Here is a 57,671-nt window from a genome sequence, read left to right as displayed (position 1 = left end):
CCACGCGCGCCGCGCAGAAGGTGGGGGTGAACATCTCGCGCGGCAGTCCGCACAGCTCCATGACCACGCCGGCGTAGAACTCGACGTTGGTGTGCAGCGCGCGACCCGGCTTGAGCTCGGCGAGGATCGCCTCGACGCGGGCCTCGACCTCGACGGCGAAGTCCACCAGGGGGCCGCCGAACTGCTGGGCGATCTCCCGCAGCATCCGCGACCGGGGGTCCTCGGTGCGGTAGACGGGGTGCCCGAAGCCCATGATCCGGTCCCCTGCCAGCACCCGCTCGCGGATCCACGGGTCGATCCGGTCGACGGTCCCGATGGCGTCGAGGGTGTCCAGGGCCCGGCTGGGCGCCCCGCCGTGCAGCGGCCCGGAGAGCGCGCCGATGGCGCCGGTCAGGCAGGCCGCGACGTCGGCGCCGGTGGAGGCGATGACGCGGGCGGTGAAGGTGGAGGCGTTGAAGCCGTGGTCGATCGTCGAGATCAGGTAGCGCTCGACGGCCCGGGCCCGGACCGGGTCGGGCTCCTCGCCGGTGAGCATGTACAGGTAGTTGGCGGCGTACGGGAGGTCGTCGCGCGGCTCCACGGGCGTGAGCTCCTGGCCGAGCCGGTGCAGGGCGGTGAGCAGGGTCGGTACGGCGGCACAGGCGGCCAGCGCGTCGGCGGCCCGGCGCGCGGGGTCGAGGTCGTAGACGGGCCGGAAGCCGGCGCAGGCGCCCAGCAGCGAGAGCCCGGTGCGCAGCCCCGCGAGGGGGCCGGAGAGCGCGGTGGCCCGCGCGAGCCCGGGGAGCGCGTCGCGGACCTCGGCGGGCAGCCGGCGCAGGGGGGCCAGTTCGGCGGTGAAAGCGGCGCGCTCGGCGGGGCCGGGCAGCGTGCCGCGGAACATCAGGTGCCAGACGTCCTCGAAGGAGCGGCTGCCGGCGAGCTCGACGGCCGAGTACTGGCGGTAGTGGTAGAAGCCCTCGCGGCCTCGGACGTCACCGAGCTCGGTGTCGGTGACCACGACACCCGCGAGGCCGCGCGGTACGTCGACGGGGGTGGCGGGGGTGGTGACGGTGGCTGCGTTCATATGTCGACCATCCATGCTTGACTCGATCGTTGTCAATATTGATCCAATCAACATGTACGGATGTCTGTATAGGGTGGCTCCATGGACAACCGGCTCACGACCCGCGAGGCGGCCGAACTCCTCGGCGTCAAGCCCGCGACGGTCTACGCGTACGTCAGCCGCGGCCAGCTCAGCAGCCGCCGCGATCCGGTGGGCCGGGGCAGCACCTTCGACGCCGCCGAGGTGGAGGCGCTGGCCCGGCGCAACCGCCGGGAGGCGGCGGCCCCGGCCGCCGGGGAGCTCTCCGTACGCACCGGGCTCACGCTGATCGAGCCGGACCGCTACTGGTTCCGGGGCGTGGACGCCGTCGCGCTGGCGCAGCGGTACGCCTACGAGGAGGTCGCCGAGTGGCTCTGGACCGGACGGCTGCCGCACGGGGCGCGGCTGACGGCCCCGCCGCACCTGCTGGCGGCGGCCCGCCGCGCGGTGGCCGCGCTGCCGGAGCACAGCGGTCCGATCGACCGGCTGCGCGTGGCCACGGCGGCGGCGGCCGCGGCCGACCCGCTCCGGTTCGACCTGGCGCCGGAGGCGGTGCTGGGCACGGCCCGGTGTCTGATCCCGACGCTGGTCGGAGCCCTGCCGCCGCCGGGAGCACCGGACGGCGGCGCGGGAGGGCCTGGGGACGGGGCCGGTGTGCCGGACGGCGGCGCGGGGGCGCCGGGAGACGGGGCCGGTGTGCCGGACCGGCTGGCCCGGCAGTTGTGGGCGCGGCTGACCGCGCGGCCCGCCGAGCCCGCCGCGGTGGAGATCCTCGATCTCGCGCTGGCCCTGCTGGCCGACCACGACCTGGCCGCCTCCACCCTGGCGGTGCGCGTCGCGGCCTCGGCCCACGCCCATCCGTACGCCTGCGTCTCGGCGGGTCTCGGCGTGCTGGAGGGGCCGCTGCACGGCGCGGCCGGGGCGCTGGCCCACCGGATGCTCGCCGAGGTGCTGGAGCGGGGCGGGGCCGCGCCCGTGGTGGCGGACCTGCTGCGCGCGGGGCGCCGGGTACCGGGGCTCGGACACCGGCTCTACGAGGGCGAGGACCCGCGCGCCGCGGCCCTGTTCGCCCGGCTGGCGCAGCTGCCGCAGGCCGCGGCGGCGCTGGCGGCCGCCCGGGACGTGGTCGCGGTCACCGCCCGGCACGACGGCCGGCTGCACGCGAACGTGGACCTGGCGATGGCCGTGCTGACAGTGTCCTGCGGGATGGCCGCCGAGGCCGGCGAGACCGTGTTCGCGGTGTCCCGGACGGCCGGCTGGATCGCCCACGCCCTGGAGGAGTACGGCGAGCGCCCGCTGCGCATGCGCCCGAGCGGCCAGTACACCGGCCCCCGGCCGCCGCAGCCGATGCCGTGAGCGACGGCCGCCGCCGCGCCCTGGGCCACCGCAGCCGCGCCGTGGGCCACCGCCGCCCCGGCCGGAGCCGGGCGCGCCGGCCGTAGCCGGTGGCTTTCGCGCGGGCGGAGGTTCCGCAAAGGCGGAGGGCCACCGTACGGTTTCAGGTCATGAGCACCGCACCGGACGGGGGACGACGGCCGGGTCCCGGGAGGACCCGGCGGTTCGGGCTGCCCCGGCGGGCCGTCTCGCAGATCCTGCTGACGCAGCTGGCGATCGCCACCGGGGTCACGGCCCTGGCCACGGGGCTCTTCCTCGCCCCGCTGAGCGCGCAGCTCGACGACCAGGCCATGCGGCGGGCGCTGGCCATCGCGCAGAGCACCGCCGCCGACCCCGCGGTCGCGGGCGGTGTGCTGGCCTCCGGCCCCACGCAGGACAGCCCGGTCCAGGCCGCCGCCGAACGCGTCCGCCGGGCCACCGGCGCCGAGTACGTCGTGGTCCTCGACCTGGAGGGCATCCGCCGCTCCCACCCCAGTCCCGAGCGGATCGGCGGGCACGTCTCCACCGACCCGGCCGACGTGCTGGCGGGCCGCGAGGTGATGGAGATCGACGAGGGCACCCTGGGCCGCTCGGCCCGGGGCAAGGTGCCGCTGATCGCCGCCGACGGCGAGCTCATCGGCGCGGTCTCGGTCGGCATCGCGTACGACAGCGTCCGCGACCGGCTGCTCGGGGCCATCCCCGGCCTGCTCGCCTACGCCGGCGGCGCGCTGGCCGCCGGTGCGCTCGCCGCCTGGCTGATCTCCCGCCGGATCCACCGGCAGACCCGTGACCTGGCCTTCTCCGATATCGCGGGGCTGCTCGCCGAACGCGAGGCGATGCTGCACTCCATCCACGAGGGCGTGGTCGCCCTCGACCGGCACGGCCGCATCCGGCTGGTCAACGACGAGGCCGCGCGGCTGCTGGGCCTGGGCCCGGACGCGGCCGGGCGCGCGCTGGACGACGTACTCGGCCCCGGCCGCACCACCGACGTCCTCGCGGGCCGGGTCACCGGCCGCGACCTGCTGACCGTGCGCGGGCCCCGGGTGCTGGTGGCCAACCGGATGCCGACCGAGGACGGCGGTGCCGTCGCCACCCTGCGCGACCGCACGGAGCTGGAGCACCTCGGCCGGGAACTGGACTCCACCAAGGGGCTGATCGACGCCCTGCGCGCCCAGGACCACGAGCACGCCAACCGGCTGCACACCCTGATGGGCCTGCTGGAGCTGGGGCTGCACCAGGAGGCCGTGGACTTCGTGACCGAGGTCGTCGGCGTGCACCGGACCACCGCCGAGCAGGTCACCGAGAAGGTCCAGGACCCGCTGCTGGCCGCCCTGCTGGTGGGCAAGGCCACGGTGGCCGCCGAGCGCGGCGTCCCGCTCCGGCTGGCCGGGGCCACGTACCTGCCCGACCGTCTGGTGGATCCCGGCGGCCTGGTCACGATCGTCGGCAACCTCGTGGACAACGCGCTGGACGCCTCCTGCGGTTCGCCGGCGCCGCTGGTGGAGGTCGAACTGCGCGCCACCGGACACGCCGTCGAGCTGCGGGTGCGCGACAGCGGTCCGGGCGTGCCCGCCGCCCGCCGTGAGGAGATCTTCACGGAGGGCTGGTCCACCAAACAGCCCGCGGCCCACCGCGAGCGCGGGCTGGGGCTCGCGCTCGTGCGCCGGCTCGCCGAACGCCAGGGCGGCAGCGCCCGGGTGGGCGAGGGGGCGGACGGAGGGGCGGAGTTCTCCGTCGTACTCCCGGAGGCGCTGCGATGAGCGAGCCGCTCGCCGTCCTGGTGGTGGACGACGACGTACGTGTCGCCCGGATCAACGCGGCGTACGTGGCGAAGGTTCCCGGCTTCCGGGTGGCGGCCGAGGCCCACTCGGCCGCGCGGGCGCTGGACGTCATCGCCTCCCGCCCGGTCGACCTGATCCTCCTGGACCAGCACCTCCCCGACGGCAGCGGCCTGGACCTGGTACGCCGCCTGCGCGAGAGCGGCCACCACACCGACGTGATCATGGTCACGGCCGCCCGGGACCTCGCCACCGTGCAGGCCGCCATGCGGCTGGGCGCCCTGCAGTACCTGGTGAAGCCGTTCACCTTCGCGGGCCTGCGCTCCAAGCTGGAGGCGTACGCGTCCCTGCGCCGGACCCTGGCGGGCGGCGGCGAGGCCGAACAGGCCGAGGTGGACCGGATCTTCGGCGCCCTGGCCTCGGCCGCCACCCCCAACGAGCTGCCCAAGGGGCACTCCCCGACCACGGCGGAGCTGGTGCGCCAGGTGCTCCTGGCCGCCGCTGGTCCGCTGTCCGCCCAGGAGATCGCCGACCGCGCCGGCATCAGCCGCCAGACCGCCCAGCGCTACCTCAAGCTGCTGGACCGGACCGGCCGGGTCCGCCTGACCCTGCGCTACGGCGAGACCGGCCGGCCGGAGCACCGCTACGCCTGGGTCCCGGCCGGTCCGGGCACCGCGGTGTGACCCGCGGGCCCCGCCCGCCTCAGACCGCGCCGGCGCCCGTCAGCGAGCGGACCTCGGTCTCGGCGTGCCGGGCCGCGTCCGGGACCTCGCCGGAGAGGACCGTGCCGAGCCAGCCGGCCAGGAAACCGAGCGGGACCGAGACCAGTCCGGGGTTCTGGAGCGGGAAGAGCTGGAAGTCCACGCCCGGGAACAGGGAGTCGGGGCTTCCGGAGACCACCGGCGAGAGCAGCACCAGCAGCACGGACGGGATCAGGCCACCGTAGACGGCCCAGACGGCTCCGCGGGTGGTGAATCCGCGCCAGAACAGCGAGTACATCAGCACGGGCAGATTGGCGGAGGCGGCGACCGCGAAGGCCAGGCCCACGAGGAAGGCCACGTTGAGGTCCTGGGCGAGGAGCCCGAGTCCGATCGCCACCGTCCCGATGCCCACCGCGGCGGACCGGGCGACCGTGACCTCGCTGCGCTGCCTGGCCCGGGGGCGCTTCAGCGAGGCGTACAGATCGTGCGCGACGGAGGCGGAGGAGGCCAGCGTGATGCCGGCGACCACGGCGAGGATCGTTGCGAACGCGATGGCGGCGACGAGCGCGAAGAGCACCGCGCCGCCGGTGGAACCGGCGCCGCCGCCGAGCAGGGCGGCGAGCAGCGGTACGGCCGTGTTGCCGGAGGCGTGGGAGGCGCGGACCGCGTCCGGGCCGACCAGCGCGGCCGCCCCGAAGCCCAGCACGATGGTCATCAGGTAGAAGCCGCCGATCAGCGCGATCGCCCAGACCACCGACCGGCGCGCGGCCCGCGCCGTCGGCACGGTGTAGAAGCGGGAGAGGATGTGGGGCAGTCCGGCCGTGCCGAGGACGAGTGCGAGGCCGAGGCTGAGGAAGTCCAGCCGCGCGGTCCAGTCCCCGCCGTAGCGCAGCCCCGGGCTGAGGAACCGGCTGCCGTGCCCGCTGCGGTCCGCGGCGCTGGTCAGCAGCTGGTTGAAGTCCCCGTGGAAGCGCAGCAGGACCAGCACGGTGAGCGCGATGGCGCCGCCCATGAGCAGGACGGCCTTCACGATCTGGATCCAGGTGGTGGCGCGCATGCCGCCGAAGGAGACGTAGATGACCATCAGCGCACCCACGCCGACCACGGTCCAGGTGCGCGCGGCGGCGCCGGACGAACCGAGCAGCAGCCCGACCAGGCTGCCCGCGCCGACCATCTGGGCGACCAGGTAGAGCACCGAGACGGTCACCGAGGCGGTGCCCGCCGCGATCCGTACGGGCCGTTCGCTCATCCGGGCCGCGACCACGTCGGCGAGGGTGAAACGGCCGCAGTTGCGGACCAGTTCGGCCACCAGGAACAGCACGACCAGCCAGGCGACGAGGAAGCCGACGGAGTACAGCATGCCGTCGTAGCCGAAGAGGGCGATCAGGCCGGAGATGCCGAGGAAGGAGGCTGCGGACATGTAGTCGCCCGCGATGGCGAAACCGTTCTCCAGGGGAGAGAAGAGCCGGCCCCCGGCGTAGAACTCCTCGGGCGAGCCGCGCCGGTTGCGGCTCACCCAGGTGGTGATGCCCAGCGTGACCGCGATGAAGACGCTGCACAGGATCAGCGCGAGGGTCTGGTGCTCGGTGGTCACCGGCCGGCCCCCCGGGTGTGCTCGTCGCGGCGCCCGAGGTCCCGGGCCTGCTCGAAGACGGTCCAGCGCAGGTCGAGTGCCGCCCGGTCCCGGCGCAACCGGGCGTGGCGGGCGTAGGCCCAGGTCAGCAGGAAGGTACTGACGAACTGTCCGAGGCCTGCGAGCAGCGCCACGTTGACCGCGCCCACGACCGGGCGGGCCATCAGGCCGGGCGCGGCGACGGCGGCGACGACGTACGCGACGTACCAGAGGAAGAAGCCGATGACCGCCGGGACGACGAAACGGCGGTAGCGACTGCGAACCTCCTGGAAGGCGGGGCTGCGCTGGACCTCGAGGTAGATGTCGGATGCCGACGGGCGGTGCGGCGCGTCCTCGGAAGGGGGTGCCGCGGCCGGTCCCCCGCCCTCGCCCTCGCCCCAGCCGGCGGCCAGCGCGTCGTACCAGGGGTCGTCCAGCCGGATCGTTCCGGCATCACGACCATCGTGCTTGTCCACCGAACTCTCCTTGTCCGCGGCCGCAGTGGCCGCGTGTGCACAAGGATGTGCGGAGGGACGGTTTCGAGACTGATGTCCGGGTGCTCTTCACCCCATCAGGTGATGGCGTGAAGAGCACCCCGGCGCGTACGCGGCGCGCGTACGGCGCGTGCCCGGCGCGCGCGGCCCGCTCCGCCGTCGACGCGCGGGCGCGGGCGGTCGGCGGCCTGCGGGCGGCGGTGCGGATCAGGCGTCGATGCGCGAGCGGTCCAGGGTCGCGGCCGAGCTCGTGATGAACTCCTTGCGCGGGGCCACCTCGTTGCCCATGAGCAGGTCGAACACCTGCTCCGCCGACTCCAGGTCGCCGATGTTGATCCGGCGCAGGGTGCGGTGGCGCGGGTCCATGGTGGTCTCCGCCAGCTGGTCGGCGTCCATCTCGCCCAGACCCTTGTAGCGCTGGATGGAGTCCTTGTAGCGGATCCCCTTGCGCTGGTACTCCAGCAGCGTCTGGCGCAGCTCGCTGTCCGAGTACGTGTAGACGTACTTGTCCTGGCCCTTCTTGGGCTGGACCAGCTCGATGCGGTGCAGCGGCGGCACGGCGGCGAAGACCCGGCCGGCCTCGACCATCGGCCGCATGTAGCGCTGGAACAGGGTGAGCAGCAGGCAGCGGATGTGCGCGCCGTCGACATCGGCGTCGACGAGCAGGACGATCTTCCCGTAGCGGGCGGTGTCGATGTCGAAGGTCCGGCCCGAGCCGGCTCCTATGACCTGGATGATCGCGCCGCACTCGGCGTTCTTGAGCATGTCCGAGACCGACGACTTCTGGACATTGAGGATCTTGCCGCGGATCGGGAGGAGCGCCTGGAACTCCGAGTTCCGCGCGAGCTTGGCGGTGCCGAGCGCGGAGTCGCCCTCGACGATGAAGAGCTCGCTGCGGTCCACGTCGTCGCTGCGGCAGTCGGCCAGCTTGGCGGGCAGCGAGGAGGTCTCCAGCGCGGTCTTGCGGCGCTGCGCCTCCTTGTGCTGGCGGGCCGCGATGCGGGTCCGGGCAGCCGCGACGATCTTCTCCATGACCGCGCGGGCCTGCTGCTTGTCGTCGCGCTTGGTGGAGGTCAGGAAGGCCTTGAGCTCCTTGGCCACCACGTTGGCCACGATCCGGTTGGCCGCCGAGGTGCCGAGCACCTCCTTGGTCTGGCCCTCGAACTGCGGCTCGGCCAGCCGGACGGTGACGACCGCCGTCATGCCCTCCATCGCGTCGTCCTTGACGACGTCGTCCTCGGCCACGCGCAGCAGCTTGGCGGAGCGGAGCACCTCGTTCACGGTCTTGGTGACCGAGCGCTCGAATCCGGACACGTGGGTGCCGCCCTTGGGGGTGGCGATGATGTTCACGAAGGACTTCAGCGTGGTGTCGTACCCGGTGCCCCAGCGCAGGGCGATGTCCACGCCGAGCTCACGGGTGACCTCGGTGGGGGTCATGTGCCCGCGCTCGTCGAGGACCGGGACGGTCTCCTTGAAGGTGCCCTGGCCGGTCAGGCGCAGCACGTCGCAGGCGGCCTTGTCCTGGGCGAGGTACTCGCAGAACTCGCTGATGCCACCGTCGAAGCGGAAGACCTCCTCGGTCTTGCCGGCCCCGTCGATGGCGCGCTCGTCGCGGACCACGAGGGTCAGGCCGGGCACCAGGAAGGCGGTCTGGCGCGCGCGCTGGTAGAGGGTCTCCAGGGAGAGCCGGGCGTCCTTGAGGAAGATCTGGCGGTCGGCCCAGTAGCGCACGCGCGTGCCGGTGCGGCCCTTGGGGACCCGCTTGCCCTTGTGGAGGCCGTTGGCGGGGTCGAAGGGGCTGTCGGGGCCCTGCTCGGTGAAGATGCCGGGGACGCCGCGGCGGAAGCTGATGGCGTGGGTGGCGCTGTTGCGGTCCACCTCGACGTCCAGCCGGGCGGACAGCGCGTTCACCACGGAGGCGCCGACGCCGTGCAGACCGCCGGAGGCGGCGTACGAACCGCCGCCGAACTTGCCGCCGGCGTGCAGCTTGGTCATGACGACCTCGACGCCGGACAGGCCGGTCTTCGGCTCGACGTCGACCGGGATGCCCCGGCCGTTGTCCTTGACCTCCACCGAGCCGTCCTCGTGGAGGACGACCTCGATGTGGTCGCAGTAGCCGCCCAGGGCCTCGTCGACGGAGTTGTCGATGATCTCCCAGAGGCAGTGCATGAGGCCACGGCTGTCCGTGGACCCGATGTACATTCCGGGGCGCTTGCGGACGGCCTCAAGACCTTCGAGGACGAGCAGGTGCCGCGCGGTGTAGTTGGAGCCGTCCCGGTCTGCTCCGGTCAGCAGCGCGCTGGAAGGCACGGACGTGTCGGCGGTCACGCAGTTCGCTCCTCGCTGAATTTCTTTTCTGGCCCGGTCGGGCTCAGGGGTGGCTCGGTTGCCGTCCAGAGGGTACCGAGGCCAGGTAGAGCCGATGCAACGCCACCCTCGTGCGTTCTTCAGCCTAGTACAGAACCGCACGTGCGTTCGATCGCCCGAAGGGGTGAAGCAAACATCACGTTCCCTTCCGCGCATGAACCATTTAGGGTTCGGGCACGTCCTCATGCACAACCGGCACCCACGCCGGGGAGGACATGACCGATGCGACAACGAGCAGCACCGACAAACAACGCGAAACCGTAAAGCAACGCAATACGGCTCCTTCGCCGCCAACCGGCAGCAGCCGGCCAGCTTCGGAAGGAAGTTTCGAGGAAAAGCCGCGAGCGGGAACGTTTTCGGCCTGGTTGGATGTTGACCCTGGTACGACAGCTCGTCGAGCTAGAGAAGAGGCGACGTGACTACTGTTCTGACCCCCGCGACCCCGCTGACGGCCGCTGACCGATGCGACCGTTGCGGCGCCCAGGCATATCTGCGCGTCGTCCTGATGAGCGGCGGTGAACTGCTCTTCTGCGCCCACCACGGGCGCAAGTTCGAGCCGGAACTCAAGAAGATCGCCGCGGAAATACAGGATGAGACTGAGCGGCTCACGACCGCTCCGGCCAGCGCCGACACCGAGGAACGCTGACACCTCGCATCCCGACGAGCCAGGACCGGCCAGGCCGGTCGACGGGCGGCCCCTGTGACCCAGGGCGCCGCCCGTCCTCGTTCCCGGTTCCCGGCCTTTGCGTGCGCTCAGCCGCGGCGTACGACCGGCTCGCGCGCGAAGTCCGCCAGCGGTGCGATCCGCGTGTAGACGCCCGGACTGTCCGCGCGCCCGCAGCCGCGCCCCCACGACACGAGCCCGATGAGGTGGCCCCCGGCCACCAGCGGGCCCCCGCTGTCGCCCTGACAGGCGTCCCTGCCCCCCTCAGGGTCCCCCGCGCACACCATCGAGTCCGCCCGGTACTGCCCGTCGGCGTCCCCCGGGTACGACCGCCCGCACTCCTCGTCGGAGAGCACGGTCACCGGAGCGGCATTGAGCCCGTACGCATAGTCACCGAATCCACTCGTATCGCCCCAGCCGTATACGGTCGCTTCCGTACCGGCCCCGTACGCCGGGTGCTCCGCCTCGGCCAGCGGCAGGACGTGTGCCGCCGGGACGGATTCGGCCAGTTCCAGTACGGCCAGGTCCCCGGCGTTGGTGACGGCGTCGTACGCCGGATTCACCCGGGCCGCCCGGACGGCGATCTCGCGGCCTTCGGACGACTGCAACTCGGTCCGTCCGGTGATCACCCGGAAGTCCCGCAGGGACTCGACGGTGCCCCCCAGGACTGCGCGGCTCAGGCAGTGCGCCGCGGTGAGCACCCTCGTCGGGGCGACGATCACACCTCCGCAGAACTGCCCCGCCCGCGTACCCCCGAACCGGTGACGGCTGGAGAGCGCCACCACCCACGGACTGTCGGTCACCTTCACGGGTTTGCCGCCGATCACCACGCCGTCGGCGACAGCCCGTGGCGCCTGGGCCAAAGGTGCCACGGCCGCTCCCGCCACCAGGGTCAGCGCGCCCGCAAGGACACGGGAAAAGGGACGACGCATAGGGCCTCCTGACTCTGTGTGTGCATGACTCCACCCAGAGTGGGACGCCCGGTGGCCGTGCGCACCCGCGCGCGGCCCGCGCCGGCTCCTAGTCGAGGTAGTCGCGCAGGACCTGCGAGCGGGAGGGGTGCCGGAGCTTGGACATGGTCTTGGACTCGATCTGACGGATGCGCTCACGCGTGACGCCGTAGACCTTGCCGATCTCGTCCAGCGTCTTCGGCTGGCCGTCCGTGAGCCCGAACCGCATGGAGACCACGCCGGCCTCGCGCTCGCTGAGCGTGTCGAGCACCGAGTGCAGCTGCTCCTGCAGGAGCGTGAAGCTCACGGCGTCCGCCGGGACGACGGCCTCGGAGTCCTCGATGAGGTCACCGAACTCGCTGTCGCCGTCCTCGCCGAGCGGGGTGTGCAGGGAGATCGGCTCGCGCCCGTACTTCTGGACCTCGATGACCTTCTCGGGGGTCATGTCGAGTTCCTTGGCCAGCTCCTCCGGGGTGGGCTCGCGGCCCAGGTCCTGGAGCATCTGGCGCTGCACGCGGGCCAGCTTGTTGATCACCTCGACCATGTGCACCGGGATGCGGATGGTGCGCGCCTGGTCCGCCATCGCGCGGGTGATCGCCTGGCGGATCCACCAGGTGGCGTACGTGGAGAACTTGTAGCCCTTGGTGTAGTCGAACTTCTCGACCGCGCGGATCAGGCCCAGGTTGCCCTCCTGGATCAGGTCCAGGAAGAGCATGCCGCGGCCGGTGTAGCGCTTGGCGAGGGAGACCACGAGGCGGAGGTTGGCCTCCAGCAGGTGGTTCTTGGCGCGGCGGCCGTCCTCGGCGATGATCTCCAGCTCGCGCTTGAGCTTGGGGGCCAGCTTGTCGGAGTTGGCCAGCTTGTCCTCGGCGAACAGGCCCGCCTCGATGCGCTTGGCGAGCTCGACCTCCTGCTCGGCGTTGAGGAGGGGCACCTTGCCGATCTGCTTGAGGTAGTCCTTGACCGGGTCGGCGGTGGCGCCGGCGACCGCGACCTGCTGCGCCGGGGCGTCGTCCTCGTCGTCGTCGGAGAGCACGAAGCCCTTGGTCTCGCCGCTCTCCTCCTCGTCCTCGGCCTTGACGGCACCGGGGCCCTCTTCGAGCGGCTCTTCCTCGGAGGCCTCGTCGACGTCCTTCTTGGCGGCCGTCTTCTTCGCCGCCGTCTTCTTCGCGGCGGTCTTCTTGGCGGGGGCGGCCTTCTTGGCGGCCGTCTTCTTCGCCGCCGCCTTCTTGGCGGGGGCGGTCTCGGTTCCGGTCTCGTCCGCGAGCGCGTCGGTGGTGTCCGGCTCCACGGGCCCGGCCGCCGGGGCCGCGGCGGCGACGGTCTTGGCGGCCGTCGTCCTCGCCGCTGCCTTCCTGGCGACGGGCTCGGTGGCCGTCCGCTTGGCGGGGGTCTTCGCTGCGACGCTCTTGCGGGGGCGCTTGGGCGACTCCGCGGCACTGACCATCAGCGTCACACCCTCTTCCTCGAGGATCTGGTTGAGGCTGCGCAGAACATTCTTCCACTGGGTTGGCGGAATCTGGTCAGCCTCGAAGGCCCGACGCACGTCATCGCCGGCGATCTGCCCCTCGGCCTTGCCCCGCTCGATGAGCGCCATCACAGACTCGGACTCGGCGATCTCCGGCGGGAGCGTACGGGATGTGCTGGCCGACACGAACAACCTCTCGGAACGATGGGAACGGCTTCCGACCCCGGCCTGGTGCTGGACCGGAGCCGACGACCACCGACCTGGGGATGGTCCGGCGGCGCGGGCAGGGGCCGGGGAGCTGTACAGCACCCCCAAGGGCTGCTGTCTTCCCTCCGTCGGCCATCACCTCTTAAGTCATCGCGTGACCTCGCAGAGTGTTACGCGCAATATTCGTGGCCCGAGTCACATCCCCGAGTCACATCGTGTCCGCACATGGATGTCGCCGGGCCCCCACCGGGCCCGGCGACCGCTCGCTCCGTCCCCGCGCCCCCGCCCGCCGGGCGCCCTCAGTGCTCGCGCGGGGCCGGAACCACGCGCTCGACCTCGGGGTGGACCGTCAGGAGCTGGCGCATCGCGTTCTCGGCGCCGACCGCGTCCCCGGTGGCCAGGGCCTCGACGATGCGCGCATGGTGCGCGACGGAGGTCTCGCTGGGCCGGTCGCAGGACGTGACCGGGCTGCCGGAGACCTGGAGCGCGGAGGACACGATGCCGGAGAGGTGCTCCAGCATGCGGTTTCCGGCGACCTGGATGAGCAGGGCGTGGAACTCGTTGTCGGCGCGCGCGAAGGTGATCGCGTCCCCCTGGGCGAGGGCGTGGCCCATGATCTCGACCATGTCGGCGAGGCGCTGCTGGACGTCCTGGCGGCCGTGGCCGGCGGCGAGGCGGGCGGCGAGCGGCTCGATCGTCCAGCGGAGCTCGTTGAGCTCGCGGCGCTGGTCCTCGCGCTGGGGGCCGAAGGCGCGCCACTCGATGATGTCCGGGTCGAGCAGGTTCCAGTCGCTGACGGGCCGCACCCGGGTGCCGACGTTGGGGCGGGCGCTGACGAGGCCCTTGGCCTCCAGGACCCGCAGCGATTCGCGGACGACCGTGCGGGAGACCTCGAACCGCTGGCCGATCTCCTCGGGGACCAGCGGGCGGTCCGCGCCGAGGTCGCCGGAGACGATCATCTGACCGAGCTGCTGGACGAGTTGGCCGTGCAGGCCCCGGCCGCGGCTGCCCGCCGCGCGACGGCCCACCCGGCTCAACTCGACGTCGGCGCCGTCCCAGTGGGGCGCTCCGACGCGGTCGGTGCCGGAGGCCTCCGCGTAGGGGTAGCGATCGAGTTCGCCCGGGCCGGCGAGGCCGGTGTCGGCGTGGCGGGCGGCGGTCATCATGGTGTGCGCAAGGGTACTCACGAATCCTTTGTCGGCCGTGCTTCAGCGACCCTTGAGGTCTTTGGTGAAAAGCACACGAAAGGGTGATCGGTGCCACCTGCGCAATTGACGACTTATCGTAAAGAACCGGGCCTTTTGCGGGGAGTTGTGATCCTGTTCGAGTGTTCCGGGCGTCTTCGGTCGCCTTGGACCCGCCTTCGGTCCCGAAGTGATCAGAGGCGGACTCGGCCGCGCAGGCCGGTGAACCCATAGGCGCACAACAGGACCATCAACGAGAGCACCAGAGCGGTCCCGACGGGCTGGGCCATCACCCGCAGCACCCCCTGGACCAGCCGGTCCGCCTCCGGCGGCCACTGCGCCCAGGTCAGCCCGCGCAGCCGGGCCGCCATCCCCGAAGCCGGGTACGCGGAGGGGCCGTCGAGAGCCTTGCGCACCAGCGGCACCACGAGCAGCGGCACCGCGAACACGGCGGCCAGGCCGGCGGTAGCGGACCGGAACACCCCGGAGGCGAGTACGCCCGCCCAGGCGCAGCCGATGAGGAGCCCGGCCCAACTCACCGCCGGGGCGAGCCACTCGGCCGGGACCCGCAGCGGGCCGCGGTCGAACACGAGCCCCAGCGCGACCGCGTCGGCGGTGACGGCGAGGGCGCCGAGGAGCAGGGAGAGGGCGCCGCAGACGCCGAGCTTGGCGGCCAGCAGCCCCAGCCGCCGGGGGACGGTGCCGCGGTCGGCCGCGAGGGCGGGGTAGCGGTACTCCTCACCGAAGGCCAGGGCGCCGAGCAGGCCGGCGCCGATGGCGGCGGGCGGCAGCGGGAACAGCTGCGGCCAGGCGGCGAGCAGCCGGTTCTGCGAGGTCTGCCCGGCCCGGGCCAGGATCAGCGCGGTGACCATGGACACGGCGACCACGGTGGCCGCGGTCAGCACCGGGGTGGCGGTGCCGAAGACCCGCCGCAGTTCGTAGCGCAGCGGCCGCAGCGGCCCGCCCATCCTGCGCACGGCCGAGACGGGCGGCTCGGCGGTGCGCACCGCCCGGGCGCGCTCGCCGCGGCCGTCACCCGGCTCGGTCCTGGCCGGCGGGACCGGCGCGCCGGTGTCCCCGGTCTCGTCGGCGAGCTGGTGGACCAGCACCCCGTGCCGGAACGCCGCCTCACCGACCTCCGCACAGCTGCTGCCGTACACCGACAGCCGGCTGCCGCTCTCCTCGACGATCTCCACCGCCCGCCGTCCGGCGCGCGCCTCGCGGCCCAGTACGTCGGCCAGCCGGGCCGCGTGCGGGGTGCGCACCGCGACCCGCGGCCGCAGCCGGGTCCGCGCGAACGCGCTCACGTCCTGGTCGGCGACGAGCCGGCCCGCGTCGATGCTGACGACCCGGTCGGCGCTGCGGGCGGCCTCCTTGGGGTCGTCGGTGGTGAACAACACCGCCCCGCCCAGGGCCGCATGACCGCGCAACAGCCCGAACAGCCAGTTCCGCTCCCGGGGCGAGAGCCCGGCGGCGGGCTCGTCCAGCAGCAGGGTGCACGGGTCGGCGAGCAGCGCCGCCGCGAGCCCGACCCTGCGGTCCATGCCGAGCGAGAGCGAACCGAGCCGCTGGTCGCGCAGGCCCGCGATGCCCACCACGTCGAGCATGGCGTCGGCCCGTGAGGCCGGCACACCGGCGGCGGCGCACAGCATCCGCAACTGGCCGCGGACCGTCCGAGCGGGGTGCCCGGGGACGTCCCCGAGCAGGACGCCCACCTCACGGCCGGGATGCGGGATCCGGTGCAGGGGGCGGCCGCGGAAGTAGGTGACGCCGCGCCCCGGTTGGAGTTCGAGCATCAGCCGCAGAGCGGTGGTCTTGCCCGCACCGGCTTCGCCGAGCAGAGCGGTGACACTCCCGGGGTGGACCTCGAAGGTGAGGTCGTCCACGGCGGGCGGGAGGTCTCGGCGGGGCGCACTGGTGAGTCCGATGGCTTGGAGCATCGCTTCTCCCGCGGGGGGTGAGACCGCTCTGCGGCAGTGTGAGTACCCCACACAAGATAACGCGATATGTCCGATTTTCGATGCAAGCGCCCCGGTCGAATGTCGGGTCGTCAGACTTCCGGACGCAGCATCGGCGGATTGAGCAGGGTCGCCCCGCCGGCCCGGAAGAGCTGGGCGGGCCGTCCGCCCTGACGGGTCGTCGTGCCCCCGGCCGGCACCAGGAACCCGGGGGTCCCGGTGACCTTGCGGTGGAAGTTGCGCGGGTCGAGGGCCACGCCCCACACCGCCTCGTACACCCGGCGCAGCTCACCGACGGTGAACTCCGGCGGGCAGAAGGCCGTGGCCAGCGAGGAGTACTCGATCTTCGAACGGGCCCGCTCGACACCGTCGGCGAGGATCCGCGCGTGGTCGAAGGCGAGCCCCGAGGGGGCCTCGCCACCGCCGGCGAGGAGCTCGTCCACGGGGGCCCAGCGCGCGCTGTTGGCATCTCCACCGGCCCGGGGCGCCGGCAGGTCAGGCGCCAGGACCAGATGCGCCACGCTGACCACCCGCATCCGCGGGTCGCGCTTGGGGTCCCCGTAGGTGGCGAGCTGCTCCAGGTGCGCGCCGTTGCCCGCGCCGGGCTCACCGGCGTCGTGGGCGCACAGCCCGGTCTCCTCGGAGAGCTCGCGGGCCGCGGCGGCCGCCAGGTCCTCGTCACCGCGGACGAAACCGCCGGGCAGCGCCCACCGTCCCTGGAACGGTGACTCACCCCGCCGGACCACCAGCGCGCAGAGCGCGTGGCGCCGCACGGTGAGCACGACCAGGTCGACGGTGACAGCGAAGGGCGGATAGGCCGACGGGTCGTAGGGCGACATGCGGCGATCATAGTCGTCTGCCTGACGATAAACAGTCCTTTGGCCATCCCGGACCACCGAATGCGGAACGCGAGCGGGCTCCACGGGGACCGGCCACGCCCCCTGCGCCCGACTGGGCCGGGAAGTGACCCGCTACCCACCCAGTTGCAAGGCATCGGCCGCCTCCTCCACCATCCCGAGGCCGAGCCGGCTGACCCGGACGGTGAAGGGCTCGCCCGCGACCCGCAGGTCCGACAGACGCACCGCTCCGAGTGGGGCCCCGGCCAGCGGGGACAGCGCGACGGTGCCCGCCGGGACGTCGGGGCGGATCCCGGCCAACGCGGTCAGCGCGTGGATCCCGGCGGCCGCCGCCACCGCGGCCGGGCGGCAGGCGGCCGGATGCGGAAGCGGAGCGCTGCCCGCGGTGCGCTGCTCGGCGGCGTACATCTCCGGCAGCCGGTGGCCGAAGCACTCGGCCGCGTCCAGCAGCCCCCGCAGCAGGCCCCCGGCCTCCTTCTCGAAGCCCGCGGCGGCCAGCCCGCCCACCGCGACGGCGCTCTCGTACGGCCGCACCGCGCCCGAGCGGTGGCCGAACGGATTGTGGCCCGGCTCCCGCGCGGCCATGCTGCGCAGCCCCCATCCGCAGTCCATGGCCGGGGCGCCCAGCAGCCGGGCCAGCTGTTCGGTACGGACCTTGTCGAGCAGCCCGGGGGCGACCCGGCCGCCGCCCAGCAGTCCGGTGTCCAGCAGGTGCGCCGCGGCTCCGGTCAGCCGGGGCAGCGGCCGCCCGTCGGGGTGCAGGGCGGCTGCGGGCCGCCCGCCGTCCGGTCCGTCGACCCAGAAGGCCTCGTGGAACCGCGCGCGCAGCGCGTCCGCCCACTGCCGCCACTCCTCGGCGCCGGGCCGCCCGCACGCGGCGAGCAGGTCGGCGCCGAGCAGCGCGGCCCGGTGGGCATGGGCCTGGGTCTCGCAGCGCCGCGGCCCCGGATCGGGGTCGGCCAGGAGCCCGTCCTCCCCGAGCCCGCGCCGGAGCCAGTCCAGGCAGCGCTCGGCGGCCGGCAGCAGCCGCGCCACCTCGTCCTCGGGCAGCCCCCACAGCCGGGCCTCGGCGAGCACGACGGGGAAGGCGAGGGTGGCCTCCGTCCCCGTGCACCCGGGCGGCAGGTGCGGCCCCGCGCTGCGCAGTGGCCCGGGGATCTTGCCGGCGTCCTGCCCGGTCCCCTTGCCCGCGCCCTGGCCGGTGTCCTTGCCGCCGGGCTCGAGCTGGCTGCGGGCGAGGACCCGGAGGGTGGCTGCTGCGAGCCCCGTGCCGAGCGGCAGTGCCATCCTGGCGGCCCAGAGGGACTCGGCCGGGGCCAGACCACACCGCCATGGCACTCCGGCCGCCACGAAGGCGTCAGCGGGCTCCTCGGGGTCTCTCAGCAGCAGCGCCCGCAGGTCGGCGAGGCTGGTGCGGAACCAGGCCTCCACCCTCGGGTCGTCGCCCTCGGCGCGCGCCCGGGCCAGCGGACTGGCCACCTGCCCTGCCGGTGCCCGCGCGCTGCGGTCCTGGGTGGTGCGCAGCTCGATGGTGCGGGACTCGCCCGGCGCCAGTTCCAGCTGCCACCGCAGCAGCCCGGCGGAGGCGAGGGCGTCGTCGGGCGGCGGTTCGGCGGTGGTGACCGCCTGGGCTTCGGGGGTGCTCCAGCGCAGCCCCGAGGTGTGCACGCCGGCGGGCAGCTCGGGCCCGGCCCGGCCGGCCGCGACGGCGGCCAGCTCGGCCAGATCGGTGCCCAGCGAGATCTCCACGGGCAGCCGCACCGGGCGGGCGGCGTAGCTGCGCAGGGTGATCCGCTCCGTGCCGTCGGCGTGCCGCACCCGCTCCACGCCGATGTCGGGGTCGGGACCGGCCTCCGCCCCGGTCCGGACCGTCGCGGTGAAGGAGGCCCGGTCGGCGCCGAGACTGCGGCCCTGCACGGCGACCGGGTCGTGCCCGGCGACCCGGAGCAGGCAGCGGGAGAGCAGCCGGCGGCCGGAGCGGTAGATGCCGTCCAGTCCACGCCCGGTCAGTTGTCCGTGTTCCGGCGAGATCACCAGGCTGGGCGCGGCGACACAGAGCACGGCCCCGTGCACGGGCGGCAGGTCGGGCCGGCGGGCGGGCGGGGCCGCGGGCGGCCGGGCCGGGTGCGCTCCGGGGGGATGGTCGTGGGGGCGAGCGGGGGAATCGAGGTGGGCCATGCGTCGCCTTGTCTGCGCTCCGGTGTGTTTCGCTGGGCGGCACGGGCGGGCCACTACCACCCCACAGCGCAACGCGGCCGCCCCCGCCCGGGTCACGCCCCGCACACCCCTGCGCAGCGAGGTCCACCACCGCTCGGCCCCGTTCACTGCCCGCTCCCGGTCGTCCTGCGCGTACCGCGGCGGGCGGTGCGGGTGGCCCGCCCGGGCGGGCGTCCGGCCACGGGGCGGTTGCGGGACGGTTCGCGTCGGCGGCGTTCCTCCCGCAGACAGTGGCGCAGCCCCTCGGGGTCCATGCCCTCGTTGCAGGCGTGGTGGAGCAGCTGGGCGAAGCGGTAGTCGGCGTCGGCCCGCAGGGCCAGCGCCAGCGCGATGCGTGCGGTCGGCTCGTCACCGGTCGACCAGCAGACCCAGCCGGCCAGGGTGAGGGGGGCGGCCGCGTGCTCGGCGTACGCCCCGACGCAGCGCCGGGCCAGTGCCCGCCACAGCCGCAGGGCCGGGGCCGCCTCCTCGTCCTCCATCCACTCGGCGGCGATGTCGCGCACCTCGCGGTCCTGGAGCCCGAGGATCAGCGTGGCGGCCTCGTCGTGGCATAGCAGTGCGTCGTCCCGGTCGTCGGCACAGGGCCCGCCCTCCGGGGGCGGGGCGAGGGTGAGGCGCTCCATCAGGCTGCGGGCCAGGGTGAGGGTCTCGGCCCCCACCTCCTCCTTGGTCGCACCGCCCAGGATCCTCGGCACGAGGGCGACGGCGGCCCGGTCCAGGGCCCGCTCCTGCTCCTCGGCGGCGGGCCCGCGCAGGGGCAGCAGGCGGCTCTCGATGTCCTTGAGCGAGCCGCGGACCTGGAGTCCGGCGAAGGCGGCGGCCGCCGCCATCACCGAGGTGCCGGGCAGGGCCAGCGCGTTGCCCTCGGCCGGGCAGCAGCGCGGGTCGGGGCAGCAGTAGCTCCAGTACCGGCCGGCGGAGATGCACAGTGCCTCCAGCACCGGCACGTCGAGGGCCCCGCAGGCGAGCCGGAGGCGCTGGGCGAGCGGCCGCAGCCTGGTCATCACCCGCTGGCCGGTCTCGCCGTCGCGCGGATCCTGGCACAGGAAGACGACGATCCCGTCGGGCTTGCTCGCGCGCCGCTCGCTGCCGCGGATCAGGCACTCCGCCGCCTGCTGGGCGGTGTCCTCCCACTCCGTGGGAGATGCCGGAATGCCCACGCGCAGCCGGCCGCCGAAGCGGCCGCCCTCGCCGTGCACGGCGACCATCACGAGGGAGTCGGTGGGGTGGAAGCCGACCATGTAGGGCAATGCGTCGGCCAGCTCCGCGGGGCCGCGCAGGGTGATCTGCGGGTCGGTGGACGGTCCGGACGGGTCGCGTGGTTCGAGTTGCTTCGTCATGGCTCGACGGTCCCGCGCATGATCCGATCCGAAAACCCCTGTGGATAACTTCTCTTCACCCTTCAACATCCACATCCTCCGAGACGCCGTTGGCGCGATGTCCGACGCATCGGGTTGCATGGGGGCATGAACGCAGACCTGAGGTCCTCGGCCGATTCCGTGCTCGCCCGTCTCGTGGGAGACCCGACGGGCGCCGCGCGGCTGCGCGAGGACCAGTGGCGGGCGATCGAGGCCCTCGTCGCCCACAAGCGGCGCGCCCTGGTGGTGCAGCGGACGGGCTGGGGCAAGTCCGCGGTGTACTTCGTGGCGACGTCGCTGCTGCGTGCGGCCGGTGCCGGGCCCACCGTGATCGTCTCCCCGCTGCTCGCGCTGATGCGCAATCAGGTCGAGGCCGCGGCCCGGGCCGGCATCCACGCCCGGACCATCAACTCCGCCAATCCGGAGGAGTGGGAGGGCATCCAGGCCGAGGTCGCGCAGGGCGCGGTCGATGTCCTGCTGGTGAGTCCGGAGCGGTTGAACAACCCGGAGTTCCGGGACCAGGTGCTGCCCAAGCTCGCCGCGGCGACCGGCCTGCTGGTGGTCGACGAGGCGCACTGCATCTCCGACTGGGGCCACGACTTCCGCCCCGACTACCGCCGGCTGCGCACGATGCTGGCCGATCTGCCGCCGGGCGTCCCGGTGCTGGCCACGACCGCGACGGCGAACGCCCGCGTGACCGCGGACGTCGCAGAGCAGTTGGGCACGGGCGCGGGCACGGACGCGCTGGTGCTGCGCGGCCCGCTGGACCGGGAGAGCCTGAGCCTCGCGGTGCTGACGCTGCCCGACGCGGCGCACCGGCTGGCGTGGCTGGCCGACCACCTGGGCGAGCTGCCGGGCTCCGGGATCATCTACACCCTGACGGTGGCGGCGGCCGAGGAGGTCACCGCGTACCTGCGCCACCGGGGGCACACGGTCGCCTCGTACACGGGCAGGACGGAGAACGCCGACCGCCAGCAGGCCGAGGAGGACCTGCAGGCCAACCGGGTCAAGGCGCTGGTCGCGACCTCGGCGCTGGGCATGGGCTTCGACAAGCCCGACCTGGGCTTCGTGGTGCACCTGGGCTCGCCGTCCTCGCCGATCGCCTACTACCAGCAGGTGGGCCGCGCCGGCCGCGGAGTGGAGCACGCGGAGGTGCTGCTGTTGCCCGGCCGGGAGGACGAGGCGATCTGGCAGTACTTCGCCTCGGTCGCCTTCCCGCCGGAGGAGCAGGTACGGCGCACCCTCGACGTGCTGGCGCAGGCCGGCCGGCCCCTGTCGCTGCCGGCGCTGGAGCCGCTGGTCGACCTGCGGCGCACCCGGCTCGAGACGATGCTGAAGGTCCTCGACGTCGACGGCGCGGTGCACCGGGTGAAGGGGGGCTGGACCGCGACGGGCGAGCCGTGGGTGTACGACACCGAGCGGTACGCGTGGGTGGCCCGGCAGCGGGCCGCCGAGCAGCAGGCGATGCGCGACTACGCGGCGGCCACGAGCTGCCGGATGGAGTTCCTGCGCCGCCAGCTGGACGACGAGGAGGCCGCCCCGTGCGGCCGCTGCGACAACTGCGCGGGGGCCCGGTTCACGGCCGACGTCTCCCCCGCGGCGCTGGACACGGCTCGCGGGGAGCTGGGCCGGCCGGGCGTGGAGCTGGAGCCGCGCAAGATGTGGCCGACGGGTCTGGCGGCCGTCGGGGTCGACCTCAAGGGCCGGATCCCGGCCGGGGAGCAGGCCGCGACGGGCCGGGCGCTGGGGCGCCTCTCCGACATCGGCTGGGGCAACCGGCTGCGTCCGATGCTCGCACCGCAGGCTCCGGATCAGCCGATTCCGGACGACGTCGCGCAGGCGGTGGTCGCGGTGCTCGCCGACTGGGCGCGCGGCCCGGGCGGCTGGGCCTCCGGCGCACCGGACGCGCCGGCCCGGCCGGTGGGCGTGGTGGCGCTGCCCTCGCGCAGCCGGCCTCAGCTGGTCGGTTCCCTGGCCGCCCGGATCTCGGCGGTCGGGCGGATTCCGCTGCTCGGCACGCTGGCGTACACCGAGCAGATGCCGGAGTTCGGGCTCTCCTCGTCCAACAGCGCGCAGCGGGTGCGCGGGCTCCACCAGTCCTTGACCGTTCCCCCGGAGCTGGCCGCCACGCTGGCGGAAGCAGCGGGTCCGGTGCTCCTCGTCGACGACCGCGCGGAGACCGGCTGGACTCTGGCCGTCGCCGCCCGGCTACTCCGGCTGGCGGGCACTCAGGAAGTGTTCCCGCTGGTCCTGGCCGTTCAGCCGTAACGGGAGGCGTCATGGTGAACGCTCCGGGGCAAGGATATGAACGGCAAACCAACCAATTCCGGTCGGCGGCGTCAATTGCTCGTTGCCGCACACTCACGGGCCACGCGAGAATCGGAGGGCTCCCGCACGGCTCGTCGGCACCCATAGGGCCGCGCTGCGGCGCGCCCACACCCCAGCCGTGCCCGTCCGCGGGCGTGTACCCGAAGGGAGGACCGTGACCTTCGGATTCGCCCCGCCCGCGGCCTCGTCACCGCAGGCGGCCACCGACGGCGTCAGGCGGCACGGCAGGCTGCTGGAGCCGGCCGAGTGGACTGCCGCCGGAATCCCGCTGTTGCGCAATCCGCGCGAGCTGGTCGGCGGACTGCACTCGCGGCACGCTCCGGTGCTCTCGACGGCTGTGATCGCCGTCCTCGACCCCGAGGAACGGCTGGTGGCGAGCGCCTCGTTCGTGCAGCGGTCGGCCTCGGCGGACGGCTGGGAGTACCGCAACGCGCTGCTCGCGCGGCTGCGCCGGGTGATCCCGCACGACCTGCGAAGGCGTGCTCCGGTCAGGACGGCCGTACTGCTCTACTGCCGCGAGGGCGACGAGCGGTGGACCGAGGAGGACGGGGCCTGGATGTGGGGGCTGCGCGACGCCTGCACGCTGCACGGGCTGCGCTGCGGCGCGTACATCACCCTGACGCGCGAGGGCTGGCAGGTGCTCGGTGAAGGCCGGGGCGGCCGTCGGCCCAGCTCCGACTCACGGCCGGTCCGGCTGGGCGACGCCACGCCGGAGCACGTTCCCCTGACGCTGCGTACGGGCGGTGGCTCGGCCGAGGCACTGCGCCGTACCGCCGCGCGCTGAGCGCGGCACCACCACGCGCCGTACCGCCACGCACTGGTCGCCGTAGCGCTGCACGCCGTACTGCCACCCGCTGAGCGCCGGAGCACCGCGCGCCGTACTGCCACTTGCTGCGCGCCGTACCGACGGTCCCGCGGAGCGACGGCGGACGACAGGGGGCTACAGCGGGGCCGGCTCGTGGCCTGCCCCGCCCCTCGCCCTCGGCCGGGTACGGGGCGTCAGACGCCCGCCCCCAGCACGGAGTTGATCTGCTGCGGGTCGCCGCACACGATCAGCAGCGCACCGGCGCGCTCGAGCGCGACCGGCAGGGCACCGGCCGTCGCGTCCGCCGATCCGCCGTTGACCGCGAAGACCACGACCGCACGGCCCCCGGCACGCTGCACCTGCGCGGCATCGGCGTAGAAGACGTCGTCCCCGGCATCGTGCTGGGCCCAGTAGGCGGCCTCGCCGAAGGACAGCTCGTGCGCGGCCCACGGGTGCGGGTCGCCGGTGGTCAGCACCAGGATGTCGCCGGGCGCGCGCCCGGTGTCGAGCAGCAGGTCGACGGCCTCTTCGGCCGCGTCCAGCGCGCCCTCGGCGGAGGCCGGGATGAGCTGGATCTGCGGCACCGCGGCGGAGACCGACGGTGCGGTGGGGGTGGCGGAGGTTCCGTGGCCGGCCGGACCGCGCTGCGCGGGCGGAGCGGGACGGGGACCGGGGCGTCCGGGCCGGGGTACGGCTGCGGGACGCGGACCAGGTACGGGACGGGGGGTCTGCGTGCGGCCTGCGGCCGGCGTGACGCGGGGACCCTGGGCACTCTCGTGAATCTGAGGCTCCTCGGGGGTGAGAGGCATGTGTTGATGTCTATCAAACACCGGTACGAAACGTACCGGTGGGTGGCACGTGGGTGCGATCAGAAATCGAAGCCGAGTTGGCCTCCGATTTCCAGCTCCAGCGCTTCCTCGCTGCGGCGGACCTTCTTCAGGTGCCGCCACTGGGGCAGCGTGTCGAGGTAGGCCCACGACAGCCGGTGGTACGGGGTGGGCCCGAGCGCCTCAAGTGCCGCCCGGTGCACGGGCGATGGGTAGCCGGCGTTGGCGGCGAAGCCGAAGTCGCCGATTCCGCCGCCCCCTTCACCCAGCTCGGCCATCATCCGGTCGCGCCGGACCTTGGCGATCACCGAGGCCGCCGCGACGGCGACGCAGGAGCGGTCGCCCTTGATGACGGTACGGACCCGCCAGGGCGGGCCGAGATAGTCGTGCTTGCCGTCGAGGATCACCGCGTCGGGCCGCACCGGCAGGGCCTCCAGGGCCCGTACCGCCGCGAGCCGCAGGGCGGCCGTCATCCCGAGCTCGTCGATCTCCTCCGGGGAGGCGTGCCCGAGGGCGTGCGCCGTGACCCAGTCCTCCAGCACGGCCGCGAGCTCGTCGCGCCGCTTGGGGGTCAGGAGCTTGGAGTCGGTGAGCCCTTCGGGCGGCCGGCGCAGGCCGGTGATCGCCGCGCAGACGGTGACGGGACCGGCCCATGCCCCTCGTCCGACTTCGTCGACCCCGGCGATGACCTTGGCGCCGGTGGTAGCGCGGAGGGAGCGTTCGACGGTGTGGGTGGGTGCTTCGTACGGCATGGCGCCAGCAAGGGTACGCCGCCCGGAGCCCCCTGCGACACCCCGGGCCGGGCGTGGCTCACACCCTGAGAAGCGGCACGAGCACCTGATCGATCATTTCCGTGATGTCAGAGTCCTCCCATTCGCTCCCGCACACCTTCGAGCGGTACATCATCATTGCCGGAATCACGTCGGCGATGTACTCGCCCGTGGCGTCGGGCCGGACGTCCCCTCGCTCGATTCCTCGCTGGACAAGGTCTCCGACCAGCCCCGCCGACGGATCGATGACCACGGACCGGATGATCTCGCGGAAGGCCTGCGCGCTACCGCTGTCGCATTCGTGAAGGACCGAGCGCAGCGCCTGCCCGGAGCGCGAGTGCATCGAGTCACGCATCCGGCGGCACAGCAGGATCAGGTCCTCCCGGACGGACCCCTGGTCCGGAATGTCCCCCAGCGACGGCAGGCCGGCCCGCAGCACCGCGGCGACAAGGTCGGTCTTGGAGGGCCAGCGCCGGTAGACGGCCGCCTTGCCGGTACGGGCCTGCGCCGCGACACCCTCCATCGTGAGCCCGTTCCAGCCGACCGTACTGAGCTGCTCCAGCGCGGCATCGAGGATCGCCCGCACGAGCTCGGCCCCGCGCCGCCGCCCCGCGGCCCCCGCCGGAACCTCCGGCCAGCGCGCACCCATCATCTCCGGCACCTCCGCCCCGGCCCGTACGCCCGTCGCACATGTTTTCAGCCGTAGTGAACGCTTGCGTTCACTAGTCGGCACCTCCTACCGTGGTGCCTCAGTGAACGATCGCGTTCACTATTTCACTTTGGGGGGATCCTCAGTGACAAGCTCTCAACTGGCCGCGCCCCGAATACCGGGCAAGGCCCGCCGTGCGGGGCGCCCTGGAGTGGCGCTCGCCGTCATCGCCGCGTGCCAGCTCATGGTCGTCCTCGACGCGACCATCGTGAACATCGCCCTGCCGCACATCCAGACCGCCCTCTCCTTCTCCACCACCGACCTCTCCTGGGTGCTCAGCGCCTACACCCTCGCCTTCGGAGGCCTGCTCCTCCTGGGCGGCCGGGCCGGTGACATCCTGGGTCGGCGCCGGGTCTTCATGGCCGGAATCCTGCTGTTCACCGCCGCTTCCCTGCTCGGCGGCTTCGCCCAGGAGCCCTGGCAGTTGCTCGCCGCCCGCGCGCTGCAAGGGGTCGGCGGCGCGATCGCGTCACCCACCTCACTGGCGCTGATCACCACCACGTTCGCCGAAGGCCCGGAACGCAACCGGGCCTTCGGCGTCTTCGCCGCCGTCTCGGCGGGCGGCGGCGCGATCGGCCTGCTCGCCGGCGGCATGCTGACCGAGTGGCTCGACTGGCGCTGGGTCCTGTTCGTCAACGTCCCGATCGGCGTACTGATCGCCGTCCTCGCCCCGCTCTACATCAACGAGTCCGAGCGTCACCCCGGCCGCTTCGACGTCGCGGGCGCGCTCACCTCCACCGGCGGCATGGCCTCGCTCGTCTACGGGTTCATCCGCGCCTCGGAGGAGGGCTGGCGGGACCCGCTCACCATCGGGTCGTTCGCCGCCGCCGTCGTCCTGCTCGCGCTCTTCGCGCTCATCGAGTCCCGGGCCCGCGAACCGATCACCCCGCTGCGGATGTTCGCCGACCGCAATCGCGCCGGAACCTACCTGATCATGCTCAGCCTCGCCGCCGCGATGTTCGGCATGTTCTTCTTCATCGTCCAGTTCGTGCAGAACGTACTGGGCTTCTCCCCCATCCAGTCCGGCTTCGCCTTCCTCCCGGTGACCGTCGCGATCGTCACGGCCGCCGGCCTGTCCCAGCGCTTCCTGCCACGCCTGGGCCCCAAGCCGTTCATGGTCACCGGGTCGGCGATCACCGGCACCGGGCTGGCCTGGCTGGCCTTCATCGACACCGACAGCTCCTACGTCACCGGCGTGCTCGGCCCGATGCTGCTGTTCGGCTTCGGCATGGGCCTGAACTTCGTCACGCTCACCCTCACCGCCGTCTCCGGCGTGGCGCCGCACGAGGCGGGCGCGGCGTCGGGGCTGCTCAACGCCAGCCAGCAGGTGGGCGGCTCGCTCGGACTGTCCATCCTGGTCACCGTCTTCGGCACGGCGGCCCGCGAGGAGGGTGCCCGGCAGACCGCGGACTTCATGCGACAGGCCGACGAGGCCCAGAAGGCGGCGTTCCTGCAGACCAAGCAGCTGCCGGACCCATGGGGCGACGCCGTGCTCACCCACGGCATCTCCACCTCGTTCTTCGCGGCCGTCGCCATGGCCGCGCTCGCCCTGCTCACCGCGCTGCTGGTCATCCGGGTACGCAAGAGCGACCTGGAGGCCCTGAGCGGTTCCGCCGCGGGGGCGGGACCGGCGGCCTGAAGGCCGCGCACGAGCACCACGTACGGACGCCGGACGCGGGCCCGGACGCGGGGGACGATCCCGCGCCCGGGCCCGCCGTACGGGACCTGCGCCCGCCGTACGGACCCGCGCCTGCCGTGCAGGGCCCGCGCCCGCGTACGGAGCCGTGCGCGCGTCGTCAGTACTCGACGCGGCTGCCGAACGCACCGAGCTTCGAGCAGACCTCGTACGAGGCCGTCACCGGACGGTCCTTCAGGAGCCACTTGGCCCGCTGCTCGCCCAGGCTGGCCGCGTACCAGGGCGTGCGGCCACGCTCCGCGAGCCTGTCGTTGATCCCGCGCAGCGCGCACGAGCGCTGCGGTTCGGGGAGCCGGTCCAACGCGGGCACGGCGTCCGCCGAGAGCGACTGGAAGTAGGCCAGGTCGATCGTGCCGTCCCGTTCGAAACGGGCCACGTTCCGTTCCGCGACCATGCCGTCCGGCGACAGCAGCCCGAAGGCCAGGACGGCCGCCCCCGCGCTCGCCACGAACGCGCGCGGCAGCCAGCGCGCGCCGAACACTCCTGCCGCCATGATCAGTACGATGACCAGCCCGAGCCACAGCTCCATGGCCGCCACCGAGACGCGCAACCGCGTCAGCCCGTACGCGTCGACGTAGAAATCCATACGGCGCAGCGCGGACGCCACCACGACCAGGGTGAGCAGGCACAGGCTGCCCAGCACGCCGCGCACCAGGCGCCGGTCGGCGGGGCCCGAACGCGGGGCCCAGCGCAGGGCGAGCGCGATCACCGCGAGGGTGAGCAGGGTGGCCCACAGCAGCTGCCAGAAACCCTGGCGGGCGTACGCGGCGTAGCTCAGCCCGGTGCGGTCCAGGACCTCGGAGTAGCCGCCGAACAGCACCGTCAGCTGAACGGCGTTGAAGCCGGCGAAGAGCAGGCTGAGCAGGACCAGCGGCAGCGCCCACTCGACGCGCGAGCGCGGCTTCCCGGGGGCCACCTTGATCCGGTCCCAGCGCAGCGGTGCCGCGGCCGCGCGGGCGGCGGCGAGTGCGGCGAGCAGGCCGACCATGAAGAGCAGGAAGCGGAACGGGCCGTCGGCGACCGAGACCTCGGGGATCAGCCCGCCGAGCAGGTCGGCGAAGGCGGCGTCGGCGGAGGCGAACAGGGCGCCGAACAGGACGAGCAGGACGACCGCCACGCCCGCCGCCTTGACCAGTGGCCACCAGCGCTCGCGGCTGCCGCCGCTGCGTGCCATCAGCCCGGTCCACGCCCAGGCGACGCCGGTCGGCGCGGCGTCGAAGAAGCCGAGGGGGCTGAGCAGGACGCCGGGCCAGGTACGGCTGCCGTAGAGGGCCAGCGCGCCGAGCCCGACGGCCGCGAGCAGCGCGAGGGTGGCGGGCCACGCGGAGTCGCGCAGCGCGGGCACGGCCAGCAGGGCGAGGCAGCCCAGCGCCCAGAACAGGGTCCAGGGGCGGGCGGTACGGCCGGCTGCGCGGGCGGCGACGTACGCCGCGACGACCGCCGGTACGACGGCGATCAGCAGACCGGGGCCGAGCCCGTCACCGAGCAGCAGCGCCGCCGCGAGGCCGCTGAGCAGGACGGCGACCAGTGTCGCGGTACGGACCGGAGCCGGGTCGGCGGGCCGGATCACCTCCGCCCAGCCGGGCGCCTTCGGCGGGCGCGCTCCGTACGGCACCTGCGGACGCCCGCCGGGCCACGCGCCGGCACCGGAGCCGACCGGCCCCGCCCCGGGCCCACCGTGCGACTGCCCCGGTACCCCGGCGGGCGGCCGGTCCGGTCCGCCGGCCGGTACGGCGTGCGGCTGCCCGGAGCCCCCGGCGGCCACGCCCTGCGGCCTGCCCCCGGCCGCGGCCGGGCCACCGGCACCGGCACCGGCACCGGGCGCGGATCCGGCCCCGCCGGTCACACCGGCGCCGCCAGCCGCACCGGCACCACCAGCTGCGCGATCCCCGCTGGTCACCCCAGCATCACTAGCCGCACCATCCCTGCCAGTCGGCGCGGCCTGTGCGGCCTCCCCCGGCTCCGGGCCGTCCCCGGCCGTGGGATCCGCCTCTGCGTTCTCGGTCATTCGGGTCCCCTCCCCTGTCGCCGCGAAGCGGACAGAGTAGGCCCGTGACGTGCGGTTCCGGCCAGGATCAGCGGGTTCCTGTGGCAGGACCGTGACAAACAGATCCGGCCAAAACAGGCCGCCGGCCGGTCTGTTGGACCAGCACCGGCCCGTGCGCCGCCCGCTAGCGCACGGTCTCCGGCAGCCAGGCCGGCAGGGCCTCGGTCTGCGCCAGCCAGGCCGGCGGCAGTGCCTCGTCGCCCTGCGCACCCAGCACGCCTCCGACGATCGCGCAGGTCGTGTCCACGTCGCCGCCCACCTGCGCGGTGGTCCAGAAGGCCCGCTCGAAGTCCTGCAGCGCCCGCGCCGCCGACCACAGGGCGAAGGGCACCGTGTCGTGGGCGCTGGTGCGCCGCCCGCAGCCCAGCACCGCCGCCACCGTCGTCGCGTCGCCGTAGTCCAGCATGTCCCGGGCCCGCCGCAGCCCCGCGCCGACCGCACTGCGCGGCACGAGCGCGATCACCCCGTCCAGCAGGGCCTCGGGCTTCGGGGGACCGTCCGGGGCGGCCGCCAGCGCCGCCGCCGCCGCGACGGCCATCGCCCCGCACACCGCCTCGCGGTGCTGGTGGGTGGTGTACGCGGAGATCTCCGCCTGGTGCGTGGCCTGCTCCGGGTCCTCGGCGTACCAGGCGCCGAGCGGAGCGATCCGCATCGCCGCGCCGTTGCCCCACGAGCCCTGCCCGTTGAACAGCTCGGCGGCGAGCGTGCGCCAGTCCCCGCCCTCCCTGACCAGGCGCAGCATGCGGTTGACCGCCGGGCCGTAGCCGCGGTCGAAGTCGTGGTGGTGGGCGAAGGAGTCGGCCAGCGCGTCCTGGTCGATGCGGCCGTGTCCGGCGAGGACGGCCACGACGGAGCAGGCCATCTCGGTGTCGTCGGTCCACTGCCAGGGACCGGCGGGCAGTTCGCGCCGCTTGAGCAGCGGGTAGTGGGCGGGGACGAAGAACTGGGATCCCAGGGCGTCCCCGATCGCCAGCCCGCGCAGGCTGGCCAGGGCGCGTGCGTAGCGCCGTTCGGAAGAGGAATCAGGGGTCATCGCGGGTCACTCTAGCCGTCCAGGTCGTAAGGCTCGGGTGTGGTCCACCGCTCAAACGGGCGGTCCAGCCGGTAGCGCCCGTCGTCGCCCATCAGCAGCATCCGGAAATCGCCGTTCCCCGGGTTCGACAGGCACTCGAACTCGGCCACGGACCAGTGGAACCAGCGCATGCAGAACAGCCGCATCGTCAGCCCGTGCGTCACCAGCAGAACGTTCGGGGGATGGTCCGGGGCCTCGAAACTCCGGTACAGGCTCTCCAGGAACGACCCGACCCGGTCGTACACATCGGCACCCGACTCCCCCTGCGCGAACCGGTAGAAGAAGTGTCCGTAGGCGTCCCGGTAGGCCTTCTGCAGCCGGACGTCGTCGCGGTCCTGCCAGTTCCCCCAGTCCTGTTCGCGCAGCCGCGGCTCCTCGCGCATCCGCACCCGGGCCGGGTCCAGGCCGAGGTCGCGGAAGGTCTGCAGGGTCCGGCGGTACGGGGAGACGTACGCGCTGATGTGCTCGTCGCCGAACAGCTCGCGCAGCCGTACGCCGGCCGCCGCCGCCTGGGCGTGGCCGGTACGGGTCATCCGCAGGGCGTGGTCGGGCTCCCTCTCGTACACCGTGTCGTCGGTGTTGCCCTCCGATTCGCCGTGCCGGACGAGGACGATGCGCCGCGGTCGTGCCATTCCTCGACCCTAGTGCGACCGCTCCCGGCCCACGACCCCGGGCCCGCCCCGAGCGGCGCCGGAGGACGGGGCGGGGTCACAGGCCACAGGCCACAGGCCACAGGCCACAGGCCACAGGCCACAGGTCACAGGTCACACGGTCCAGGAGGGTTCCAGGTCCACGACGTCGCCGGTGAGCGCCTCGACATCGGCCTCGGTCTGGGCGCGCAGCGAGAGCCGTTCGACCCGTTCCTGGCGGTACTTGCCGTGCTCGGCGGCCGACTGCCACATCGACAGGACCAGGAACTCCCGGCCCGGCGCCTCGCCGAAGAGCCCGCGCAGCATGCCCGGTGAGCCGGCCATCGCCGGGTTCCACACCTTCTCCTGCATGAGCGCGAAGTGGTCCAGCCGGCCCTCGCGCACCCGGCAGTGGGCGACGCGTACGACGTCGGCGTCGGTGAAGCGCGGTTCGAAGCCGGTCTTCACGTCGAAGCGGTGGTCGAAGAGCGTCACCCGCGCATCGCGGTAGGTGCCGTGCTGCGAGGCGGCCAGCCGATCGTGCGAGCGGGCCATGAAGGAGTCGTAGAACGACCGGCTCTCCCAGAACGCGAATACATGCGCGACCCCCTGCCTCCCCCGGCTCCAGCCGCCGCCCTGCCCCCGGAATCCCGGCTCGCCCGGCAGCCCCGCCCATTTCCGCTGTCCCCGCTCGAACCCGCGTCGGTCCGTCACCGTGCAGCGAATCCACTTGACCAGCACCGCGCCATCGTACGGTGCCCAGGCCTGCCCCGGTCAGTCCCCGGACCGGTGGATACGCACCAGTTCCGCCGCATCCCGATCGGACAGCCGAATCCCGAACTCCCGGTCGAGCAGCCCGATCACCTCGTCGGAGGCGATCTCGCGCCGCTCCTCCCCCGTGGAGAGGAAACAGGTCAGGGTGCTGTCCACGAGGGCGACACGCTCGGCCGCCCCCGGCCGCATCGCGATCAGCCGGCCGGTGAAGAAGGAGGCCGGGTGGCTGGAGCTGTAGTGGTTCATCACGACGAAGTCGACGGGGTGCAGCCGCTGCGCCGCGAACGCGTACAGGTCCCGCCACTCCTCACCGTCCCTGCGCGAACGCAGCACGAGGACGCCCTCCGGCTCCTCGGCGACGCCGAACGTCCAGCCTCCCTGGCGCGCCTGGGCCCCCGGGCGCAGCGCGATCGGCTCCAGCAGGCCGTTGGCCCCGAACCCGGCGTCGCACAGCCACGGTTCACCGGCCACCGTGACGACGAGGACGGCGTGCGTCACCGGCAGCAGCGCCTCGCCCCGCGTGCGGTTGCGGGCACCGCGCGCGGACACGTCGAACCCGATCCGTTCGAGGGCGGCCGCGAGCAGCGAGTTCTGCTCGTAGCAGTAGCCGCCGCGGCGGCCGTGCACGAGCTTGTCCTCGATGCTCTTGACGTCCAGCGCGACGGGGCGGCCGAGCAGGACGTCCAGGCTCTCGAACGGGATGGCGGCGATATGGGCCCGGTGCACTGCGAACAACGTGTCGAGATCCGAGCGGAGTTCCCCGCTCCCGCCCCCGATCCCGCCCCCGATCCCGATCCGCGCCAGATAGGCGTCCAGGTCCAGCTCGTCACCGCTCCACATGGTTCCCCCGTACGAAAATCCCGGGCGTACTCCTGCCGCACCCCCGCACACTGATCATCATGACGGCCCTGCACACCAACCCGCTCTTCGCCCGCCTCGAAGACGCCGAACGCGTCCTCGTCGCCGGCGCGGGCGGCGGCTTCGACATCTACGCCGGCCTGCCCGTCGCCCTGTCCCTGATGCACCAGGGCAAGCGGGTGCACCTGGCCAACCTCTCGTTCAGCGCCGTGGAGGGCCTGCCGCCGGCGGACTGGGTGGCCCCGGACGTGGTGGCGGTGACCCCGCACTCGGCACCGCACCAGACGTACTTCCCCGAGCGCACCCTGGCCCAGTGGCTGGCCCTGCACCGGTACGACAGCACCGTGTACGCCTTCCCCCGGACCGGGGTGCAGCCGCTGCGCGCCGCGTACCGGGCGCTGATCGAGCGGCACGACATCGACGCGGTGGTGCTGGTCGACGGCGGTACGGACATCCTGATGCGGGGCGACGAGGCGGGCCTGGGCACGCCGGAGGAGGACCTGACCAGCGTCGCGGCCCTCGCCGCGCTGGACGACGTACCCGCGCGTCTGGTGGTGTCGGTGGGCTTCGGCGTGGACGCGTACCACGGGGTCAGTCACGCGCTGGTGCTGGAGAACATCGCCGCGCTGGAGCGCGACGGCGCCTATCTCGGCGCGTTCTCGATCTCGCGGGCCACCCGCGAGGGCGCCCTCTTCGTGGACGCCGTCGCCCACGCCCAGGAGCACACGCCCGACCACCCGAGCATCGTGAACGGCTCCATCGCGGCGGCGGTCCGCGGCGCGTTCGGCGACGTCCGGTTCACCGCGCGCACCCGTGACAGCGAGCTGTTCATCAACCCGTTGATGTCGCTGTGCTTCGCCTTCGACCTCAAGGGGCTGGCGGCTCGCTGCCTCTACCTCGACCGGATCGAGGACACCCATCTGCTGCGCCAGGTCAGCAGCGCGATCGCGGAGTTCCGCGACGAGACGGTCACCCGGCCGGCCCGCCGCATCCCGCACTGAGCACCCGGCACGCCGCCGTACGACGGAGCGGGGACCGGCGCCATGCCGGTCCCCGCTCCGTCGTGGGTCGATCAGCTGCAGCCGCTGGTCGAGCCGCAGCCCTCGCAGATGTAGCAGGAGCCGGCGCGCTGCATCTTGGTGCCGCAGGAGAAGCAGAGCGGGGCGTCGGCCGAGACGCCGAGCTGCATCTCCACCAGTTCGGCGTTGGTGTGCGCCGTCTTGGGGGCGGGGATCTCGACGGCCGGCTTCGGCGTCGCCGGGACCGCCGCCAGCGGGGCGGACTGGGCCAGGGACTCGGTGTCCAGCTCGTCGTCGAGCGGCTCGTAGGAGCCGGTGTCCAGGTGGCGCTGGCGCTCTTCGGCGGTGTGGATGCCCAGCGCCGAGCGGGTCTCGAACGGCAGGAAGTCCAGCGCCAGGCGGCGGAAGATGTAGTCGACGATCGACTGCGCCATCCGCACGTCCGGGTCGTCCGTCATACCGGCCGGCTCGAAGCGCATGTTCGTGAACTTCGAGACGTACGTCTCCAGCGGGACGCCGTACTGCAGGCCGACCGAGACGGCGATGGAGAAGGCGTCCATCATGCCCGCGAGGGTGGAACCCTGCTTGGACATCTTCAGGAAGACCTCGCCGAGACCGTCGTCCGGGTAGGAGTTGGCGGTCATGTAGCCCTCTGCGCCACCGACCGTGAACGAGGTGGTGATCCCCGGACGGCCCTTGGGCAGGCGCTTGCGGACCGGGCGGTACTCGACGACCTTCTCGACCGCGGTGCGGATGGTCTCCTCCGCCTTGGCGGTGACCTCGGCCTTCACGTCCTCCTTCTTCTTGGCGGAGAGCGGCTGGCCGACCTTGCAGTTGTCGCGGTAGATCGCGAGGGCCTTGACGCCGAGCTTCCAGGCCTCGAAGTAGATCTCCTCGACGTCCTCGACGGTCGCCGTCTCCGGCATGTTGACCGTCTTGGAGATCGCGCCGGAGATCCACGGCTGGATCGCGGCCATCATGCGGACGTGACCCATCGGGGAGATGGAGCGCTCGCCCATCGCGCAGTCGAAGACCTCGTAGTGCTCGGTCTTCAGGCCGGGGGCGTCGACCACGTTGCCGTGCTCGGCGATGTGGGCGACGATCGCCTCGATCTGCTCCTCCTGGTAGCCCAGGCGGCGCAGGGCCTGCGGAACGGTGCCGTTGACGATCTGCATCGAGCCGCCGCCGACGAGCTTCTTGAACTTCACCAGGGCCAGGTCCGGCTCGACACCGGTGGTGTCGCAGGACATCGCCAGACCGATGGTGCCGGTCGGGGCGAGGACGGAGGCCTGGGAGTTGCGGAAGCCGTTCTTCTCGCCGAGGCGCAGGACGTCCTGCCAGGTCTCGGTGGCCGCGGCCCAGATCGGGGTGTCGAGGTCGTCGGAGCGCGGCGCGACGGCGTTGGCGTCGGCGTGCTGCTTCATGACGCGCTGGTGCGGCTCGGCGTTGCGGGCGTAGCCGTCGTACGGGCCGACGACCGCGGCGAGCTCGGCGGAGCGCTTGTACGCCGTACCGGTCATCAGCGAGGTGATCGAGGCGGCGAGGGTGCGGCCGCCGTCGGAGTCGTACGCGTGGCCGGTCGCCATCAGCAGGGCGCCGAGGTTGGCGTAGCCGATGCCGAGCTGGCGGAAGGCGCGGGTGTTCTCGCCGATCTTCTGCGTCGGGAAGTCCGCGAAGCAGATGGAGATGTCCATCGCGGTGATGACGAGCTCGACGACCTTGGCGAAGCGGTCGGCCTCGAAGGACTGGTTGCCGTTGCCGTCGTCCTTGAGGAACTTCATCAGGTTCAGCGAGGCGAGGTTGCAGGACGTGTTGTCCAGGTGCATGTACTCGCTGCACGGGTTGGACGCGGTGATGCGGCCGGACTCGGGGCAGGTGTGCCAGTTGTTGATCACACCGTCGTACTGGATGCCCGGGTCGGCGCAGGCCCACGCGGCCTCGGCCAGCTTGCGGAAGAGGGCCTTGGCGTCGACCTCCTCGATGACCTCACCGGTCATGCGGGCGCGCAGGCCGAAGCCGGTGCCGTTCTCGACGGCCGTCATGAACTCGTCGTTCACGCGGACGGAGTTGTTGGCGTTCTGGTACTGGACGGACGTGATGTCGTCGCCGCCCAGGTCCATGTCGAAGCCCGCGTCGCGCAGGGCGCGGATCTTCTCCTCCTCCTTCACCTTGGTGGCGATGAAGTCCTCGACGTCCGGGTGGTCCACGTCGAGCACGACCATCTTGGCCGCGCGGCGGGTGGCGCCGCCCGACTTGATCGTCCCTGCGGACGCGTCGGCGCCGCGCATGAAGGAGACCGGGCCGGAGGCGTTGCCGCCGGAGGAGAGGAGCTCCTTGGAGGAGCGGATGCGGGAGAGGTTCAGGCCGGCGCCGGAGCCGCCCTTGAAGATCATGCCCTCTTCCTTGTACCAGTCGAGGATCGACTCCATGGAGTCGTCGACGGACAGGATGAAGCAGGCGGAGACCTGCTGGGGCTGCGGCGTGCCGACGTTGAACCAGACCGGCGAGTTGAAGCTGAAGATCTGGTGCAGGAGGGCGTAGGTCAGCTCGTGCTCGAAGATCTCCGCGTCGGCGGGGGAGGCGAAGTAGTCGTAGTCCTGGCCGGCCTTCGTGTACGTCTTCACGATGCGGTCGATGAGCTGCTTCAGCCCGGTCTCGCGCTGCGGGGTGCCGACGGCACCGCGGAAGTACTTGCTGGTGACGATGTTGACCGCGTTCACCGACCAGAAGTCGGGGAACTCGACGCCACGCTGCTCGAAGTTGACCGAGCCGTCGCGCCAGTTGGTCATGACGACGTCACGGCGCTCCCAGACCACCTCGTCGTACGGGTGCACGCCGGGAGTGGTGTGGATCCGCTCGATGCGCAGGCCCTGCTTCGCCTTGGTTCCCTTGCGGGACCCACGTGCCGGACCGCTCGCCGTCTCTGTCATGCCGCCTCCCATATACGGGCAAAAACACCCTGATGTGCCGCAGTAATCCCATGGCACGGTTCTGTCTGTTGATCTACGTACGTCACCTGGCTGACCGGCCGCGGCGCGGCCGCCCGGTCAGTCGGTGGCGGAGGCGGGCACGGGGACCGGAAGGGTCCCGCCGCACTCGCACTCTTCGGAGTGAGGACGCGGCTCGCGGAGCTCCGCGATGGCGGCCTCGAAGTCTTCCAGCGTGTCGAACGCCTTGTAGACGGACGCGAAGCGCAGGTACGCGACGAGGTCGAGCTCCTGCAGCGGTCCGAGTATGGCCAGACCCACGTCGTGGGTGGTCAGCTCGGCGCTCCCGGTGGCACGCACCGCCTCCTCGACCCGCTGGCCGAGCTTGGCGAGGGCGTCCTCGGTGACCGGCCGCCCCTGGCACGCCTTGCGGACGCCGGAGATGACCTTGGTACGGCTGAAGGGCTCGGTCACCCCGCTGCGCTTGATCACCATCAGTGACGCCGTCTCCACCGTGGTGAAGCGGCGGGAGCAGTCCGGGCACTGGCGGCGCCGGCGGATCGACGTACCGTCGTCCGTCGTACGGCTGTCTACGACACGGCTGTCGGGGTGCCGGCAGAAGGGACAGTGCACGGTTTCCCAACCCTCCCTCTTGGCACGACTGAATAGCCCGGGGCAGCCTTCGACGGCAGCGGCAGCGCTGCGTCGGGGCCCCTGGAGCGGTCACCAGCATATGCGATCCCGGGAGCCTCAGCAGACCCAGGGACCACTACTTCTGGGCGGACCCGGCCATCCAACCACTAGATCTTGGGTTCGGCGGGATTTACGACACTCCGCGTGTCGCCTCGCCCACGCACCGATTACATGCGGCACTGCTGCCACACTGGGCGGACACCCGGAAGGCGTCGATCCGACCGGGAAGGGTAGCGTAAGCGGCGTACGGCGGACCGAACCCGCGTTCGACGGACCGATCGTCCATACACCCCTGAATGCCCGCGTGACGGTCGATCTGCGATTTTTCACTCGAACGTGTGTTTGGCGCAACCTTTCGAAAGCAACTACCGTTGGCTAACTAGGGAGAACATTCCGAGAGGGGCCGCCGACGTGACCACCACCGCAGACAGTGCCACCATCACTGCCCAGAACCGCTCCCAGAGCCGACTCGAGCCGGTGCATGCCATGAATGACGCATCCACGAACCCGGAGCCGGAGTCCGTAAGGCCCGCACGCTCGCTCCCCGGGCGACCTCCCGGCATCCGCGCCGACAGCTCCGGCCTCACCGACCGGCAGCGGCGGGTCATCGAAGTGATCAGGGACTCGGTGCAGCGGCGCGGCTACCCACCGTCGATGCGGGAGATCGGCCAGGCGGTCGGCCTGTCCAGCACCTCGTCGGTCGCCCACCAGCTGATGGCCCTGGAGCGCAAGGGCTTCCTGCGCCGCGACCCGCACCGCCCCCGGGCCTACGAGGTCCGCGGTTCGGACCAGCCCAGCTCGCAGCCGACCGACACCACCGGCAAGCCCGCCGCCTCCTACGTTCCCCTGGTCGGCCGGATCGCGGCCGGCGGCCCGATCCTCGCCGAGGAGTCGGTCGAGGACGTCTTCCCGCTCCCCCGGCAGCTGGTCGGCGACGGTGAGCTCTTCGTTCTGAAGGTCGTTGGCGACTCGATGATCGAGGCAGCGATCTGCGACGGCGACTGGGTCACGGTCCGCCGCCAGCCGGTCGCGGAGAACGGCGACATCGTGGCCGCCATGCTCGACGGCGAGGCCACGGTCAAGCGCTTCAAGCGCGAGGACGGCCACGTCTGGCTCCTCCCGCACAACGCCGCCTACCAGCCGATCCCCGGTGACGAGGCGACCATCCTCGGCAAGGTCGTCGCCGTCCTCCGGCGCGTCTGAGCGTCGCGCCCGCGCGTCGGGGCGGCCACGCAGCCGCCTCGCCGCCGTCCGAGCTGCCCCGGGACCACTGCGCCGGTCCCGGGGCGTTTCCATGCCCGCGTATCCCCTTGCCGCCGGACTGGGGGCTCAGGCCCCGTCCGCCACCGCCGCCGCGTCGATCGCGGCCAGCGACCTGCGTACCTGGTTACGGTCCGTGGTGTACCAGAAGTCCGGCAGCGAGGCCCGCAGGAAGCCGCCGTACCGGGCCTTGGCCAGCCGCGGGTCCAGGACGGCGACCACGCCGCGGTCGCCGGAGGCCCGTACGAGCCGACCCGCGCCCTGGGCCATCAGCAGGGCCGCATGGGTCGCGGCGACCGCCATGAACCCGTTGCCCCCGTGCTCCTCGACGGACTTCTGCCGGGCGCTCATCAGGGGATCGTCGGGGCGCGGGAACGGGATCCGGTCCATGACCACCAGCTGACAGCTGGGGCCGGGCACGTCCACGCCCTGCCAGAGCGAGAGGGTGCCGAACAGACAGGTCTTCGGGTCGGCGGCGAAGCTCTTGATCAGCTCGCCGAGCGTCTCCTCGCCCTGGAGCAGGATCGGGTTGTCCAGCCGCGTGCGCAGCTCCTCCGCGGCCGCCTTGGCGCCGCGCATGGAGGAGAACAGGCCGAGCGTACGGCCGCCGGCCGCCTGGATCAGCTCGGCCAGCTCGTCCATCATGTCGCCGCGGGTGCCCTCCCGGCCCGGGGTGGCCAGGTGCTGGGCCACGTAGAGGATGCCCTGCTTCGGGTAGTCGAACGGCGAGCCGACGTCCAGGCCCTTCCAGACCGGTACGTCGTCCCCCTCCACCCCCTCGGCGGACAGGCCCAGCGAGGCCGCGACCCCGTTGAAGTCGCCGCCGAGCTTGAGGGTGGCCGAGGTCAGGACCACGGAGCGGTCCTCGAAGAGCTTCTCGCGCAGGAGCCCGGACACCGACAGCGGAGCCACGCGCAGGGTGGCGCCGAAGCGGTCGTGGCGCTCGTACCAGACGACGTCGTACTCGGAACCGTTCGTGATCCGCTCGGCGACCGCGTGGATGTTTTCCACCGCGGCGAGGGCCTGCTTGCGGACGGCGTCCTCGTCCTGGACGGACTTGTCGCGGGTGGCGCCGAGCCCGGAGATCACATCGCGGGAGGCGTCCCGCAGGGCCAGCAGTGCGTAGCCGAGGTCCTCGGGGATCACTTCCAGACGGCCGGGCAGCGCCAGCTCCATGATCCGTTCGAAGGTCTCGGACGCCGTCTGCAGGGCGTCCGCGGTCTTCTCGTTGACCAGCTTGGCGGCGCGCTTCACGGCGCGGTTGACCTGGCCCGGGGTGAGCTCGCCGGTGGCCACTCCGGTGACGCGCGAGACCAGCTCGTGTGCCTCGTCGACGATCAGCACCTCGTGCTGCGGCAGCACCGGCGCGCCCTCGATGGCGTCGATGGCGAGCAGCGCGTGATTGGTGACCACGACGTCCGCGAGCTTGGCGCGCTCGCGGGCGGCCTCGGCGAAGCACTCCGCGCCGTACGCGCACTTGGTCGCGCCCAGGCATTCGCGGGAGGAGACCGAGATCTGCGACCAGGCCTTGTCGGAGACGCCCGGGGTCAGGTCGTCGCGGTCGCCGGTCTCCGTCTCGTCGGCCCAGTCGCGCAGCCGCAGCAGGTCCTTGCCGAGCTTGCTGCTGGGGGCCGCCGCCTCGAACTGGTCGAAGAGGCCCTCCTCCTCGTCCTGCGGCGCGCCCTCGTGCAGGCGGTGCAGGCAGAGGTAGTTGGAACGGCCCTTGAGCATGGCGAACTGGGGCCGGCGGCGCAGCTGCGGATGGAGCGCCTCGACCGTGCGGGGCAGGTCGCGCTCGACGAGCTGCCGCTGGAGGGCGAGGGTGGCGGTGGCCACCACCACGCGTTCGCCGTGGGCGAGGGCCGGCACCAGGTAGCCGAGGGACTTTCCGGTGCCGGTGCCGGCCTGGATGAGCCGGTGCGAGGCGTCGTCGATGGCTTCGGCGACGGCTTCGGCCATGGCCACCTGGCCGGGACGCTCCGTACCGCCGACGGCGGAGACGGCGGCGTGCAGGAGGTCGGTGAGGGAGGGCTTCGTCATAGCACTCACAACCCTACGGGGCTCCACTGACAGTGACCGCATCCCGCCGACCGCTCAGCGGACGGTGCGGCGGGATCCAGCCAGGCGTCACGGGGCGTGGAGCGGATTGGGGACGGTGCCGTGGACCACCACATGGGGGCGGTCGGGCCGGTCGCGGTAGCCGTCCTCGTAGAGCCGGTTCCGGTTCAGGCAGAGCCTTCCGATGCGTTCGCCGAGCAGGTCGAAGAGGGCGTGACGCTCCTTGAGCTCGGGGAAGCGGGCGTGGTGGCGCAGGATCTCCGCGCGTACCAGGGACCAGAACGCGCTCTCCGGGACGCCGAGCCGGTCCTCGCAGATGGCCGAGAGGTAGCGGAAGACGCCGACGAAGAGCCCGGAGTGGATGAACTGGGGCAGGAAGTCGGCGGGCTCGGTGAGCAGGACCGCGCGGACCTCGTCGGGCATGGTGGCGTGCTCGGGGAGCTGCTCGGCGCTGATGTTGACGTCGTCGACGAAGTCCTTGACCGCGAGCCGGACCGGGACGTCGTGGTCGTCGAAGATCACGACGGCGTTCTCGCCGTGGGGCGAGAAGACGGTGCCGTAGCGGTAGAGGAAGTGCAGCAGCGGGGGCAGGACGGCGGCGAAGAGGCGCTGCAGCCAGGCGGTGGGGGCGAGCCCGGAGCGGGCGACGAGCTCGGCGGTGAAGGAGCGGCCGCGCGGATCGGTGTGCAGCAGACAGGCCAGCGTACGGGCGCGCTCGCCGGGGGCGAGGTGGCCGGTCAGGGGCTCGCGCCAGATCGCGCCGAGAAGCTCCTTGTACTGGTACGGGGACTCGGGCAGCGCGTCGTAGACGGGGTGGCGGACGGTGACGGAGGCGACCTCGCCGAGCAGGACGACCCGGCATTCGTCGCGCAGGAACGGGTCGGCTTCGCGCAGGGAGTGGATCCAGGCGGTGACGGCGGGGGCGGCGAGGGTCAGGTCGCTGGGCAGGCCGCGCCAGACCATGGTGTTGAAGACGGACAACGGCAGTTTCACGCTGTGCCGCTCGGGCCTGGTGAGATTGAGGAAGGTGCGGATCGACTGCTGCGGGAGCCGGGCGTCGGGGTCGGCGGGCAGCGGGACGAGGGCGCCGGAGGCGAGGGCGGGGGCGAAGAGGGGCAGGACGATCTGGTCCCACTGCCAGGGGTGGACGGGGAGGTAGAGGTAGGTGCGCGGGTCGAGGCCGCGGTCGCGCAGGGTCCGGTCGTAGGCGGCGCGGGTGACGGGGTCGAGCTCGGCGGAGTAGAGCCGTCCGGGGTCCTCCAGGCCGGCGGTGCCGCGGTAGTCGGCCAGGGAGGTGTGGGCGGCGAGCCAGGGCAGCCGCTGGCGGGTACGGGACTCGGGGGCCCAGGCGGCGGCGTCGGCGGCGGACAGGCCGAGGCGTCCCTTGTTGACGACGATCCAGGGGTGGCCGGTCTGGTGGCCTTCGAGGTCGGCGTAGTCGAGGTCGGCGAGGACGTCGGCGGTCAGGGCGGTGTGCGCGAGCCGGGCGTCGGCGGCGAGGGTGGCGCTCAGTTCGCGGACGAGGTGGCCGAGGGTGGCGCCGTCGAGGCGGAGCAGGCGGCGGGCGCGTACGAGGAAGACGTACGGGTCCCCGAAGGCGGTGGCCGGCTCCTGGGCGGGCGCGGCGGCGGTGAGGGTGATGGTGTCGGGGTCGACGTGCCAGCTGCCGTAGCTGCGGCGGCGGGCGCGGAAGCCGAGGCTGCTGCCGTCGTCGAGGGAGAGCCGCCAGGCGTCGCCGTCGGCGGCCGGAGCCGGCTCCGGAACGATGATCTCCTCATAGGCGAACTCGCCGAGCATCTTGGCGAGCAGCCTGCGGGAGACGGCGTCCCAGGTCACGGCGTTGATCTCGGGTGGGGTGCAGGGGTGCTGGGGCGACGGCGGCACGGGCGGTTCGGTGCGGTCGGGGGTATGGAGGAAATTCGTCACAGCACTCCTCGGGAACGGGAACTCGGCGCGACAGCCGGGAGTTTCACTGATCAGAGACGGTTCGGAGCGGGTTCGCAGGGGTCGGGACGCGGGGGCGCGTCACAGCAGGCTGTGCCACAGCGGCTTCTTCACAGCGTGCTTTTCACAGCAGGCTTCTTCACAGCAGAGTGCGAAGGGCCCGTTCCCGGATCATCAGGGCGGCGCGCTTGGCGGGCAGGGCGATTTCCGCGGTACAGCGGAAGCCGGAATTCAGGAAGGCTGACACGGAGGGGGCGTTACGGATGTCCGGTTCGGCGATGACGCGTGTGCAGCGGGTGCGGTTGTCGAGCACGAGGTCGGCGACGGCGCGCAGCAGCACGGTTCCCAGACCCCGGCCGCGGTTCGTACCGTCTCCGATGAGCAGGTGGATACCGGTGTCGTGGGGGCGCGCCGGGTAGTGGTGGGAGACGGGGTCGAGATCGGCCCGGTAGATCTCCCAGTAGCTCATCGGTGTTCCGTCGAGCACCCCGATGCAGGGGATGCTGCGGCCGTCCCCGTCGAGCTGGGCGCGCAGGTGGGCGGCGGTGCGGGAGGCGGGACCCGCGAGCTCCCAGTACTCGGCCACGTCGGGGTCGTTCATCCAGCCGGTGAGGCGTTCGAGGTCGCGGTCGATCCGGACGGGATCGAGGCGGAAGGCTCCGGCGGGGGTGGTGACGGGTCCCCAGTCCGACGGGCAGTCGAGCAGGTCGGCCTCGGCGAGCAGCGGCAACAGGCCGGCGGGGTAGCGCAGTTCCAGGGTGTCGTCGCGATGCATGGGTGGCTCTTCTCGGCTCAGTCGTGCAGGGGGTTGGCGATGGTGACGTAGACGGACTGGGTGTCGACGGGGCCCACGAGTTCGTCCAGGCCGCCGAGGCGGGTGAGGAGGTTCGCCTTGCAGCGGAGGGTGGGTGAGTCGAGCAGCCGAGCGGGGAGCGGGCCGAGGCCGGACGCCTTGCCGAGGAAGCGGCGGAAGGCGGCGAGGAGGACGCGTTCGTCGGCGAGTTGCTGGGAGCCGAAGGCTCCGATGAGTCCGAGCACGTTGTTGATGCCGAGGTAGTAGGCGAAGCGTTCGTCGGTGACGGCGTCGGAGACGAAGGTGTCGCTGGCGCTGCCGATGCCGGGCAGCCGCTGCTCCAGTTCCGCGCGGCGGGAGGCGCGGAAGTAGTAGCCCTGGTTGTCGCGGTAGCGGCCGCCGACGGGCCAGCCGGCCGGGTCGAGGAGGACCAGGGTGTTCTGCTGGTGGGCTTCGAGGGCGATGCCGGCGAGGTGGTCGAGGCCGAGGACCGGCAGAACGACGTGGTCGAGGTAGCGCAGGAACCACTCGGCGGCGACGGCCGAGGTGGGGCGGCCGGTGCTCAGGGCGAGCCGGGTCACGGTGTCGGCGAGCCGGGAACGCATGGGGGCCCGGCCGGGCCGGGGGCGGGGTGAGGTCAGTGCGGCGACGCAGACCGCGTCGTCACCGGGACGGAAGGGATGGTGACGCAGGACGGTGTCGAGCCCGGGAACCGGGGTGCCGGCCGGGAAGTCGACGGCGACCCAGGCGGGGTCGCGAATGATGTCGAAGCCGGGGTGGGCGGCCTGCCACTCCTCGGTGAGGCCGGTGCGCAGCAGCCGGTGGATCTCGACACCGCGGTGGAGTTCCTTGCGGAGGTTCTCGCGCCGGGAGTTGGTGATGCGCACGCCCAGGGACAGCTTGAGCATCGCGGGGGCCCCGGAGCGGGCCACGGTACGGACGGAGGAGGTGGGGTACCAGGGCGCGCCGTACGGGCCGAGGTCGTGCAGCAGGCCGGCGTCGAGGAGGGCGGCGACGGCGGGCCGCTGGAAGAGGTCGCGGGCCTGCCATGGGTGCAGGGGCAGGGGGGCGGTGCCGTCGGGCAGCGGCAGAGCGGGGGTGAGGCGGGCGAGCAGCTCGTCGGCGCGGACCGGGCGGCCTCGTTCGGTCCAGGCCGAGTCGGTGGCGAGGACGGAGCGGTCGACTGCGATCCAGTGCAGGGGGAAGGAGCCGTGCAGTTCGGGTGAGTAGCGGCGTACGTCGGCCTCGGAGAGCCCCTCGCGGCTCTTGGGGTCGGGCTGGAGGGGGTGGCCGAGGAGCAGGGACTGTTCGGCGGTGAGGAAGCGGTCCGCGGCGACGGGGGCGGGGGGTTCGGGGCGTCGGCGCCGGTCGGCGATGAACTCGGTGGTACGGCGGACCGAGTCGGCGACCCGGGCGACGAGGTCGGCGCCGCCGCGGGGGCCTGCCTCGCGGGCGAGGAGTGCGGCGAGGGTGACGGCGTCCAGGGCGGGCGCGCCGGCGGGGGTGCCCAGGAGGCGGGCGGGGGCGAAGCGGTGCCAGCCGGCCGGGGACCAGTGACGGACGACGGTGATCAGGGAGGTGCCGGACGCGGGCAGGGGGATGCACAGAAGGGTTCCGGGGGGACCGTCGGGGCGGCCGATGCCGCGCTCGCGAACCCAGCAGCGCAGCAGGTTCTCGACGGTGGCCGCTTCGGCCGCGACGGCCGGGTCGGGATGGTCGAGCAGATCGGGGAGGAGGGCCGGGTCGGGGCCGGTGACTGCCGCCGGGCGCGGGCGCGGGGTGCCGTCCTTCTGCCGGGGGACGGTGGCGGCGGGCGCGGTGGCCGGGGGCGCCGACATGGGCGCCGCGGTGGAGGGCGCCAGTGCCGGGGGCGCGGTGGCGGGCGGGGCATCGGCAGCCTGGCCCGGTGTTCCGGCGGCCTGTCCCGCACCGGACCCCGTGGCGTGCCCGGTGGTGTGCCCCGTGGCGTCGCCGGCGCCGTGGCTCGCCGTGGCACCCGCGCCGTCCGCCGGGGTGTCGGCCTGTGGGGCGGGGGTGGGTGCGGGTGCGGAGGACGGCTCGGACTGGGAGGAGGCGGCGGAGGGCCCCGGCGTGGGTTCGGGGGCTGGCCCTGTGGGGTCGGGAGAGGAGGTCACGGGGTTCCTTGGGGCGCGGATCAGTGGGGCGCGGGTCAGTGGGGGTGGGTGACGGCGGCGAGGGCGTCGGCGAGCCGGTCGAGGACGGCGTCGGCCTGTTCGTCCGTCAGGGTGAGGGGAGGCAGGAGGCGGACGACGCTGGCGTAGCGGCCTCCGAGTTCGACGATGAGGCCACGGGCGAGGCACTCCTGGCGGACGGCGGCTGCGAGGGCCGGGGCGGCGGGGGCGCGGCCGGCGTCGGTCTCGGGGGCCTCCGGGTCGACGAGTTCGAGGCCGATCATCAGGCCGCGGCCGCGGACGTCGCCGACGCACGGGTGACCGGTGGCGAGGCCGTGGAGGGCGGCGAGCATCCGTTCGCCGAGGTCGGCGGCGCGCTCGGCGAGGCGGTTCTCACGGACGAACGCGAGGGTGGCGGTGCCGGCGGCCATGGCGAGCTGGTTGCCACGGAACGTGCCCGCATGGGCTCCGGGTCGCCAGGTGTCGAGGTCGCGGTGGTAGACGATCACGGCGAGCGGGAGGCTGCCGCCGATGGCCTTGGACAGGACCATGACGTCCGGGATCACGCCCGCGTGGTCGACGCCCCAGAAGGCTCCGGTGCGTCCGACGCCCGTCTGGACCTCGTCGGCGATCAGCGGAATGCCCCGGGCGGCGGTGATCTCGCGCATCCGGCGCAGCCAGGCGTCCGGGGCGGGGAGGACTCCGCCCTCGCCCTGGACGGGTTCGAGGATCATTCCGGCGGGCACCGGAACCCCGCCCTTGGGGTCGTCGAGGAGGTTCTCGGTCCAGCGGGCGCCGAGGGCCGCGCCCTCGGGACCTCCGACGCCGAAGGGGCAGCGGAAGTCCTGGGGGTAGGGCAGCCGGGTCACCCGGACGTCCGGGGCACCGCCGGACGCGGCCAGGGATCCGGCGGTCATGCCGTGGTAGGCCCCGCTGAAGGCGAGCAGTCCGGTGCGGCCGGTCGCGGTGCGCACGAGCTTGAGCGCGGCCTCGACCGCGTCCGTGCCGGCGGGCCCGCAGAACTGGATCCGGGCGTTCTGGGCGAAGGCGGGTGGCAGGTTGGCGAAGAGTTCGGTGGTGAAGGCGTCCTTGACCGGGGTCGCGAGGTCGAGGATCTGGAGCGGCGCGCCCGAGTCGAGGACCGTGCGGATGGCTTCGAGGACCACGGGATGGTTGTGTCCGAGGGCCAGGGTGCCGGCGCCGGAGAGGCAGTCGAGGTAGCGGCGCCCGTCCGCGCCCTCGATGGTCAGGCCCCGGGCCCGCACCGGGACGATCGGCAGCGAGCGCGCGTAGGTCCGGGCCGCGGACTCCCGCAGCGCCTGCCGGCGCAGGATGCCCTCCGGTCCCAGGCTCCGCGCTGCCGGCACCACCGCACCGGCTGCCCCGGCCCGGCCGGCCGGAGCGGGCGGGCCAGGCCGGTTCTCCGGGCCTGGCGTGCCGGGGCGGTTCTCCGGGCCCGGTGGGCCGGGGCGGTTCTCGGGGCCCGGTGGGCCGGGGCGGTTCTCCGGGCTCGGTGGGCCGGGCTGGGCGGGGAGGGAGGGCGGGCCCGGCGGCTGGTGGGGAGCGTGCGGCTCCGGGCGTCGGTCCGGGGGCAGGTCGGGGGCCGCGGCTGCGGCCTGCTCGGTCGTCACGGCCACGACTGTCGGTCCTCCCATGTGAGTTGCGTCTCGCACATGAACTACGGCGCCCCATCCCCCGTACGTACCAACGACGGTGACCGCGACCGATCACGGGCCGGTCGAAGATCCTTGCAACCGCGGCCCCGGGCTGTGGCGTCCTGGCCGTCAGCGGCATAGTGGGGTGCTGCGCTCCGGGTACCGCCCGGATGCCGCACTCCACGCTCGAACACCACATGGGGGATTCACGACATGCGACCGAACCGACCGGTCACCGCGGTCCTGTGCGCGGCCGCGCTCGCGCTGACCGCCGCGGCCTGTGGGCCCGGCGACGGTGAGGCCGGCGGCGACGCCAAGCCGACCGTGGCGGCGAGCAATCCGTCCGGGGCGGACGGGATCAAGATCCCGGACCACCTCAAGGACAAGCTCAAGGAACACGGCATCGACATGGACAAGTGGAAGGGGGGTGCGTGGAAGGACTGGAAGAAGGACGACTGGCTGCGCGAGGCCAACGACTTCATCAACCCGATCATCGAGGACCTGTGGGACCCGGACCGGATGCGTGACGCCCAGCGTCCCGACAAGCCGGTCACCGATCCGGACCTCGGCAAGGACCAGGGCGTCTCCGACCCCACTCCGGCGCCGGTGACCGCCAAGGCCGCGGCCGCCCCGTACCACCAGAACGTCCCGGAGGCCGGCAAGGTCTTCTTCGACGGCCCCGAGGGCTCGATGGTCTGCTCGGCCACCGTCGTCAAGGACCCGGCGCACCCCGGCAAGTCCAACATGGTGTGGACCGCCGGCCACTGCGTGCACGCGGGCAAGTCGGGCGGCTGGTACCGCAACATCGCCTTCGTGCCGTCGTACAACAACGCGGGCAAGTCGCAGGCGCAGCTCAAGGGTGCCAAGCGCGACGAGGTCGCGCCGTACGGCGTGTGGTGGAGCGACTGGGCGCAGACCTCGAACCAGTGGATCGCCCAGGGCGGTCCGACCGGTGGCCAGGGCGCCCCGTACGACTTCGCGGTGCTGCACGTGACCCCGGAGAAGGGCGGCGGCGGCAAGTCCCTGGAGGAGACCGTCGGTTCGGCGCTCCCGGTGGAGTTCAACGCCCCGGCCACGCCGAAGGTCGCGAGCATCACGGCGACCGGCTACCCGGCGGCCGCGCCCTTCGACGGCCAGCGCGCCTTCATGTGCACGGACAAGCCCGGCCGGCTGTCGCTGAACGCGACCGACCCGGCGATGTACCGCATCGGCTGCACGATGACCGGTGGTTCCTCGGGCGGCGGCTGGGTCGCGGCGGGCGCCGACGGCAAGCCGGCACTGGTGTCGAACACCTCGATCGGTCCCGCGAAGGCGGGCTGGCTGGCCGGCCCGCGCCTGGGTCCGGAGGCCAAGGGCGTCTTCGACGCCGTCAGCAAGAAGTTCGCCCGCTAGGGCAGCGTCGGGCGCACCACACGGCGCGCGGCGCGCGCCGCGATACGTGAAGGGCGGTGCCCCCAGCCTCATGGCTGCGGGCACCGCCCTTCTTCGTCCGGTCAGCCCCGGCGGGCTCAGCGCGTGGCGGGCACGTACGGAGCCAGGTCCGCGGCCAGTTCCTGGTGGACGCGTGCCTTGAGCAGGGTGCCCTCCGGAGTGTGCTCCTCGGAGAGGACCTCGCCCTCGGCATGCGCCCGGGCGATCAGCGAGCCCCGCGTGTACGGCACCAGTGCCTCGACCTCGACCTCGGGCCGCGGCAGCTCGGCGTCGATCAGCGCGAGCAGCTCGTCCATACCCATGCCCGTACGGGCCGAGACGGCGATGGAGTGCTTCTCGATGCGCAGCAGGCGCTGCAGGACGAGCGGGTCCGCCGCGTCCGCCTTGTTGATCACCACGATCTCGGGCACGTCGACCGCGCCGACCTCGCGGATGACCTCGCGTACGGCCGCCAGCTGCTCCTCCGGTGCCGGGTGCGCGCCGTCGACCACGTGCAGGATGAGGTCGGAGTCGCCGACCTCCTCCATCGTGGAGCGGAACGCCTCGACGAGGTGGTGGGGCAGGTGCCGGACGAAGCCGACGGTGTCGGCCAGGGTGTAGACCCGGCCGGTCGGCGTCTCGGCCCGGCGCACGGTCGGGTCGAGGGTGGCGAACAGCGCGTTCTCCACCAGCACGCCCGCGCCCGTGAGGCGGTTGAGCAGCGAGGACTTGCCGGCGTTGGTGTAGCCGGCGATGGCGACCGAGGGCACCTTGTTGCGGCGCCGTTCCTGCCGCTTGAGGTCGCGGCCGGTCTTCATCTCCGCGATCTCCCGGCGCATCTTCGCCATCTTCTCGCGGATCCGGCGCCGGTCCGTCTCGATCTTGGTCTCACCGGGGCCTCGGGTGGCCATGCCGCCACCGCCGCCGCCACCCATCTGCCGGGACAGCGACTGACCCCAGCCGCGCAGCCGCGGCAGCATGTACTGCATCTGCGCCAGGGCGACCTGCGCCTTGCCCTCGCGGGACTTGGCGTGCTGGGCGAAGATGTCGAGGATCAGTGCGGTCCGGTCGACCACCTTGACCTTGACGACGTCCTCCAGCGCGATCAGCTGGCCGGGGCTGAGCTCACCGTCGCAGACGACGGTGTCGGCGCCGCTCTCGACGACGATGTCACGCAGCTCGCGGGCCTTGCCGGAACCGATGAAGGTGGCCGGGTCCGGCTTGTCGCGGCGCTGCATCACACCGTCGAGGACGAGGGCGCCCGCCGTCTCGGCGAGGGCGGCGAGCTCCGCGAGGGAGTTCTCCGCGTCGGCGACGGTCCCCGAGGTCCAGACACCGACGAGCACCACGCGTTCCAGGCGCAGCTGCCGGTACTCGACCTCGGTGACGTCCTCGAGCTCGGTGGAGAGGCCCACGACGCGGCGCAGGGCGGCGCGGTCGGAGCGGTCGAACTGATCGCCGTCCCGGTTCCCGTCGATCTCGTGGCTCCAGGCGACGTCCTCTTCCATCAGGGCATCGGCCCGAAGGCTCTCGGTAAAGCTCTGTGCGTCCTGTGAAGGGGAAGAAGAGGAGGTCATTGGATCCTTACGTCGTTTCGGTCACGATGGGTGTGCGGTACGGCACCGCTGGTGGACAGCTGGTGATGCCGTACGGGTACAACGTGTCACACCGGTCCGGGATTCCCCCAGGGGGACCGCTCACCCGCGCACCTCTCGATGGTGACATGCCCCTTCTGCGGCCGTCATACCGTTTTCTCGGCGCCCGCTTCCTTGCCCGCGGCCCGCTGCCCGCTCCACTCCGGGTGCCCGGGCATCGGCGGGGTGGTCTTCCCGTACAGCCAGGGCTCCAGGAACGCGGTCAGGTCGGTGCCCGCCTCCTGCGAGGCCATGCGGACGAAGTCCGCCGTGTCCGCGACGGAATCGGCGTGCTCGGTGACCCAGCGCCGCTCCAGCCGTTCGAAGGCGGCCGTGCCGATCTGCTGCCGCAGGGCGTAGAGGACCAGGGCGGAGCCGTCGTAGACCACGGGCCGGAACAGGCCGATCTTCTCGCCGGGCGCGGCCGGCTTGGGCGCGGCCGGGGGTCCGCCGGCCGCCCGCCACTGGTCGGAGCGCTGGTAGGCCTCGCGCATGCGCCGTTCCAGGGAGTACTTCCCGAGGCCGTCGGCGTACAGGGCCTCGTACCAGGTGGCGTGGCCCTCGTTCAGCCACAGGTCGGACCAGGTGCGCGGGGTGACGCTGTCGCCGAACCACTGGTGGGCGAGCTCGTGCACCATGATCGATTCGACGTACCACTCGGGGTAGCCGTCCTGCGTGAAGATCCCGCGCTCGAAGAGGGAGAGCGTCTGGGTCTCCAGCTCGAAGCCGGTGGTGGCGCGGGCGATCAGCACGCCGTACGTCTCGAAGGGGTAGCGGCCGACGCGCTCCTCCAGCCACTCCAGCTGCGCCGGGGTCTTGCGCAGCCAGGGCTCGAGCCGGGTGCGGTCGGCGGCGGGGACGACGTCGCGGATCGGCAGCCCGTGCGGGCCGGTGCGGTGCACGACGGCGGAGTCGCCGATGGAGACCTGGGCCAGCTCGGTGGCCATGGGGTGGTGGGTGCGGTACGTCCAGGTGGTGGCCGCCGCGGCGGTGGCCGCCCGGTGGGCGGGCAGCGCGGGCAGCCCGTTGGCGACGACGGTCGTGCCCTCGGGGGCGGTGACCCGGAAGGTGAAGAGGGCCTTGTCGGCGGGGTGGTCGTTGCAGGGGAAGACCCGGTGGGCGGCGTCGGCCTGGTTGGCCATGGCCAGGCCGTCCTCGGTGGTCACCCAGCCGCCGTCGCCGCGCCCGCGCGGATCGCTGGTGTGCCGGACGGTGATGTGCAGGGGCACGCCCTGCGGGAGCGGGGTGCGGGGGGTGAGGACGAGGTCCTCGCCGACGCTCTCGAAGGCGGCGGGCTCGCCGTTGACCTCGGCGGAGGCGACCGTGCCGTGGGCGAAGTCGAGGTTGACCCGCTCCAGGGCGGTGAGGGTGCGGGCGCGGACGGCGGTGACGGCGTCGAGCGGGGTGGTGTTGTTCGTGTAGGTGAAGGACAGGTCGTAGGCGAGGACGTCGTAGCCGGGGTTCCCGAGGGCGGGGAACAGCCGGTCGCCGATGCCCAGTGCTTGCGGCGGCGGCAGCACGGCGGCGACGAGGGTGAGGGAGGCCGCGGCGAGCAGAGCGGCGCGCAGGCGGGCGGAGGTGAGGCGCATCCACCACCGCTTACCAGGGGGCCCGCCGCGCCCGGCCACGGCGCGCGGCGGAACCACCCGTACGGGGGTCTGCGGGCGCCGCGGGCCCGGCCCGCCCGCAGCGGTCGCCCCTTACGCGCGGCTCACGTCGTACACGCCGGGGACGTCCCGCATGGCGCGCATCAGGGCGGGCAGGGTGGTGGCGTCGCGCAGGTGGAGGGTGTACGTGTGCCGGACGCGGCCCTCGACCGGCGGGTCCACGGTGGCGGAGATGACTTCAACGCGCATCCGGGCGATGGCTTCGGTCAGATCGGCCAGCAGGTGGGGGCGGCCGAACGATTCAGCGGTCAGGGTCACCCGGCAGTCGGCGGTGGCCCGCCAGTGCACGGCGACCGGGGTCCGGCCCAGGGCCCGCATCTGCGCGACGGCCGGGCACTGCTCGCGGTGCACGGTCACCGCGCCGCCGCGTACGACGAATCCGGCGACGGCGTCCGGCGGTACCGGGGTGCAGCAGCCCGCGAGCCGGACGTGCGCGTCGGGGAGGTCGGCGACGGCGTTTCCGCCGCCGGGCCGCAGGTTGACGACGGTCAGCGGGGCCCGGGGGGCCGCGTCGGCGGGTTGCGCACCGCCGGGATGGGTCTGGAGCCAGCCGCTGATGGCGATCCGGGCGGCGGGGGTACGGGCGTGCTCCAGCCAGTCGGCAGCGGGGCCGGCGGCGGGGTCGCTGCCGAGCAGCAGCTGCACGGTGTCCCCGTCGGCCAGCACGCTGGCCAGGGAGACCAGGCGCCCGTTGACACGGGCGCCGATACAGCCGTGGGCGGCCTCGCCGTGCTGGGCGTAGGCCGCGTCGATACAGGTGGCGCCGGCGGGCAGGCCCAGCGTGCCGCCGTCGGCGCGGAAGACGGTGATCTCGCGGTCCTGGGCGAGCTCGGCGCGCAGCGAGCGCCAGAAGGTGTCGGGGTCGATCGCGGACTGCTGCCAGTCCAGCAGCCGGGACAGCCAGCCGGGGCGGGTGGGGTCGGCCCGTTCCTCATCGGGGTCGCCGAGGGAGCCGGAGCCGGCGGTGGAGGTGGTGGCGGGGGCGGTCGCGGCCGGCGTGCCGGGCGTGCCGGGTGTGCCGGGTGTGCCGGTCGTGATCGCGTACGGGTTGCCGAGCGCGACCACGCCGGCCTCGGCGACCCGGTGCATCTGCCGGGTGCGGACGATGACCTCGGCGATGTCCCCGTCCGGGGTGGCGACGGCGGTGTGCAGGGACTGGTAGAGGTTGAACTTGGGTACGGCGATGAAGTCCTTGAACTCCGAGACGATCGGGGTGAAGCAGGTGTGCAGCTCGCCCAGGACTCCGTAGCAGTCGGCGTTCTCGCCGACCAGGACGAGCAACCGGCCGAAGTCGGAGCCGCGCAGCTCGCCGCGCTTGAGGGTGATGCGGTGGATGGAGACGAAGTGCCGGGGCCGGACGAGGACTTCGGCCTGGATGCCCGCGTCGCGCAGTACCGTCCGTACGGAGTCGGCGATGACGGGCAGCGGGTCGTTCTCGCCGGCGTGCGCGGCGATGAGGGCCCGCGTGCGCTCGTACTCCTCGGGGTGCAGGATCGCGAAGACGAGGTCTTCGAGCTCGGTCTTGAGGGCCTGGACGCCGAGGCGTTCGGCGAGCGGGATGAGGACGTCGCGGGTGACCTTGGCGATGCGCTCCTGTTTCTCCGGGCGCATCACGCCCAGGGTGCGCATGTTGTGCAGCCGGTCCGCGAGCTTGATGGACATGACCCGGACGTCGTTGCCGGTGGCCACGAGCATCTTGCGGAAGGTCTCGGGCTCGGCGGCGGCGCCGTAGTCGATCTTCTCGACCTTGGTGACGCCGTCGACGATGAAGCAGACCTCGTCGCCGAACTCGGCGCGGACCTGATCGAGGGTCACCTCGGTGTCCTCGACGGTGTCGTGGAGGAGCGAGGCGGTCAAGGTGGTGGTCTCGGCGCCGAGTTCGGCGAGGATCAGGGTCACGGCGAGCGGGTGGGTGATGTACGGCTCGCCGCTCTTGCGCGTCTGGCCGCGGTGCGAGGTCTCCGCGAGCATGTACGCCCGGCGCAGTACGGAGAGGTCCGCGTCCGGGTGGTGGGCGCGGTGGGCCTCGGCGACGTGGCTGATGGCGTCCGGGAGACGGTCCCGGGCGGTGGGACCGAGCAGCGCCGCGCGGCCTAGCCTGCGCAGATCCAGGCGGGCCCGGCCGCGTCTGCGGAGCTCGGGGCGTGCGTCGGGGTTCGTGGCCTCTGCACTCATGGGCACCTCCGGCGGCTTCGACCGGCGGTGGTGGGCATGGGGTGAGCCCTCAGGGCCGGTGCCTGATGTTACCGACCCCACCACGTGGCGCAGTCCGGCTCTCGCTGAGCGTGAAACGGATCACCCATGAGAGGGAATCTTCAGCCGAAAGCCGTTTCGGTGAGCCAGGCCGGGTCGAACTCTCCGGCGGCCACGATGACGGCCGGTCCGGTCATGTCGATCGCGCCGTCGGGGTGCTCGGTGATGACGAGGGTGCCGCCGGGCAGGTCGACGGTGTACCGGGCGCTCTCGCCGGTGACGGCCGGGTCGGCGCCGTCGCGGCGGATGGCGGCGACGGCGACGGCGCAGGCGCCGGTCCCGCAGGAGCGGGTCTCGCCGGAGCCGCGCTCGTGGACCCGCATGGCGACGTGGCGGGGGCCGCGGTCGACGACGAACTCGACGTTGACGCCGTCGGGGTAGGCCTCGGCGGGGCTGAACGGCGGGGGCGCGAGCAGGTCGCCGGCCTGGTCGAGGCTGTCGACGAAGGCGACGGCGTGCGGGTTGCCCATGTTGACGTTGCGGGCAGGCCAGTTGTGGTCCCCGACGGCGACGGTGACCTCGCCCTCGGGGAAGACGGCGCGGCCCATGGAGACGGTGACGTCGCCGGCCTTGTCGAGGTGGACCCGCTTGACGCCGCCGCGGGTGGCGACGGCGAGGTCCCCGGGCTCCACGTGGCCGGCGTATTCGAGGTAGCGGGCGAAGACGCGTACGCCGTTGCCGCACATCTCGGCGACGGAGCCGTCGCTGTTGCGGTAGTCCATGAACCACTCGGCCTCGTCGGCCAGGTGCGCGGCCTCGGGGTGGGCGGCGGACCGTACGACGTGCAGCACGCCGTCCGCACCGATGCCGGCGCGGCGGTCGCACAGCCGTGCGACGGCGGCGGCGGGCAGGTCGACGGCGTTGTCCGGGTCCGGAACGATCACGAAGTCGTTCTCGGTCCCGTGGCCCTTGAGGAAGGAGAGGCTGCTGGTCACGGGCCCATGGTAACGGGGCCGTCACCGCGGGCGGGCGGGCGTCCGCGGGCGGGCGTCCGCCGCCGCGCGGAGCTCAGCGCAGGCGGGCCACCCGGAGCACCGCCAGGGCCGCCACCGTCAGCGCGACCAGGGCGTAGAGCGCGGCGATCCGCCAGTCCGGCAGCCGGCCGGAGCCGCGCGGGGGCAGGCCGGGCCAGGTGTAGCCGACGCGGCGGGCGGCCATCATGCCCCAGCCGCCCGCGCAGCAGCTGATCAGCAGCCCCAGCATGGCCACGACGGCGCCGCCGTCGCCGAACTCGAAGGCGAGGGGGAAGGCGAACATCAGCGAGCCGGCGGCCGCCAGCATCACGATCGGGGCGATCTGCCAGATCCGCAGCTTGCGCTGCGGGCGCAGCTCGACCTCGAACTCGGGCCCGGAGATGTCCTGCGGGCCGCCGTCGGCGAGGGCGTCGGGGCCGTCCGGGGACAGCCGTGCCGGTTCTGCGGGCAGGCCGAGCTCGCCTTGAAGCATCGGGTCCGCTTCCCGTCGGGAGTCGTCCCGCCCAGTGTCGCGAGGGCCGGCCTCCATCGCCACGCGCCCTCCCCACTCGGACTTCGTACGCCGCCGTTCACCACCGGTGACGACACCGGTGGAAGTTTGATGATGGCACGGCCCCGGGCCCCGAACTGCCGCTCGGAGCGTCCCGATGCCATCACGTGATCAGGCTGTGACCGCTCGTTCGACCAACGACTGCGCGAGCCCGGGGAGTTCCCCCCGGTCGGCGGCCGCTCCGCTGAGCCAGTGCACCCGGGGGTCGCGGCGGAACCAGGAGTCCTGGCGGCGGGCGAACCGCTTGGTGGCGCGGACCGTCTCGGCACGGGCCTCCTCCTCGGTGCACTCCCCCGCGAGCGCGGCGAGCACCTGCTGGTAGCCCAGGGCGCGGGAGGCCGTGACGCCGTCGCGCAGCCCGGCGGCCTCCAGGGTGCGGACCTCCTCGACGAGGCCGTCCTCCCACATCCGGTCCACGCGCAGCGTGATCCGCTCGTCCAGCTCGGGGCGGCCGACGTCGACACCGATCTGGACGGTGTCGTAGACGGACTCGTGACCGGGCAGGTTGGCGGTGAACGGCTTGCCGGTGATCTCGATGACCTCCAGGGCCCGCACGATCCGGCGCGCGTTGGAGGGCAGGATCGCCTGCGCCGCGGCCGGGTCGAGGGCCGCGAGGCGGGCGTGCAGGGCGCCGGGGCCGCGCAGGGCCGCCTCCTCCTCCAGGCGGGCCCGGACGGCGGGGTCGGTGCCGGGGAACTCCATGGCGTCCAGGGCACCGCGCACGTACAGCCCGGAGCCGCCGACGAGGACGGGCGTACGGCCGGCGGCGAGCAGCTTGTCGATCTCGGCGCGGGCGAGGCGCTGGTACTCGGCGACGCTGGCGGTCTCGGTGACGTCCCAGATGTCCAGGAGGTGGTGGGGGACGCCGCCGCGCTCCTCGGTCGTCAGCTTGGCGGTGCCGATGTCCATCCCCCGGTAGAGCTGCATGGAGTCGGCGTTGACGACCTCGCCGTCGAAATGGCGGGCCAGGGCGACGCCCAGATCGGACTTTCCGGCCGCGGTGGGACCGACGACGGCGATGACCCGCGGTGCGGGGGCTGCACTTCTCACCGACCCAGTCTCGCAAACACGCGGGCATGTACCCGATCGAGTGAGGTGACGGGGTAGTGGCGGGGTCGTTGCCCTGGCGAGGTTCCGGCCGGTGGTGCGCGGGGTGCGCGCCCGGCGCGAGCCGGTTCGACCGGGGCGGAACTTCACTCGCACGAGTACCGTTAAGGGAGTAGACATGGGCGTTTTCAGCCGGTTCCGCCGCCGTAAGTCCGAGGCGTCGACCGAGGAGGCCGCGGCGGCGACGCCGTCGGCCGAGTCGGTGGACGTGGTCGACGGCACGGACGGGGCGGAGGAGACGAAGGCCGAGGAGCCCGTGGCCGGGACCGCGACGGAGGCAGCCGCGGGGAGCACCGCGCCGGAGGGCGTGGAGATCCCCAAGCAGCAGTCGGCGGACAAGGCCGCGGACAACGAGGCCGGCGAGGGCGCCCGTAAGTAGCTACGCCACGGGAAGGTGACCCATGAGCCTGCTGGACAATCTGAGGGCCAAGCTCGCGCCGGCCAAGGACAAGGTCGGCGACCTCGCACAGAAGAACGAGGGCCGGATCGGTGAGGGGCTCGACAAGGTCGCGAAGGCCGTGGATTCCAGGACCAAGGGCAAGTACAGCGACAAGATAGCGAGCGGTACGGGCAAGGCGAAGGACACCCTCGGCAAGATCGCGCACAAGGACCGTCCGGGCGGGTCGACCCCGCCGCCGGCGGCGTCGTGACGTGATCGCGGAAGGGGCGGGGAGCCGGGTCGGCCCACCGCCCCTTCGTCACGGGCAGGCGGCGTGCGGGGCGTAGGGGGACGTCGTACGTGCGGACGGCGTACGGGGTGTCGCCGGGCCCCGTCGGGCCCGGCCGGGTCTCGCCAGGTGGCCCTCAGGC

45 protein-coding genes (2 of these 45 only partly in view) are annotated in these 57,671 nt (G+C 73.0%); 12 read left to right on the top strand and 33 right to left on the bottom strand.

The window, feature by feature from the left end; all coding sequences use genetic code 11:
• Window positions 1-1,078: the 5' portion of a citrate synthase gene (locus ACZ6KO_RS00455; RefSeq protein WP_469298180.1), read on the bottom strand. Its footprint begins 110 nt before the window's first position; 1,078 of the gene's 1,188 nt are visible here — the first part of the coding sequence; the start codon lies at window positions 1,076-1,078; its stop codon lies beyond the left edge, outside the window.
• Window positions 1,079-1,144: 66 nt separating this feature from the next.
• Between ACZ6KO_RS00455 and ACZ6KO_RS00450 the strand changes: the two genes are divergently transcribed.
• The 3 genes from ACZ6KO_RS00450 (at window position 1,145) to ACZ6KO_RS00440 (ending at window position 4,916) form a co-directional block, all read left to right on the top strand.
• Window positions 1,145-2,437: a citrate synthase gene (locus ACZ6KO_RS00450; protein ID WP_469298179.1), complete on the top strand. Its 1,293-nt coding sequence runs from the start codon at window positions 1,145-1,147 to the stop codon at window positions 2,435-2,437.
• 149 nt (window positions 2,438-2,586) lie between these two features.
• Window positions 2,587-4,215: an ATP-binding protein gene (locus ACZ6KO_RS00445; RefSeq protein ID WP_469298177.1), complete on the top strand. Its 1,629-nt coding sequence runs from the start codon at window positions 2,587-2,589 to the stop codon at window positions 4,213-4,215.
• Window positions 4,212-4,916, top strand: coding sequence for a DUF7342 family protein (locus ACZ6KO_RS00440; RefSeq protein WP_469298175.1), 705 nt, complete (start codon window positions 4,212-4,214; stop codon window positions 4,914-4,916). The genes ACZ6KO_RS00445 and ACZ6KO_RS00440 overlap by 4 nt, the downstream gene beginning before the upstream one ends.
• 19 nt (window positions 4,917-4,935) lie before the next feature.
• On the opposite strand, the gene ACZ6KO_RS00435 is transcribed toward ACZ6KO_RS00440, so the two are convergent.
• The 3 genes from ACZ6KO_RS00435 to ACZ6KO_RS00425 form a co-directional block, all read right to left on the bottom strand.
• Complete coding sequence (locus ACZ6KO_RS00435; protein WP_469298173.1) at window positions 4,936-6,528, bottom strand: solute symporter family protein; 1,593 nt, start codon at window positions 6,526-6,528, stop codon at window positions 4,936-4,938.
• The gene (locus tag ACZ6KO_RS00430) at window positions 6,525-7,022 is read right to left on the bottom strand and encodes a DUF485 domain-containing protein (protein ID WP_469298171.1); all 498 of its coding nucleotides are present in this window, start codon (window positions 7,020-7,022) and stop codon (window positions 6,525-6,527) included. The genes ACZ6KO_RS00435 and ACZ6KO_RS00430 overlap by 4 nt, the downstream gene beginning before the upstream one ends.
• 225 nt (window positions 7,023-7,247) lie before the next feature.
• Window positions 7,248-9,368, bottom strand: coding sequence for a DNA gyrase/topoisomerase IV subunit B (locus ACZ6KO_RS00425; protein ID WP_469298169.1), 2,121 nt, complete (start codon window positions 9,366-9,368; stop codon window positions 7,248-7,250).
• Between the two features lie 454 nt (window positions 9,369-9,822).
• Between ACZ6KO_RS00425 and ACZ6KO_RS00420 the strand changes: the two genes are divergently transcribed.
• Window positions 9,823-10,053 carry a DUF7455 domain-containing protein gene (locus ACZ6KO_RS00420; RefSeq protein WP_150206969.1) on the top strand — a complete coding sequence of 77 codons (231 nt, stop codon included), beginning with the start codon at window positions 9,823-9,825 and terminating at the stop codon, window positions 10,051-10,053.
• A gap of 107 nt (window positions 10,054-10,160) precedes the next feature.
• On the opposite strand, the gene ACZ6KO_RS00415 is transcribed toward ACZ6KO_RS00420, so the two are convergent.
• From ACZ6KO_RS00415 to ACZ6KO_RS00385, 7 genes are all read right to left on the bottom strand, one after another.
• A complete protein-coding gene (locus tag ACZ6KO_RS00415) occupies window positions 10,161-11,003 on the bottom strand; it encodes a S1 family peptidase (protein WP_469298166.1) in 843 nt (280 codons plus the stop codon).
• Window positions 11,004-11,091: 88 nt separating this feature from the next.
• On the bottom strand, window positions 11,092-12,675 hold the full coding sequence (locus tag ACZ6KO_RS00410; protein ID WP_469298164.1) for an RNA polymerase sigma factor: 1,584 nt from the start codon (window positions 12,673-12,675) through the stop codon (window positions 11,092-11,094).
• A gap of 320 nt (window positions 12,676-12,995) precedes the next feature.
• Entirely contained in the window at window positions 12,996-13,883 is an 888-nt protein-coding gene (locus ACZ6KO_RS00405) for a FadR/GntR family transcriptional regulator (protein ID WP_469298162.1), read from the bottom strand.
• Between the two features lie 191 nt (window positions 13,884-14,074).
• The gene (locus tag ACZ6KO_RS00400; RefSeq protein WP_469298160.1) at window positions 14,075-15,820 is read right to left on the bottom strand and encodes an ABC transporter ATP-binding protein; all 1,746 of its coding nucleotides are present in this window, start codon (window positions 15,818-15,820) and stop codon (window positions 14,075-14,077) included.
• Between the two features lie 110 nt (window positions 15,821-15,930).
• A complete protein-coding gene (locus ACZ6KO_RS00395) occupies window positions 15,931-16,677 on the bottom strand; it encodes an NUDIX hydrolase (RefSeq protein ID WP_469298157.1) in 747 nt (248 codons plus the stop codon).
• Between the two features lie 132 nt (window positions 16,678-16,809).
• Window positions 16,810-18,873 carry a glycogen debranching N-terminal domain-containing protein gene (locus tag ACZ6KO_RS00390; RefSeq protein WP_469298155.1) on the bottom strand — a complete coding sequence of 688 codons (2,064 nt, stop codon included), beginning with the start codon at window positions 18,871-18,873 and terminating at the stop codon, window positions 16,810-16,812.
• A gap of 143 nt (window positions 18,874-19,016) precedes the next feature.
• The gene (locus ACZ6KO_RS00385) at window positions 19,017-20,252 is read right to left on the bottom strand and encodes a DUF4192 domain-containing protein (protein WP_469298153.1); all 1,236 of its coding nucleotides are present in this window, start codon (window positions 20,250-20,252) and stop codon (window positions 19,017-19,019) included.
• A gap of 126 nt (window positions 20,253-20,378) precedes the next feature.
• Between ACZ6KO_RS00385 and ACZ6KO_RS00380 the strand changes: the two genes are divergently transcribed.
• Window positions 20,379-22,538 (top strand): RecQ family ATP-dependent DNA helicase, encoded by a 2,160-nt coding sequence (locus ACZ6KO_RS00380; protein WP_469298151.1) that lies wholly within the window; start codon window positions 20,379-20,381, stop codon window positions 22,536-22,538.
• A 214-nt stretch (window positions 22,539-22,752) separates the two neighbouring features.
• Window positions 22,753-23,382: a hypothetical protein gene (locus tag ACZ6KO_RS00375; RefSeq protein WP_469298149.1), complete on the top strand. Its 630-nt coding sequence runs from the start codon at window positions 22,753-22,755 to the stop codon at window positions 23,380-23,382.
• 215 nt (window positions 23,383-23,597) lie between these two features.
• Here the strand turns inward: ACZ6KO_RS00375 and ACZ6KO_RS00370 are convergent, their stop codons facing one another.
• Genes ACZ6KO_RS00370 through ACZ6KO_RS00360 form a run of 3 tightly spaced genes read right to left on the bottom strand, consistent with a single transcriptional unit; the run spans window position 23,598 to window position 25,652 of the window.
• On the bottom strand, window positions 23,598-24,212 hold the full coding sequence (locus ACZ6KO_RS00370) for a hypothetical protein (RefSeq protein ID WP_469298147.1): 615 nt from the start codon (window positions 24,210-24,212) through the stop codon (window positions 23,598-23,600).
• 59 nt (window positions 24,213-24,271) lie between these two features.
• Window positions 24,272-24,982, bottom strand: coding sequence for a ribonuclease HII (locus tag ACZ6KO_RS00365; RefSeq protein ID WP_469298145.1), 711 nt, complete (start codon window positions 24,980-24,982; stop codon window positions 24,272-24,274).
• Between the two features lie 58 nt (window positions 24,983-25,040).
• Entirely contained in the window at window positions 25,041-25,652 is a 612-nt protein-coding gene (locus ACZ6KO_RS00360; RefSeq protein ID WP_469298142.1) for a TetR/AcrR family transcriptional regulator, read from the bottom strand.
• Between the two features lie 142 nt (window positions 25,653-25,794).
• Between ACZ6KO_RS00360 and ACZ6KO_RS00355 the strand changes: the two genes are divergently transcribed.
• The gene (locus ACZ6KO_RS00355; protein ID WP_469298140.1) at window positions 25,795-27,348 is read left to right on the top strand and encodes an MFS transporter; all 1,554 of its coding nucleotides are present in this window, start codon (window positions 25,795-25,797) and stop codon (window positions 27,346-27,348) included.
• Between the two features lie 157 nt (window positions 27,349-27,505).
• On the opposite strand, the gene ACZ6KO_RS00350 is transcribed toward ACZ6KO_RS00355, so the two are convergent.
• The 5 genes from ACZ6KO_RS00350 to ACZ6KO_RS00330 all read right to left on the bottom strand — a co-directional run bounded on the left by ACZ6KO_RS00350 (window position 27,506) and on the right by ACZ6KO_RS00330 (window position 32,767).
• The gene (locus tag ACZ6KO_RS00350) at window positions 27,506-29,020 is read right to left on the bottom strand and encodes a DUF4153 domain-containing protein (protein WP_469298138.1); all 1,515 of its coding nucleotides are present in this window, start codon (window positions 29,018-29,020) and stop codon (window positions 27,506-27,508) included.
• A gap of 556 nt (window positions 29,021-29,576) precedes the next feature.
• Window positions 29,577-30,485 carry an ADP-ribosylglycohydrolase family protein gene (locus ACZ6KO_RS00345; protein ID WP_469298136.1) on the bottom strand — a complete coding sequence of 303 codons (909 nt, stop codon included), beginning with the start codon at window positions 30,483-30,485 and terminating at the stop codon, window positions 29,577-29,579.
• 11 nt (window positions 30,486-30,496) lie between these two features.
• Complete coding sequence (locus tag ACZ6KO_RS00340) at window positions 30,497-31,156, bottom strand: histidine phosphatase family protein (protein WP_469298134.1); 660 nt, start codon at window positions 31,154-31,156, stop codon at window positions 30,497-30,499.
• Between the two features lie 132 nt (window positions 31,157-31,288).
• Complete coding sequence (locus tag ACZ6KO_RS00335; protein ID WP_469298133.1) at window positions 31,289-31,894, bottom strand: YdbC family protein; 606 nt, start codon at window positions 31,892-31,894, stop codon at window positions 31,289-31,291.
• A 33-nt stretch (window positions 31,895-31,927) separates the two neighbouring features.
• Window positions 31,928-32,767: an arylamine N-acetyltransferase family protein gene (locus ACZ6KO_RS00330; RefSeq protein ID WP_469298132.1), complete on the bottom strand. Its 840-nt coding sequence runs from the start codon at window positions 32,765-32,767 to the stop codon at window positions 31,928-31,930.
• 59 nt (window positions 32,768-32,826) lie between these two features.
• Here ACZ6KO_RS00330 and ACZ6KO_RS00325 point away from each other — a divergent pair, with 59 nt between their 5' ends.
• Complete coding sequence (locus ACZ6KO_RS00325; RefSeq protein ID WP_469298131.1) at window positions 32,827-33,786, top strand: DUF1152 domain-containing protein; 960 nt, start codon at window positions 32,827-32,829, stop codon at window positions 33,784-33,786.
• A gap of 71 nt (window positions 33,787-33,857) precedes the next feature.
• On the opposite strand, the gene ACZ6KO_RS00320 is transcribed toward ACZ6KO_RS00325, so the two are convergent.
• Window positions 33,858-36,734 carry a vitamin B12-dependent ribonucleotide reductase gene (locus tag ACZ6KO_RS00320; protein ID WP_469298129.1) on the bottom strand — a complete coding sequence of 959 codons (2,877 nt, stop codon included), beginning with the start codon at window positions 36,732-36,734 and terminating at the stop codon, window positions 33,858-33,860.
• A gap of 117 nt (window positions 36,735-36,851) precedes the next feature.
• Window positions 36,852-37,364 (bottom strand): transcriptional regulator NrdR, encoded by a 513-nt coding sequence (gene nrdR, locus ACZ6KO_RS00315; RefSeq protein WP_469298127.1) that lies wholly within the window; start codon window positions 37,362-37,364, stop codon window positions 36,852-36,854.
• A 471-nt stretch (window positions 37,365-37,835) separates the two neighbouring features.
• On the opposite strand from nrdR, the gene lexA reads away from it, so the two are divergent.
• Window positions 37,836-38,627, top strand: a complete 792-nt coding sequence (lexA, locus tag ACZ6KO_RS00310) for a transcriptional repressor LexA (protein WP_401451118.1) — start codon at window positions 37,836-37,838, stop codon at window positions 38,625-38,627.
• A gap of 126 nt (window positions 38,628-38,753) precedes the next feature.
• Here the strand turns inward: lexA and ACZ6KO_RS00305 are convergent, their stop codons facing one another.
• From ACZ6KO_RS00305 to ACZ6KO_RS00285, 5 genes are all read right to left on the bottom strand, one after another.
• Window positions 38,754-40,724: an ATP-dependent DNA helicase gene (locus ACZ6KO_RS00305; RefSeq protein WP_469298124.1), complete on the bottom strand. Its 1,971-nt coding sequence runs from the start codon at window positions 40,722-40,724 to the stop codon at window positions 38,754-38,756.
• A gap of 87 nt (window positions 40,725-40,811) precedes the next feature.
• Entirely contained in the window at window positions 40,812-42,668 is a 1,857-nt protein-coding gene (locus tag ACZ6KO_RS00300; RefSeq protein WP_469298122.1) for an IucA/IucC family protein, read from the bottom strand.
• A gap of 157 nt (window positions 42,669-42,825) precedes the next feature.
• Window positions 42,826-43,461, bottom strand: coding sequence for a GNAT family N-acetyltransferase (locus tag ACZ6KO_RS00295; RefSeq protein ID WP_469298120.1), 636 nt, complete (start codon window positions 43,459-43,461; stop codon window positions 42,826-42,828).
• Between the two features lie 17 nt (window positions 43,462-43,478).
• The gene (locus ACZ6KO_RS00290) at window positions 43,479-45,341 is read right to left on the bottom strand and encodes an IucA/IucC family protein (RefSeq protein ID WP_469301414.1); all 1,863 of its coding nucleotides are present in this window, start codon (window positions 45,339-45,341) and stop codon (window positions 43,479-43,481) included.
• Window positions 45,342-45,649: 308 nt separating this feature from the next.
• Window positions 45,650-46,978 (bottom strand): diaminobutyrate--2-oxoglutarate transaminase family protein, encoded by a 1,329-nt coding sequence (locus tag ACZ6KO_RS00285; RefSeq protein ID WP_469298118.1) that lies wholly within the window; start codon window positions 46,976-46,978, stop codon window positions 45,650-45,652.
• A gap of 501 nt (window positions 46,979-47,479) precedes the next feature.
• Here ACZ6KO_RS00285 and ACZ6KO_RS00280 point away from each other — a divergent pair.
• Window positions 47,480-48,658, top strand: a complete 1,179-nt coding sequence (locus tag ACZ6KO_RS00280) for a trypsin-like serine peptidase (RefSeq protein WP_469298116.1) — start codon at window positions 47,480-47,482, stop codon at window positions 48,656-48,658.
• Between the two features lie 116 nt (window positions 48,659-48,774).
• Here ACZ6KO_RS00280 and hflX read toward each other — a convergent pair whose 3' ends face one another.
• The 6 genes from hflX to miaA all read right to left on the bottom strand — a co-directional run bounded on the left by hflX (window position 48,775) and on the right by miaA (window position 56,804).
• Window positions 48,775-50,253 (bottom strand): GTPase HflX, encoded by a 1,479-nt coding sequence (gene hflX / locus ACZ6KO_RS00275; RefSeq protein WP_469298114.1) that lies wholly within the window; start codon window positions 50,251-50,253, stop codon window positions 48,775-48,777.
• 164 nt (window positions 50,254-50,417) lie between these two features.
• The gene (locus ACZ6KO_RS00270) at window positions 50,418-51,899 is read right to left on the bottom strand and encodes a M1 family metallopeptidase (protein WP_469298112.1); all 1,482 of its coding nucleotides are present in this window, start codon (window positions 51,897-51,899) and stop codon (window positions 50,418-50,420) included.
• 111 nt (window positions 51,900-52,010) lie between these two features.
• Window positions 52,011-54,152 carry a RelA/SpoT family protein gene (locus ACZ6KO_RS00265; protein WP_469298110.1) on the bottom strand — a complete coding sequence of 714 codons (2,142 nt, stop codon included), beginning with the start codon at window positions 54,150-54,152 and terminating at the stop codon, window positions 52,011-52,013.
• 140 nt (window positions 54,153-54,292) lie between these two features.
• Window positions 54,293-55,165, bottom strand: coding sequence for a diaminopimelate epimerase (gene dapF / locus ACZ6KO_RS00260; protein WP_469298107.1), 873 nt, complete (start codon window positions 55,163-55,165; stop codon window positions 54,293-54,295).
• Between the two features lie 73 nt (window positions 55,166-55,238).
• A complete protein-coding gene (locus tag ACZ6KO_RS00255; protein ID WP_469298105.1) occupies window positions 55,239-55,733 on the bottom strand; it encodes a hypothetical protein in 495 nt (164 codons plus the stop codon).
• 132 nt (window positions 55,734-55,865) lie between these two features.
• Window positions 55,866-56,804 (bottom strand): tRNA (adenosine(37)-N6)-dimethylallyltransferase MiaA, encoded by a 939-nt coding sequence (miaA, locus tag ACZ6KO_RS00250; RefSeq protein WP_469298103.1) that lies wholly within the window; start codon window positions 56,802-56,804, stop codon window positions 55,866-55,868.
• Between the two features lie 175 nt (window positions 56,805-56,979).
• On the opposite strand from miaA, the gene ACZ6KO_RS00245 reads away from it, so the two are divergent.
• Both ACZ6KO_RS00245 and ACZ6KO_RS00240 read left to right on the top strand, forming a co-directional pair.
• Window positions 56,980-57,240, top strand: coding sequence for a hypothetical protein (locus ACZ6KO_RS00245; protein WP_469298101.1), 261 nt, complete (start codon window positions 56,980-56,982; stop codon window positions 57,238-57,240).
• 22 nt (window positions 57,241-57,262) lie between these two features.
• A complete protein-coding gene (locus ACZ6KO_RS00240; protein ID WP_469298098.1) occupies window positions 57,263-57,511 on the top strand; it encodes an antitoxin in 249 nt (82 codons plus the stop codon).
• Window positions 57,512-57,665: 154 nt separating this feature from the next.
• Here ACZ6KO_RS00240 and ACZ6KO_RS00235 read toward each other — a convergent pair whose 3' ends face one another.
• Window positions 57,666-57,671, bottom strand: partial view of a class III extradiol dioxygenase subunit B-like domain-containing protein gene (locus ACZ6KO_RS00235; RefSeq protein WP_469298096.1) — the 3' end only. 702 nt of this gene lie beyond the right edge of the window; only the last 6 of its 708 coding nucleotides appear in the window; its start codon lies beyond the right edge, outside the window — the gene reads right to left on this strand; it ends in the stop codon at window positions 57,666-57,668.

Source organism: Streptomyces sp. NPDC042102 (assembly GCF_055582305.1).
This window is presented reverse-complemented; position numbering and strand designations above follow the sequence as displayed.

Coding starts and splice junctions, on each gene's coding strand:
- ACZ6KO_RS00245 (WP_469298101.1), top strand. CDS start 56,980: ATGGGCGTTTTCAGCCGGTTCCGCCGCCGTAAGTCCGAGGCGTCGACC.
- ACZ6KO_RS00450 (WP_469298179.1), top strand. CDS start 1,145: ATGGACAACCGGCTCACGACCCGCGAGGCGGCCGAACTCCTCGGCGTC.
- ACZ6KO_RS00440 (WP_469298175.1), top strand. CDS start 4,212: ATGAGCGAGCCGCTCGCCGTCCTGGTGGTGGACGACGACGTACGTGTC.
- ACZ6KO_RS00365 (WP_469298145.1), bottom strand. CDS start 24,982: ATGCCGTACGAAGCACCCACCCACACCGTCGAACGCTCCCTCCGCGCT.
- ACZ6KO_RS00415 (WP_469298166.1), bottom strand. CDS start 11,003: ATGCGTCGTCCCTTTTCCCGTGTCCTTGCGGGCGCGCTGACCCTGGTG.
- ACZ6KO_RS00305 (WP_469298124.1), bottom strand. CDS start 40,724: ATGACGAAGCCCTCCCTCACCGACCTCCTGCACGCCGCCGTCTCCGCC.
- ACZ6KO_RS00255 (WP_469298105.1), bottom strand. CDS start 55,733: ATGGAGGCCGGCCCTCGCGACACTGGGCGGGACGACTCCCGACGGGAA.
- ACZ6KO_RS00380 (WP_469298151.1), top strand. CDS start 20,379: ATGAACGCAGACCTGAGGTCCTCGGCCGATTCCGTGCTCGCCCGTCTC.
- ACZ6KO_RS00320 (WP_469298129.1), bottom strand. CDS start 36,734: ATGACAGAGACGGCGAGCGGTCCGGCACGTGGGTCCCGCAAGGGAACC.
- ACZ6KO_RS00400 (WP_469298160.1), bottom strand. CDS start 15,820: ATGCTCCAAGCCATCGGACTCACCAGTGCGCCCCGCCGAGACCTCCCG.
- ACZ6KO_RS00345 (WP_469298136.1), bottom strand. CDS start 30,485: ATGACCCCTGATTCCTCTTCCGAACGGCGCTACGCACGCGCCCTGGCC.
- ACZ6KO_RS00295 (WP_469298120.1), bottom strand. CDS start 43,461: ATGCATCGCGACGACACCCTGGAACTGCGCTACCCCGCCGGCCTGTTG.
- ACZ6KO_RS00240 (WP_469298098.1), top strand. CDS start 57,263: ATGAGCCTGCTGGACAATCTGAGGGCCAAGCTCGCGCCGGCCAAGGAC.
- ACZ6KO_RS00325 (WP_469298131.1), top strand. CDS start 32,827: ATGACGGCCCTGCACACCAACCCGCTCTTCGCCCGCCTCGAAGACGCC.
- ACZ6KO_RS00390 (WP_469298155.1), bottom strand. CDS start 18,873: ATGGCCCACCTCGATTCCCCCGCTCGCCCCCACGACCATCCCCCCGGA.
- ACZ6KO_RS00265 (WP_469298110.1), bottom strand. CDS start 54,152: ATGAGTGCAGAGGCCACGAACCCCGACGCACGCCCCGAGCTCCGCAGA.
- ACZ6KO_RS00340 (WP_469298134.1), bottom strand. CDS start 31,156: ATGGCACGACCGCGGCGCATCGTCCTCGTCCGGCACGGCGAATCGGAG.
- ACZ6KO_RS00445 (WP_469298177.1), top strand. CDS start 2,587: ATGAGCACCGCACCGGACGGGGGACGACGGCCGGGTCCCGGGAGGACC.
- ACZ6KO_RS00395 (WP_469298157.1), bottom strand. CDS start 16,677: ATGTCGCCCTACGACCCGTCGGCCTATCCGCCCTTCGCTGTCACCGTC.
- ACZ6KO_RS00280 (WP_469298116.1), top strand. CDS start 47,480: ATGCGACCGAACCGACCGGTCACCGCGGTCCTGTGCGCGGCCGCGCTC.
- ACZ6KO_RS00270 (WP_469298112.1), bottom strand. CDS start 51,899: ATGCGCCTCACCTCCGCCCGCCTGCGCGCCGCTCTGCTCGCCGCGGCC.
- ACZ6KO_RS00370 (WP_469298147.1), bottom strand. CDS start 24,212: ATGCCTCTCACCCCCGAGGAGCCTCAGATTCACGAGAGTGCCCAGGGT.
- ACZ6KO_RS00385 (WP_469298153.1), bottom strand. CDS start 20,252: ATGACGAAGCAACTCGAACCACGCGACCCGTCCGGACCGTCCACCGAC.
- ACZ6KO_RS00360 (WP_469298142.1), bottom strand. CDS start 25,652: ATGATGGGTGCGCGCTGGCCGGAGGTTCCGGCGGGGGCCGCGGGGCGG.
- ACZ6KO_RS00330 (WP_469298132.1), bottom strand. CDS start 32,767: ATGTGGAGCGGTGACGAGCTGGACCTGGACGCCTATCTGGCGCGGATC.
- hflX (WP_469298114.1), bottom strand. CDS start 50,253: ATGACCTCCTCTTCTTCCCCTTCACAGGACGCACAGAGCTTTACCGAG.